Source organism: Planctomycetaceae bacterium (assembly GCA_041398825.1).
GTDB lineage: Bacteria > Planctomycetota > Planctomycetia > Planctomycetales > Planctomycetaceae > F1-80-MAGs062.
The window spans coordinates 1-50,011 of record JAWKTX010000024.1; the positions used below are offsets into that span (position 1 = coordinate 1).

A 50,011-nucleotide genomic window follows, 5' to 3' on the forward strand; every position below is an offset into this window, starting at 1 on the left:
GACAAACCGTGCACCGGATTCCACAAGCCGCCTTGCCAGCAAACAGCCACGGCCGAATCGACTGTTGTCGTAGATTTTTCGTTTGGCTTCGGGTTCGAGGCTGATGTCGAAGGCATCCTTATCTTTGCTGCTCAGCAGGCGATAGGCATTGTCCAGAGATCGTAACATCGATTCCTGTTGATAGTCGCTCAGGTATTCTCGCTGCGGATTACGGTCGATCAGTTTTCGAAACAGCTGATGACGATTCGTAAACCGATCGCCCGTCATGTTGCCCGGTGGTCGCACCGACTGCGCTGCCTCTTCCGGGAACGGAAGGTTCATCGGCCCGAACTCACTGCCGAAAAATCCTGCGGTGGTAAACGCCTTGAGTTCTTCACTTTCGCCAACACCTTCCAGTCGTTGACCAATGTTGATGAAGGCAGGCATGACAGGATTGCGCGGGCCCAGCACTTTGGCCATCCACGAACCAATGTGCGGACACGCAACGGTTTGTGGGGGTACGTAGCCGGTATGCCAGTGATACTGATGGCGAGAATGCAGGATGCTGCCCAGGTCTTCCTGAACGGCTGAACGAATGAGGGTCGCTCGATCCATCACGCTTGCGATGTGTTCCAGCCCTTCACAGATCTGCAGACCGCTGACTGCTGTGTCGATGGCGGGAAAAGTGCTCAGCATATCTGCGACCGGCAACCCGTCGCGAAACGGTTCGAATCGCTTGGGGTCGAAGGTATCAGGTGCTGCCATGCCACCACCCATCCAGATCAGGATGCATGCATCTGCCGTGGCCGCCGGATGATCCGCAGCAATGTGGTCATCTCCCCGCAATGTCCGCGGCGCAGAGCAGGCCATCGCAGCCATGGACGCTGCCGACAGGGACTTCAGAAAATCACGACGAACGACGGAATCAGGAGCGTCCGAATCGAAGTTGTATGGCATATCTGGACTCGACCGATGGATGGGCTGACTCGTAGAAGAAACCGCATCGAGGATAACAAACCTGGACGCTCAGAGAAACAGGACACGGCATCGAGGCGACGTGGAACGCGTGATTCTGCGGAGAAATCGGGGCGGAGCCATCATCGCCGATTCTGCTGGCCGGGCGATTGAATTCCTCAAACAGACTCGTCTTGCGGGACGGGTTCAGCCTATTATCCTGACCGGGCCGCGCCGCCGAGAACTTTTTAACTGCATGCAAATGCGGAGAGTAGTGAATGTCTGCCGTCTTCGTTCGCACAACAGCATTCCTGACAAGATCGATTCGGCAGGAATCCCGATTGATCTCTCATCACGTCATGCGCGGGCTGCTGGCGCTGGTCATTCTGATGCTCTTTGGGTCTCAGCTTTCCCGCTCCCTGTCAATGAGCGCGGCCGGGTTGACCTTTGCAGGAACCATTCTGTCGACGATCTACTGGTTTCTGACGGTTGTCGGCATGCTTTACTTTTCTGTTGCGATTACAGAAGAAAAAGAAGAGGAGACTCTTCCCCTGATCCGGATGACAGGTGTGTCGGCCTTTGCACTGCTGTTGGGTAAGTCCATACCTCGTCTAGCGATTGCCATGCTGTTCATTCTGGTGGTGTGCCCATTTATCGTGCTGTCCATAACGATGGGCGGTGTTGTTCCCCGGGGGCTGATCGTCTCAATTCTTTCGCTCGTTCTTTACGCTCTGGTGCTGTGTCAGATTGGGTTGTTGTCCAGCACGATCGCCAGTGATGGTCGTCGAGCTTTGATGTTGTCTGTGGTGGCCTGGCTGATGATCGAGTTTGGACATTATGCGCTGACTCTGACGGCATACGCTTTCACGGTTCGAAACTATCCTCAGGCCGCTGGATTCACCGAATATCTCAATGGGTTCGCGCTGGAATGGTCGATGATCAGTAACTTGTCGACATTCACGGGGCTGACCGAGAATGATCAGTTCTGGCGGCCACAGATGAGCTTTCATCTGGTCCTGAGCCTCGCTTGTTTTCTCCTGAGCCTGATGCTTTTTAATCGATGCAGCGCACGGGCGATTGGTCAGGGAGCCGGTTCAGACATCCGGCACAGGTTCTTATTGCGTCGCACTGGTAAGTTAAAGTCGGCTCGTGCAGCAGCAGTGCCTCTCGCATGGAAGTCGTGGCACTACATCATCGGAGGATTGCCCTGGTTCTTGTTTCGGCTTTTTGCCATGCCCATTCTGGGGTTCATTCTTGTGCTGGTGATTACCATTTCCCTTGATGAAAGGTTAGAGCCTGAGGGATTGTCTATCACATGGATGCTGACCGGAGTCGTCATGCTCATCATCGACGTGGCTCGCAGCTATGGACGCGTGCTGAATGACGAAGTCTTCAAACAAACGCTCGGGTCTTTGCTGATGCTGCCCCGCAGCAAAGCTCAGATTGTCTATCCGCTGCTGGCCGGATTGCTGCCAACCACGATCCCGTCGATTGTCTGTTTTCTGCTGGGACTAACGCTGCAGACATCCGTGTATTCAGGCGCTGCGAGTGATGTTGTCGAAGCACTCACCGAGCCGTGGTTCCTGCACCTGTTCACGTGGTTCCTGCTGACGGTTCATCTGGGTGTGCTGCTGTCGACATTGCTTCGCTATGGCGGAATGCTGATTGCGGCTGCGGCTATGTGGATTGCGGCTCCCATGCTGTTCATGATGTTCATCATGGTGGTTGCATTCGTCCTGCGTGACATGGGCGAAATCTTCGCAAGATACCTGCTGCCTCTTGGACTGATGGGGCTCGAAGTGTTTCTCTGCGTGGTCATTCACATTCTGGTCGCCAGGCGACTGGAGTACATTGGTCAGCGATCTTAGCTGTCCCTTGAAAAACCGGGACAGGCAGACAGGCAGACAGGACGACTGGAACCTGTCGTGTTTTAAGTAAGCGCCTGGCGAACAGCATTCTAATGGTCTGAGCAGGTTTGTCGTTCGAGTTTTCTCCGTTCAGCGATGGTCCAGTGGTGTTGTGGGTGCGAGAAGAGCCAGGCGTGTGTCGAATTTCCCCACGACGACTCCCGCCTCGAGTACAGGTCGCCAGCTCAGTTCGAACAGCTCATCAAACTCTCAAAATAAGAGAATGACCTGTCCTTGAAACCTGTACCACCTCAGGCAGACCAGGGACTTACGAAGAGACTGCGTTCAGATGCATAGACTTTTCGCGACAATTAGAGCTTACGGAGAGACAAGAGCTTGCAACGTTGCACCCTTTTCCCACTTCTGTTGTGAATTCGCATTTTACTGTACCTGTACGAGTACGGACGCAACAATGCGTCTGGCAACCGCCTTCGTACAATGAATGCTTAGAGAAATCCCACCTCGTTCAACATGGCAGTCACCGGCGATATCACTCTGGCTCTCCGGCTCGGTTGAAGTTTCTTTCTGGCCAGTTGATGGTACCAGTACATGCTCGCCGATTGAATCAAACAGGCTGTCATCAATCTGGAAGTCCACGAATGCCTCACTTTTCACACGAGGCTCGCTTTTCGATGGTACGTCAAGACTCGTGACAGCACTCTCAGTTGATTTCGGTCCCGAGATGCAGACTCTGAACGAGGAATCATCAGATTTCAAGTCGGTGGAGACTGTCACTGGGACATTACGAAGCAAGGGATGACGAGGTTCAGCCCCGCGAAGCGCGGGAAAGACATCCAGCAACGCAGAGAGCACCCCGGAAGCATCAGCACATTGCACGGTCACATGGCCTGCCAGCGATTCCAGTGATTCAGCCTTGAAGCTTCCGGTTGCGACGACATCAACCGCAGCGTTTTCTGAGGTGTGGTCCTCATGCTTGAACAAGGCGAGCATTGCACCAGGAATTCGGGCACACAAACGGAATTCGCTTACTGATTCATTTGTGAATGCGGGAATCGAATGTCTTCGTTCCGGAATCATTGATGCGAGATACAAGGACAAATCGGAGTCTTTCTTTGCGATGATTTGCCCAGAGAGCCAGATACGCTCCGTTGAACGTGAAACCTGTATATCGATTGACTCAACATCGTTCAGCAACGCACTTACTGCGGCCATCCTGCAAGTGTTCAACACCTGTCGCGAATGAGCTGATTCTGACGTTTCACTGTCCCGCTGTTGCGAATTTGTGGAGACAAACGCTTTGAACACGCCAAGAAACCTGTTGCGCGACTGCACAGACAGTGAGTCTGGGTGAAACCAGAGCTGAGCGATCAACCTTCTCTCGCCCTCCTTGGTATTTTTCACAGGTGCAGGAGTCAGATCCTTCACATCAGCATCTAGCAATTGCTTGCTGTGGGAACTCCAGAGCCAGCCGTTTGTGAAACGAAAACAATAATTCTGCGAAACGCGGCGCGTCGCTGTCCATTCGGTCTTCACATGCTGTCTGGTTTCAGCCTTCTCCTTGTCAGTCGTCTTGATGAACTTCGGAATCCACGTCAGATTGACCAACGATACTGTCCAGACGTTTGGCGAAGGATTGGCAGTCTCCACTTCGAAATTCGGACGTTCAATGGGTTCGACGGTCTTCCACTGCGACACAAAGTCATCGACAACTTCGGCGGCAGCCTCGACCGTAAATATCTGCTCGCAATGCCAGAGATCTAGTCCTTTTCCCGTCTCAACGACCGCTAGTCCTTTGGGATAAGGGATTCGGAGCCGATCGTCGAACCGCCTCTCCAGCCAGCGATGTAAGTCGGCCCCGAAATTACTGAGTGGAGTCTTATATTCTGCCTCCAGCTCGCTAATCAGCGATTTCATATCGGCAGGTGACAACGTGTGGCAGATGGCGCCAACCACAACTTTGGGCTTGACCGGAACAATATCCGAGAAGCCAAATACTGAGCCAGTCATTGCAAAGACAAGGGCTAGACAGGAGATTCCGCGGAGTAATTTCTTGTGCAAATCAAACATTTTATTTGGTGCTCCCCAGTTCTCCTCCACCGCGCAGGATCGCAGTCAATTCACGTAGACGCGTCGCTGAATACTGCAGACTGGCTGAATCTGATTCTTCAAGTTGATCCAGCAATTCTAAGTACTCAGTGAGCAGGTCTGTCCGTCTTTGTCGTCGTTGGTTCAAATCCGAAATCGACGACGTTGAAGAATCCGACAGAATGCCTTTACATGACTTTTGAAGTTCAAGCGAGGCGATGGCTAATGCACCTCGAATCACAGATTCCTGAACATCGTCGTCCAAAAGAGCACAAGATAAAGCCTTGATAAGCTGGGACGCATGCAGGTCGTCGACCTCGGTTGCTGGTCGAGCGTAGAAGAGGATCTCAATTTGGCGCTGAGCTGGCTCAGTCTTCAGAATGCGGTTCATATGCGAAATAACAAGTGGCTCCAGATCACGGCGATTCCAGGCGCGCACCATCTCAAGAATATTGAATAGCATTGCAACTTGACCCTCCGGCCCGGCGGACTCTTCCATTGCCTCCAAATAGGCAGACAACGCCTTCCCAACCTCAGACAAATCCTTAGTGGAGTCTGAAGAAATCGCCAGGAGCAGTTCGCAGCGAAGTACACCAATATGGTCACCGAGCGTTGACGATTCGGTGAGAAGGGATCGATTTCGGGATTTCAGTGATTCGACCGACGCACGGGTCGCAGAATCCAAATGTTGAGGAGAAGTCATCCAAAGGCGGCGTACGACGTCCCTTGAAAAGTTGGCCACAACTGGTGATTCCGGTGTTCGTGAACTCAATAATCCGATTCTGCGTTCGACTTCAGATTTCGGAATCACTTTAGACGACACCAAACGGGCATTTCGAAGCAACATACCGTGGCCCGAATCACCAAGTGTGACCCTGATTTCTCCAGGTACAAGCATCTGATCCAGTTCTTTCCACTCAGTCTTAACGTGTCGCCCTCCCGTCGGGAACGGCCAAATTCCATCAGAGGCACTAAGATTCCGATCATTCGACATCGCAGAGATCGGATCGTTGAATCTTGTGAACCGATGCTCATTAAGTGAGATAACACACTCACTTGACGCCAAACGACGCTGGCCAGCCACAGTGAACTCTTGAAAATTGCTGTGAATGCGTTCCCACCTCGGAACCGAAGACTGGTGAACCTGTGCGACTTTGCCATTTCCGGCACTTATTTCCACGGTATTCTTGAGGCCAATTGCGGAGTAACTCGAGCGGATGACATCAGAACTGTCGTCCGGAATATCAAGAATCTGTTGGTCGATATGCTTTGGAATTCGCCAGGCAAGCGATTCGCGAAGAGAATGCCTGATCTCGGTCAGATTATACTGTTGAGAGTTGTACGCGTTCCGCGAGGACTCTTCTGCAAGCAGGAACTCAGCACGTGTGTTATTGAATGGTGACTGAAACTCGATCTTCTCAGCAGTCTTGTGGATCATTGTCGAGGTAATCGATGGAGCAAACATCCCATTGATAAATTCAGTCCCCCAGTCTATATGTGTAGCCCATTCATCTGCAGAGACTAAGTACGTTACGTAGATCACATTATTCTGATCCATGGATCGAATGTTGATATTGAAGCAATAGACCGCTTCAATACCAGAGCCATCCGCCTCACCTCCATCCACCTGGTTCGTAAACGCGAACAGATTTGATGATGAATTGGCAATCGAAACTAACAGCACACAAAGTAATTTCGCCACAAGCCTGTGACTGAGGTTAGTTCTGGTCATAGCAGAGTACCTCCTTTCCATTCAGGCTTTGCTGAATCAACTCGGCAGGGGCGACCAGGAAATCGGTTACCTCTCTGCGTTCTTCTTCGTAAGAAAGAAGTTCCTGGTACAGTTCCGGAGAAACGTCCGAGGTATCAATTGCTGGAGTTGTCGGGACAGTTTCTCGGCGAGACTGAGCGGAAACGTAAAGGCATCCTGCCAGGAAAAGGGCGATTCCGAATGCAGACATTACGATGAGGGTCAAGCAGTTTCTCATATGTCACCTGTGACTCGCAAAATTGACAGCAACGGCATTTGCTTAAGCTCTTGAGAGGCTACCCCAACTTGACGACAAGTCTTGTTCGGAGCAATCCTATTCGACTCATGGTGGGACTGCCCCTTTCTGATAGCCCCTCCACCTGCCAGGCCTTACTTGAAAGAAACTGAGGGGCGTTTCGCTTTGATCGTTCTCAAAGTGGTCGAATCCGGTAATCGTCGTGGATAATGGCCAAACTGGAACATCGATCAGAGAAACCATCTAACATTCTTGTTCGCAGAGTGTCCAGAGAAGACCCGGAGACAACGACCGATGCGCAAAAAAACTGCCCCTTGATTCGATCTGTGTGTCCCTCATGGGCCGCCAGTGAGGGCACTGGGATCGGGCATCGCACATGGCCATGCATCACCACTCCAGACGACGTTAACCAAAGCTGTCGCCGAGCCAGTCGAGAATGCATCACTGGCCGTACCGGCACCCGTTGTAGTCACTACAATGGATACGGGGATCCGAACACTCGATGTATCAGTTGACCCACTGATCACCATTGTGTCCGTCAGGCCCGCGCTCGCACTGAAGGCAGAATCCGACAGTGTCACCTGATTCATCACTCCCACAGTCACACCATTGTTCGTCTCACCCTCACCTTTTTCTTTAGAGACAGTCTTAGTGGAGCCACCCGCTGTGATGCTCACCGAACCACTTGTCAGTGACTCAGTGTTGACGCTTCCTGAGAGCACAGCCGCTTCATCTATCTCCTGATCGCCTCCTGTGCAACCCTGCAATGGATGTGCTACTGAAACATGCGCTGTGGCTGATGCGCTGCAATCAGCGTGATAAAAAATTAAGTCTGCCGCCGTCAGGGAACCAGTGATACTCACAGAGCCCGTCGCAAGCACATTGCCACTCAGCATAATGCCAACATCAATTTGCGGTGGACCATTGGTCTTGAATTCAAACTCTCCCGTAATTTGTACGTAGGGATTGACGTGACCTGCAGGAAACGAATCCTCGAAAAAACCACCATAGAGCTCGAAATCCTGCTTCGCATGAGCGCGAATTTGTCCCGAGGTCGGTGAAAGTTTCATCGCACTCGCATCGGCAATCCTATAAAGCTCATCGAACCCGGACCATTCATCCTCGGCAGGTTCGGCCACTCTACCATCAGGTCTTACAACGCTGGAGAGCAGATTTGCCTCGAACTCCGGGCCGACTGCTAACATTCCTGCAGGCGATAGAAATTTCGTTTGGCAACCACATCTCCTGTTCCCGTTCCTGTTCCTGTTCCCGTTCCTGTTCCTGTTCCTGTTCCCGTTCCTGTCCCCGTTCCTGTTCCTGTCTGTTCCTGTTCTGTCCTGTTCTGTTCCTGTTCGTTCCTGTTCCGTTCCGTTCCGTTCCGTTCCTCTGTTCCTGTTCCCGTTCCTGTTCCGTTCCTGTTCCCGTTCCTCCTGTTCCTGTTCCCGTTCCCGTTCCTGTTCCCGTTCCCGTTCCCGTTCCTGTTCCCGTGTCTCCTGATCCTATAGGATCAGGAGACGGCGTGAGCTGTGCGTTGGCCTGCCCCATTTCGAAACTCATGACTGCACATACGGACAATGCGACAGAGAACACCAGGATTCGTCTCATTACCAGACTCCTCATTTCGTTTGAATTTGTGAAACAAAGTTGCGGGGGAAGAATCGGATGGAGGGTGCCCAACCACGCCAGTCGATCAGACAGGCACAGGCTGTGCTCAAAATCTCATACTATGCAGATCTAAGTATGTAGTATGTAGGGCGGCTTATTCAATACTGCCCTAGAGTTTATTTTAAATAAGTCTAAGAATTTCAGATCACTTAGAACAAGGGGGTATTGAGGTGCACCTGTGTGGTGTTGCTGTGTTTTCCGTCTTTCAGGGTGTCTACTGACAATTCGTAGAGCAGTTTTCAAAAGCTTCCGCCAAATTGACTTTCGCGATGGTGGCGGAGTCTTCAGGAGGTTCGAAATCGGCGGTGCTCTGGTAAGACCGGGCGATGGGAGTGTAAGAGGTAGCCGCAATGTCGGAAGTATGGTCAGCATTCGTCTTCAGAGAAGTGTGCACGGACTTTTCCGCGTGCATCCCAGCGGGCGTCGATGGTCGTTTCTTCGTGCTTCCAATAATCCACTTGAACTTGCTGAAGACGGTTTCAATTGGGTTCAGCTCGGCGACGGATCTGGTCAGCCCCGCTGGATTTTCAGATCAGTGATCTTGAGAATTCACAAGACGGCACTCAGGAGAACTGGTTGCTGACACAGCTGACGAACCCGGTTGCAACGCCTGCTGCAAAGGAAGCGACGATCAACGGTACCACACGCGGCAGGGCGTCCGCTCGTTTCAGCCGTGATCGTGACGATGCCATTGTTTTTCACGGGCGACCCGGGTTCGAACGATCGGCTGACTATGAAGCTGTGGATGTGAGCACGAACCTTCAGAATACCAGCAACCCTGATTCGGGCCGATTCAACGATGTCGACCGCCTCACCGATCTTGCCTTTTCAGAATGGCCCGGGCTGACAAGTTGAAAACCGGATGTTCAGAACTGCCTTGCAACTTGCGGCCGGCGATTTAGCGACCCGCACGAGCGGCGAATTCGGTCGACATACCAATCAAAAGACCCTCGACAAACTGATGGTCGAGGGTCTTTAAGGCTTTGTGTTGTGGGTTTCTGGATCGTTCTGCGACAGCTTCCCTGCAGGACCTACACAGCAGGACCTACACAATAGCGGCCAGTAACTCTTTGCCCAGTTGTTCAACAAGGTTATCGGCAGAAGCATCCAGCGACAGCTGGCGAGTTTGATCTCCGACACTGTAATCGAGGGTCACTTTCAGACCGGAATTTCTGAAGTCAGAGACGTTGCCTGCTATGGTGATGCGAGTCACTCTGACGCTGTCGATTGTATTCAGAGCCTGCAGGACACCAGCGTTGGCACGTTCGACACCATCCAGAACCATTTCGGCGGTATCAACGGCCAGGTTGGCTGCTGCCAGCAGAGCTTTCAGCCGCACAACATTGGGACTGGCTTCCACTCCTGCTGCGTCCAGAGCCCAGCCAGCTGCTTCGCGAATGGCGTTGTAGGTTACCTTAGCAGCGTTGTAGACGACGACCTGGGTTGAATAGCGACCGACTGAGTAGACGTAGCTGGAGTACCGGGAGATTTCAATCGCCTTGTAGTATGGCTTGTCATACCATTTCGCATCATTTGTTGCGCTGACTGCTTTTCGCCATGCGGTATACCGAACTGATTTTTGATTGCCCCAGTAATTCCTGCTTGCCAGAGCACTGTCGACGACAGATTTCGCACTGTTGATATCAGCCTTGATTTTGTCCACGGTCTTCTGAGCTTCTGCTCGAGCTTCTGCCAGATCCGCTTCCAGATTCGCTACGCCTTTCTTTGCCAGATCAACTCCTGCCTGGGCTGTATCAATCGCCGCTTGTGCCGTATTGGCCACTGCTCGGATGCCGCTTGTCAGACTATCCTTGACGGCATTGATGGCCCCCCCACCAGATGTCGCCACAAAGCGAACGCCGTTTTGATCCACAATAAACTGAACTGAAGCCGACAGTCCTGCAAGATCAACAGCCGCACTCCCCTGAAGCGAAAAACTGTTGGATGAGATTGTTCCGTCCAGTGCGACATTCGCACCCATCAGTTGTGCCTGGCCAGCAACGCGATACCAGGAATTGGTTGGGGCGAGCCGGATATCCACAGAGACATCATTGAGCTCAACGGGGCCCAGGTGCATTTCCGGTACTTGGAGACCCGCTTCAAATACACCATTTGCCAGATCGACAATGAACTCACCGCTTCCGATCAGCTTGCCGTCGTTGTAAAAGGCGGCTCCAATGCCGAAGCCGTCTTCGATGCCCAGTTCTGCGTTTCCGCCATGTGGAGCAAAGTTGATGTAAGCAGCTCGCAGCTCAAAATCGCCGAGCGAACCATCCGGAATGGCTGCGGCATTGGGGTCAGCCGCCTGATTCATCGTATTGGCGAAGTCAATAAGGTCGTCTCCGGTCAGCGAATCAATGCTGCCTCGAAACGCGACTTCCCAGCCTGTGCTTCCAAAGCCGACAAGACCAGCGATCTGAAGTTCCGACCGTCCGATTTCAATGCCTGCCCCAACACCAATGAACATGCTGGCCCCATGATCACCTGATTCAGCGCCAAGCGTTAGTACAACATCATTCAGGTTCAGACCCGGAACTTCGAAGGCATTGTCCCACTCAGCCACCCGCCCGGTTAAATCCGCCCTCACACCTGTTCGACTTACCAGGAACACACCTTCGAGATCGACATCAAGATTGCCCATGTCGATGGAAGAACTGATCGCAACTTCAAGTCCGTCGAGGCCAGCTGTGACGGTCAGATCTGCGTCGTCCAGAGTGAAGCCATCAATGCCCAGAAGGTTTGTAAATGCCAGCGAGCCAGGAGGGGAAAAACTCACGTCGACTCCTGCAGGGCCAAGATCCAGTTCGCCGATCATGTCGACGTAACTACCGAACAGTTTGAGGTCGGTATCCAGATCAATATCGAGACCAGTGGAGGCGGAGTCACCATCAATCGTCAGGGCAGTGTTTCGCAGATCCAGCCCTGGAATTCCGAAGGCGTCCATCCATTCGCCGGAAACCAGACCGGTGAGTGTTGTCCGGACTTCATCGGGTGTGACTTCGACAATGCCGGAGACACCCAGGTCCATGCCGAGTACATTCATGCCCGCCGAAACACCCACGGACAGGTTCGATCCGGCCGACGTACTGGTTCCACTGACATTGATCGTGGTATCATGCAGATGCAGTGGTGCAATTCCGAACGCGTTGCTCCATGTTCCGGCAATTACACCCGTCAGCGAACCGCTGACGCTGCTTTCATTAAGTTCCACTTCTCCCGTAACGGCAACATCGATGCCAGAGACATCCATGTTGGCGGCGAGGTCGAAACTCAGGCGATTGCCATTGTTCCTGTCGTGCAGAGCATTGACTCTCAGCTGAGTGTCCGCCAGCGTAAGACCGGTGATACCGAACGCGTTCGCCCAGTTTGCAGCCACGGTTCCTGTCAGAATTCCCTCAACCCGTTCCGGGTCAATGTCCAGAGAACCTTCGACACGGGCTTTAGTACCGTGGATGTTCAGATCACCATTCAGGTCGATTTGCAGATCATTGATATTCTGACGGTCAGAAAACGCCGCAATCGCAAGTTCGCTGTCCAGGAGGTCAAGTCCGGCAATTCCGAAAGCATCATTCCAGTCGGCGACCGAACCATCGAAGACCGCATCGATCATCTCCGGAGTCACCTGGACGCTGCCGGAAACATCAATCTCGACATCATCCACGAGCATCTCTGCCGAAAGATCGATCCGCAGCTCGGAGTGCTCGTCACGGTCAGAAAAAGTGACTACGTTGACCTCGCTGTCTTTCAGATCCAGACCCTCGATTCCAAAGGCATCATCCCAGCTGGCGATTGATCCGCTGAACACAGCATCAATCTGATCCGGCGCCATGTTGACTCTGCCGGAAACATCAATCGCCGTGTCTTCAACATGCAGTGCCCCCAGTACATCGATCTCAAAACCAAAGTCTCCCTGGTGGTCCGTGTGTGCGGTGATACTCGTCTGGCTGTCGGTCAAATGAAGTCCGTCAACTCCGAAGGCGTCATCCCAGTCAGCGACCGTCCCGACAAACGCAGCCGTGGTCAGTTCCTGCCGAACGTCAACAGACCCACGAATATTGATGTCCGCGCCGGTGAGATTCAGTTGAGACTGCACATCAACTCGATATCCATCGCCATCGTTCACATCCGTACCAGCACGCAGGGTCAGGCTCGTGCTGCCCAGATCCAGACCTTCGATATCGAAAGCGTCGTCCCAATTCGCAACAGCTCCCGTCACTTCCACAGCGACACCGTCTGCCGTCACAGTTGCATCCCCGGAAACCGCAACAGCATGACCTGCGATATTGAAGTCGCCGAAGGCATCAACATGCAGGCCAATACGTCCGTCTGCGTTGAATTCCGGAGTGATGATCAAATCAAGGCCGGAGATACCAAAGGCATCATCACTCGTGACCCGAGCGTCCTCGGTCTGGATCCAGTTCAACCCAGGTCCACCGTCCAGCACATCGTTCGCAGCGTTGGAATAAAGAAAATCGTTGCCGTCGTCACCGCTCAGGCTGACGGGCAGATCCGTCTGATAACTAAAAAGTATATCGTTGCCACCCCGACCGGAGACGACGATGGAAGCCGCTGAGTCCAGTGACCGGCCTTCATATTCCGTAAACACAGCATCTTCAGTAAAAACCCTCGTCCCCAGCTCATCCTGCTGGACCGCAATAAAGTCCTGGCCTTCAGAACCAGTAATCTGCAGAATGTCGCCTTCCCACCCCATCGCAGCCGCAAGCAGCTCGCGAGATTCGAGACGTTCCAGTGCAGGCAATCGAAAATGCGTCTGTTGACGGCGAGTTCTGCGGGAGCGATTGCGGAAGAAATTTGAAAGTCGCTTTGTCGTTTTCATCTCTCGAACCTTCGAATGATCGTTTGGCAGTCGTCAGAAGGTCGATTGCCTTCTCAAACGCTCATTTGTCGAGAGATTGGAACTGTTACAAAGAAATCCTGTCAGATTGGGAATGAAGGAGCAAAACGCAGCATCAAGCGTCCCTTTGCCTCACGACTTCAGAACTGGCTTGTCCGTTCCAGTGCTCAGGTTCAGCGAGAAGGTTCAGAGAACAGGGCCGACGGCGATTACAGCCAACCAGCAGCGAAACGAGGTCAGCGAGCACCCCGCGCAGCGGTCCGGCCCGCGACTGTACGGCCCACGTTCGCAGCCGATTCGGGGCCGAGCCGATCGGTGGCTGCAGGAATGAGGCTGCTTTGGCAGAGCGGCAGTTCGCACGGTTGAGTCAGCAGACGATGCTCGTAAACGGGCCACCGTCGAAGCTTTGAAAACTGCTGGATTTCTTCAGGTAGACTCAGAATCCACGTAGCCATCGATGATCGCGAACGGCAAATGGTCGCGAGATCCTCGGCACCAGTCGGAAGAATGATGAACGGTCGCAATTTCGGCCGATCGGGGCTCGTACTTCAGAAATCGTCCTCCGGAGAAATAATGGATTTCAGAAGAAGCGGGATCCAGTACGGCAAGTTGCACCCAGCCTCCCCGGCAAATCCGATCAATGGTTTCGTTACGATTCATGATGCCCAGCATTCGCTCGGGCGTTGTTTCGATGACAAACAACAGTCGCATGGGTTCGTGAATGTCAACACCCTGCCATGGCAAGCCTGTTCGCAGGTCGCTGAATGCACCATCCATCACGCCCAGCATCGATGTTGCGTTATGGGGAAGTTTCGAACCAGCTCCCCAGCCCTGTGAGTCGATGGCGGAGAATGTGTAGAGCAGATTGATGCCTTCGCAAACCGGAATCACAGCGCTCAGAATGCCCGCCAGCACGCTGCTTTCTTCATCATCCTGCGTCGGATCATAGGATTGAAGGAACGAGCGTCGATCAAGAAACAAGCCGCGGATTCGTTCACGCCGCGCGACGACACACATCGCGTTTGTACAGTTTCCGTATTCCGGTCGAGTTTCAGCCAGATTGCTTGATCGATCCTGAACGTGAACCATCGCCGCAGCGGCGGGAATATCAATACTGGCAGATTCGAAGCGGCGACAGCGTTCCTGTGCGTTGAGCTCACAAGTCTTCTGAAGGATTTCACGAATTCGCTGCATCCGTTGCACATGCCACGACGGTAATAGTTCGAGATCGAAGAATGTGATCTCATCTGTGCCTGTGTTGTGAGCTCCACCAAGAAACCACGTCTCTTCCGGAATCTGCAGACCCTGCGCGTTCAGGATCCGTCGTACGCGAGGATCGTTCAGCATGGCCGCAAGTGCGCGGGCATTGGGTCCCCCCGCGCCACCAGAACAGGCACCGCAATGGTAGGCGGATTTGTGCGGATTGTTCAGGCAGGCAGAGCCATGTCCCAGGAACAGCACGATGGGTGCGAAGTTGCTGGTCAGGCCGATATCCCGCAATAGCTTACCACCCAGCTGCGCCATTTCAGTGACGGTAAAACCAATCTGATCGTCATTGGGTCCAGGAGCAACACCCTCCGGCCGTTCCAGCCGAAGTCGTGTCACCTGAGGTGGCGCGACAAAGTGTCTGGCCGCGGTGTTCAGTCTCGCCGTCTTGCCAGGAAAAACGGTGTAACCAAGAAGAGGCACCGTAGCCAGCGGTCCAAGAAGAGCGGAAACAAATGCACCGCCCAGTGATCGGTTGGTTTCTTCCAGAATCAGGTGCGTGGCGCGGCCAAGAATGCGGCGAGCCTTTGCTTTTGCCCGGGCGATTTCTTCCATTGAGTAGACGGGTTCTTCGGCCAGCCAGAATCGGGGCATCACCACGATTGGACACAGCGCGGTATAGTGTGCATCACCAAGGCCGCGGAAATACATTGGGATGCCATAGAAACCCGGTGCACCGAAGGTTTCGACGTCCGGGCAAACCTCTTCCATGTAGCGACGAAACGATTCTTCACGGGCATCAATACAGCAGGCCACCTGCAGAACCGGCTGCTCTGGTTTGATGCGAGGACGCGAAACGCGAGCAGCAATAGCATCCAGGGCATTACGTGCATATCGACGTTCAAATGCGATATGAAAAATTCGTCGCCGTTCGTGATTCGAGAATTCTGCCAGTTCCTGAATGAGTTGTTTCCACTGGGATCTCTTCAATGATGACAGGGTAGAAGGGCCCCAGCCATTGATCTGAGCACACTGAAACAGGCGATAGGCGCACTGGCGCTGGCTTTCTTCGTACTGATGAATCGTACACAAAGGCAACCGTTCGCGAAGACCGCTCACCGGGCCGCTGTACTGCAGTTCCTCTCTGGCAACAAATTCGGCGGCCAGCCGATCCAGCAGCAATCGAACCGCGACGAATTCCAGTAACGTTCCCGGTGGCGACGGAATGTAGACGCGATCGGGGCGAACTTCGGTCTGCCATATCATGCCGGCCCAGCCTCGCAGGGCCAGCAGAGTCGCGCGGATAAAATCGGGCATCTCTTCCAGGTCAACGCCCAGTTTTGTCAGCGAATCCGCGATCCATTCTTCAGGCGATTTGCATTCTTCCTGAAGACGTTTCAGTTCGGCGGGAAGCAACTCCATCCAGTCAGCAAGATGTGAATACGATTCCTGATAAAGGCAGCAGAATGCGCCCAGAAATCCTTTGTCCCGATCCGGCAAGCGCCATTGCGCGTAGCCCTGATCCAGGTAAAGCGAACAGAATCGAACCAGAACCTCGTTGACAAGTTCATCCGGATCAATCGACGTCTGTTGCAGAAGCTGATCCCGATGACGAATACTCTGCGGAGTAGACGGAAGTACCATTGGCACTTCCTGAACTCCCTGATTGCAGTAGTGCCAGGTCAGTCGCAGGGCGACTTCCTCCCAGATCGGGTCATCGACTTCCGCCGTTCTCGCACGACTCAGAGCATTCCGCAGCAACGGATCTGCTGGCTCCTGTGTTGAACCAGCAATCCATTGACGGGATTCTGTCACCATTTGTTTGCGACTGCCTTCGCTGGCTTCCGCCCGAAAGGCTCGCAGCACGTCCGTTTCAGCCAGTAACCAGTCCAGCTCGTTTTCACTTCCGGAAGACATTGGATTCAGCAGCAAACTGACCCGGAAGTCAACACGGGAAACAAGACCGGCCACGTGTTCGGATGCGGTGTAGCTCAGTTCGTGCAGAAGGACATCACAAAGATCTTCCGTGGAAATACGGCCCTGCTTCAGCATGCGCCGATATTGCACTTCAGACAAATAAGGCTGACATCCAAAAATCTCCGGGACCTGCCGCAACGCTTCGTCAAATGTTAAATCTTCCAGTCCCTGCAGCGGGTTCAGAAATGTGAACGCCGTGATGGGCCCCTGCGATGGAAGAAAGGCTGCCCCGTCGATGACGGATTTCTGAATACAGGCCGAATCGTACGCCGCTGTCTGTTCTTTTTCCTGCATACTATTCACGGCTGGCATGGTTGAAATCCTGTCTGTCGACTTTGCTGAATCCGAAAGTGGCGGGGTAAACGGCCGGGATGACGGTCTTCGTGATACCTGTTGTTTCAGTCCCTGAACACCGGGTTCACCGACAGCAACCGTCTGCTGTTGTGGAAAAGACTGCCGTGGAGAATACAAAGTTTAACTCGCTGGTACCTGTCGGTGACCGATCGTTCAGACAACCAGAAGAGACTTCTGAACGGGAATCGCTGACGGTCTCTCACATTCTCCGGGTCCCGCGAAGTTGAAGGGACCGAGTGGACTCGACATCCGGCAGGAGTCTCACGGCCTGATGATGATGAAGCTGACGACAAAGATGTACGAAAGCAGCGTTCGCCTGCTGGCGAAGTACACGTACCCGTGTTCGCAGCCTTGATCCATTGCAGCATCCACTGGTTCGAGCGAACAGTGGGCTGAAGGAATGGAATAAAAGGAGAGTACCGCACGACGATTCTCAGGCCGTATGGAAGAGCAAGACAGGTTCTGATGCGTGAAGATGGCAATTCCCGTGCCAACATGCCGCGAACTATGCTTAACGGGAAATCCATCAGCAACGCTCTTCAGTTGCCTGCTGTGATTGACGACCAGAGCACTGCTATTCGGAAATTTGCGGGCAAATATCTTCCGGCCCATCGGCAATTCTGCCGCATCATGCGTGGCGTCATTTTTGCCCAGACTGGTCATTTCGTTTTCAGGCAAACGGGAATCCGGCCTGAGCCCGCTGCAATAAATTCAGGGCGTTTCATCAGAAATCCGAGGCACGGCGGCCGCACGGAAGCTGGCGAGCGGGAACCATCTTTACCCGTACGGCACCTTCGTGGTACGGTTCGCGCGAATTCTGCGCTGGCAGTGCATTGACTCAAAGGATTGGTGGTCATGAGCCTGAATTACCCTTCAGACGTCCGGTTTCGCTGTTCAAACGCCGCATTACTTCCTGTGGCGTGCACGTTGGTGTTGGTGATTGCCGGATGTGGAACGGGCGACGAAGTTCAGTCGGCAGCTCCTGACGAGCAATTGATGAATGACCTTCTGGCCGATTTTCCGAACGGCGACGGCATGGAGACTGGCGACGGCGCTGATCTTTCCGGCCCGGATCCCGGTCCCGCTTCTGCCGGATCAGGCAATCGCGGGTCAGGAATTCATTCGACGGTCAGTTCTGCGGGTGCAGCGCCGCCCGTGCAGAATGGCCATGGCGAACGACTGGAGCTGCGATTGCAGCAGGGGGACCGATTTCCGCTCATCAAGACTGTGGAACAACATCTCATCCAGAAGTCTGAGCAGTTCCCTGCAACAGCGCATACAAAGCTGGAACTCACACTGGCCATTACCGTTGAGCAGGTTCGGGCCGATGCCGTGCTGATGGGCGTACGATACTCGCGAGTGAACTATTCGCACGATATCAATGGAAGTCGTCTCGAATACGATTCCGCAATTCATCAGTCAGGCTACCCCCGCGACGCCGAACCATATGCCGGCATGGTGAATAATGGGTTTTCTTTCTGGCTGGGGCGCGATAACAAGATTCGCGAACTGGTTGGCTATCAGGAGTTTCTGGAACGCTGTGTGCAAAATGTTCCCGTCGAACGGCGACAGGCGATGCTTTCTGAAATCTCGAATCGCTTTGGCGACGACGGGGTTGCCAACTTTGTGGATGACAGCATCGGGTTGCTTCCGTACGACACCAGCGTGGATGCCAGTGCGGCCACTCGCGTTGCCAGGGGCGATGTGTGGACGCGTGAAACACGGTTGATGCAGCCCGCACCGGTGTACGTGACGTCAACGTATCGCCTGGTCGATTTGAATTCCGAAACGGCAGAAATCGAAATCACGGGACGCATTGCTTCCGGCGAGAGTCTGCCGACGTCGGACAAATCGATGCTGAAAATCAGTGGCGGACACAGTATGGGCAAATGCACTGTCGATCGTTCGACGGGCCTGCCGCTTGATGTCACCGTGACCCGGTTCGTCAACATGATGATCACGCTGCCCGATGGTCAACAGGTTCCACAGGATAAGCAAATCATTACGCAGATACGCGCCTTTCCAGAAACACACGGACCCGTGGTACAGCAATCGCCGGCAGGTGGTTTCCAGAACGGTATGCAACTGCCGGCCGGGTATCAGCCATTGAATAATGCCTTGCAGCCACCTGGTGGTTTGCAGCCAGGCGCGGTGCCGTCTGGTGGCGTGCAGCCTGCCGGATTCAATCCCGCCAATGCAGGTCACACAACACAGATCCCGGGGCAGTACTCACAGAATCCAGTGCAGCCTGCTGTCTGGACAACAACACCCGGACAACAGCCGCCCGTGATCCCCGCCACCGGAGGTTCTTCGCCCCGTCTTACACCGGGAACCAATGGAACGACCCAATCAATGCAACAGCCGGGATCGACAACACGAGCGACGTATTAGTCCGGGGTATTCTCTTGCCAGAAGCCAGCCATCGTTTCGGTGTTCAGTACAGTCCTGATCCAATCTCGATGCAGTGTCAATCCTGTGCTTCAGTGGATTCACCCGATCCGCTTCTTCGCTCAATCGCCGGCTTGCAATAAGCATACAGATTCAGATCCCGAAGCTCGTCTGCAAGGCGTTCCAGGCTGCAGTTGTCAAGTGATTGCTGCACCTCATCGACCAGCAGGTCAGCAAACTGGTCTCGAGCGCGGTGCAGAAGGACCCGTGCATTTCCTGTGCTGATTGGTTTCCCCGTCCTGATTGAAATCGCCTCGGCAATTTCCGGGGACTTCATGTCCGGATTTTCAACCTTCAACTGCATCAAACTGAACAGCGGGCGACCGGTGCGTTCTTCAAGCTGAGCCAGAGCCGACCAGGCCTTCTTCAGCAGCTCTTCACTCCAGACCTTGTTGAAGTCTGAATCACTGTCGGTATTACTCGTTTGTTCGTCTGCAGCATCGGGCATCTGGCTGCCCAGAGCGACGAGCTTGTCTCGCCCTTTTCGGCGGTGATGTTCGGCAACAAGGCGAAACAGGATCGTCTTCAGAAAGCTGCGAAAGCGACCACGTTCTGCATCAGCGCTGTCGTATTTTCCCGTCAGAAATCGCACCGCGAACTCCTGAAACAAGTCGTCTGCGAGATCTTCGTTTCGCGTTGCCCCCATCAGATAACGTTTGATGGCCGCACCATATCGATCCAGCATCTGCTGTCGCGCCGATTTCGAATGGGAAGCGTCCGGTGACTGAGCTGATCGAACCATGGACCACATCGTCTCAATGCGACTGATATGCTGTTCGTTGAAATCATTCGTCATAACTACTCCCGGTTTTCCACGGCTTCAGTCATCAATCGGCGCTCACATGCAACACGTGAGCGGGGTCAGCTTTGCAGTGCGGCCGGGCATCGGAAGCCATCTGTCGAAAGGAACACACAAGCGACATCTGTTCATTCACGAAATTTCTGATCGTTGGTGCAGTTTGTCGTTTGTTCGTTTCATGTGCTACAGATTGCTCCGTTTTCCTGATGAAATTCAGATGCCCGCTGCCCGGGAGTACATTCAACGCTCCGGAAACTGTAGTCTGCGGTTCACGTCTGCGCAGCGTTGGCAATTCTAAACGACCAGGGCTGACGATCTCATTCTGACAGGGCTGCCGAGGTGTACATTTCATGCTGGATGAATCTGCAGAACGTGACCTGCTTCTTGCGGCAAAGGCCGTCGATCAGGAAATCATCACACCTGCTGATCTGGCTCGCGCCATCGCTGAGTGGAACCAGAATCTGAAAGTTCCGCTCTTGAAATGCCTGGAATCCTGTTCCAGCCTGAATGACGAGCGACGAAGACAGCTGCAGAATCTGTTTGATTCTTTCGACGATTCGCTGGATGTCGAGATCGCTGAAAGCATCGAAGACAGCGTGTTCGGCAAGCTCAACGACGTGCTTGCGGATGCGGGCAACGAGCCCGTGAAAGCCAGCATCGCAAAATGGAGCGGGCTGGCGACCGGTGGGCGTGTTCTTCAACTGGTGTCTGAGAATCATCGATTCGAAATCATTGCTGAACACGCCCGTGGTGGACTCGGCGAGGTGCTTCTCGCTCGAGACCGCCAACTGAATCGCAAAGTAGCGCTGAAACGGATTCGGGAGAAGTGGGCAGACAACGAACACGCCCGATCGCGTTTTCAGCTGGAAGCGGAAATTACGGGGCGTCTTGAGCATCCCGGAGTCGTTCCTGTCTATGCACTGGGCCAGCGTCCGGACGGCGAAATCTATTACGCAATGCGATTGATTCGGGGCAAAAGCCTGGAGGCTGCAGCGGATGAGTTTCACTCCGCGATGAAAGGACACAAGCAACACTTTCAGTCGCCAGAGTTCCGGGATTTGCTTGGCCGATTCATCGACGTCTGCAACACCATCAGTTACGCACATAGTCGAGGGATTATCCATCGCGACCTGAAGCCGGCCAATATCATGCTTGGCAAGTACGGTGAAACTCTGGTTGTGGACTGGGGCCTGGCGAAACAGGTCGGCGTCCAGGAAGACATCCCCGATGACATCAAAGAGTCCAGAATTCTTTCCGACTCCGGAAGTGGATCCGCGCCGACTCAGTTTGGCAGCGCTGTGGGGACGCCACAATACATGAGTCCGGAACAGGCGATGGGGCGACTTGATCGCATGGGGCCACTGACCGATGTCTTCGGACTCGGTGCAACTCTGTACTACCTGCTCACAGGCACTCCGCCACAACCAGGTGATTCGCTGGAAAACATCCTGGAACGGATTGAGCATGGAGAATTCCCGAAGCCTGTCGAAGTTCATCCGGCTGTACCATTGCCGCTTCAGGCGATCTGTCTGAAGGCGCTGTCTGTTCGACCTTCCGGACGATATCCAACACCCACGGAGCTCGGCAGGGATATTGACCACTGGCTCGCTGACGAACCAATTGCCGTTTATAAGGATCCGATGCTGGTCAGGGCAACTCGGTGGGGCCGAAAGAACCAAACGCTCGCCGCTTCGACAGCCGTCGCGACCCTGCTGTTGATCGCAGGTGCATTTACCTGGAACGAGGTTCAGCATAACCGGCAACAACGGGAAGCTGAGATTGAGAAGGCGGAAGAAGTTCGAACGGCCCGCCTGAGAGATTCGCTCGGCTCTACGGCTAAACTGGTGGATCAACTGCTCGAGAACGGAAGATTCTCCACCGCCGTCTCGGTGCTGAACGGAGAAATAGAAACGCTGAATGACGAAGCCGATTTTTCTGCCGAATGCGAGCAACTGAGATTGCAGTCATCGCGACTGGAAAGCATCAACACCGCGTTAAGCCTCGCGCTGGAAGCACAGAAAGCCAACTTTCTGGCGATGGATGAAGACGAGATTATTGCTACGGTGAATTCGCTGGAGCTATTGGGAGTCTGGGATCACGCCGACTGGTGGAATCATTTGCCCGCCCAGGATCTGGATGCCGCACAGCATGATCATCTCAAACAGGTCGTCTACCGTAACCTGGTCTTGCTTGCCAGCACATACACCAAGCTGACAGGAATGAGAACACTAGCGGCATCCGGCGGCAAAATGCCTCCTACGATCGAAGGAAAGTTCCGCGCGATCTTCAGCAGGGACGGCAAAGACGAAGCTCGGGCTACCATCAAGATCTGCGACCTGGCCTCCAGATTTCAGTTCGCCGAATGTCTGAAGTGGTATCGTGGGATCGCAGCATTTCGCATCATCAAGGGCAGAATGGTGCCCGTCAGTCGACTGAAGAAGCCGAGAAATGCTGCCGACGCCTATGAACTGGGAATTATGACGGTCACCCGCGCAGTGAGACCGGACTTTCCGTTCACTCGGTATCGGGGTGTGAAAGACGATCTGATGAGTGCGCGCGAAACAATGGCCATCGCATCCGAAATGTCACCTGACCATTACTTCACACACATCGTGATGGCACAAAGTGAATACCTGACGGCTGAGGCGGCTGTTCAGGCCAATGACCCCGAAGCATGGCGCTATTACGAATCGTCCAAACAATCTTTCGGGCGATGCATCTCTCTGCAACCGGATTTGCCCTTCGCCTACGCGGATCTTTCGACGGTTTGCCTGCGTGAATATGAAGTCATCGACCGTAGTCAGACCCTGAGCAATGAAGATGTCGATCGGATTCAACATGATCTGCTGGAAAGCTGCATACAGTATGCATTAAACGCCGTCCGGCTGGGTCCCAATGAAGGCTGGGTCTACTGGCACTACGGCCATGCGCTGGCCGCAACCGGCCGACTGACTGAAGCAATGAGAACATACGCCAAGGCTCTTGAAATGAGCTATCGGTTTTCCGAAGACAGCAATTCCACGCTGGTCGATATGGACAACATTCGAGGACTGGACCGAATCATCTCCGAAACGACAAAGCGAGTCCAGAACGGGGATCGACGTTCACTGTTGAACGCAGTTCTGGCAGGTGCCTATCTGAAACAGTCAAACTACGAGACAGCTCGACCGTATGCACGAGCAGCCTGTGAAGTTGACGATGTCGATCCATTCGCATGGGTTATTCGCGGTCAGCTGGCCCTGCACGATGGCGACTTCCAGCTGGCCCTGAACTGTTTTGACAGGTGTTCTGCAGGGGACCCAAACTCCAGCTGGGCGGCCATCGGATCAGGGCTCGCATGTGAGGCTCTTGGCCGACTCGAAGACGCCAGGAACGCATTTCGCCGAGCACGCAATCTCGTCATCACCAAATACCATGCGGCCGCAGTGGAACTCGGAATGTGCCGTGTGCAGATGCGAAAAGGTGAAAACGAGGAGGCGGCGAAAAGCCTTCTACTGGCAAGAAAACTCTATCCCGCATGTCTGCTTGCTGAAGCTGAAATGATTGCTGATGAGCTCAACGTTCTTCCAGTCAAAGAAGCCATCGAATCGTCTCACTATATTTCGGTCGAGGACATTGTTCAAAACGATGCAATCCTGAAGTCAGAAGACGTACCCGTGCTGAACGGCGATTTCGAATTGCCACTCAATCGTTACTGGCACAACCCCGGTGCGCCGGCCTGGCATGTTGTGGGAGAAGGCGAATCCAACGCTGCCATCGATCCGCAGTCAACACACCATGGAACCGGTGCGCTTCACATCCGCACCAGTCGTATGGTCAACGGCGCGCGGGCCATGACTCGACAAACAATCACGGTCCAGGAATCCTCCGCGTACGAAGTGACCCTCTGGGCTCGTTCGGTACAGACTGCCAGGGACGCGGTCTTCCTTTGCGTTGTCGACGAAGATGACGATCCGGTTGTTCCTCTGATTTCCATCCCCGCAGGCCAGTACGACTGGAAAAAAATCAGTGGCACGTTCACTGTCCCGAAATCACGTCGCCGGGAACCACTTTCCCCAATGAATCTTTTCCTGATTTCGTCCGGCGTGGCCAACGTGCTGATCGACGACATTGCGATCACCCGCACAGGGGATTTTGCTGAATCCGAAGCGGACACACCTTAGCGAGCTCCTGCGAACGGCGGCCTTTGTTGAGGAACGCCTGATGGGGCGTCGCTTCAGGCACCCTCCTGTCATCTAATTGACGCCAGGTGACATCACAACGAAGACACCCCAGCCCCCCCTGAACTAAGCCAAGTGTCCTTCGTAAACCGTTAACCAGTAACGGTTAAGGAAGATTCGGCATTTTTGGCACGTTGGTCGCTTATTGACCACGTTGTCCATTTCGGAGGTTTCTTTTTTACACGAAACAGGGAGAAGCGAAATGAAGAATCTGGTTGTGGCTGCGTGTGTAGCTTTGGTTGTTGCAGTGGCAGGTGGCGAAGCGAAAGCAGGTCATCATCACCGTTCGAGTTGTGGATATGGCGGTGGTTACTATCCGTCGTCCGGTTTTTCGGTATCCGTTGGGTACGGTAGTTTCCCGCGCTACGCTGGCGGTGGAATCTATTCGGGTTATGCTCCATCGCGTCCGGTCTGGCATAACACAAGTCATTACGACTACCACCCACCCGAAGTTTACCGTCATCGCAATCACTATCACGTCGCGCCAGGTCACTACGATCTGCATCGAACCGGGCACTGGCACTACTGATTGAGTCAGTTGATTCAGTCGTCTCTATCGCCCGTGGTTGGAAGACCATCGCTGGAATCAAATCACGGGCTCCTTTCACTGTCCAATTCTTCCCGTATCAACTTCACTCGATCAACAGGATTCAGGCCATGACTCTGCAACGAATTTTCCTGGTACTTACGGTAGCCCTGCTCAGTACGTCAGCCGATGCCCAGATCCGCTTTCATTTTGGCGGAAATCCACACGATCAGCATGGTCATAGTGTCCACGGGCATTCCAGCATTCATGCCGGCTCTCACTATGTCATTCCACAGTTCGGAACAATGCCTCATGGAACTTATTCCGTCCGCAACGGCATTCACCTGTATTACCCCCAGACGGCATCGAGCCAGAATCTGAACGTTGCTCCCGCACCAGAGCAGATCGCGTTCGGTGAGTTTAATCACGTTGATGATCTCGCTCTGCGATTCGAAACACTGATGAACGAACTGTGCCTCGACCTTTACTACAACTACTCGCACAACCCTGGTTTTCGCGAAACATATGCCGAAGCCTACAGCCTTCTGCAAACTGCAAAATTCATTCACAACGCTGAACACCATAACGACCGTGATGCGATCCGAAGCCGACTGGGTGGCGCCGATCAACTGTTTCATCATGTCGAAGAAGATTTCCGCGGCTGGTCAAGGGTTCATCGACGACAGATTGGAACCATGGGTATCCTGACCAAGATGGAAATGGCAGAAGCAACACTTCATCATCTGATGCATGATGTTGGCGTCGCCGCTGCTGGTCCAGGTGAACAGGCTCCGGTACCGGCTGGCGAACTTGCTCCTCCGCCATCAGCCGTCGGTGGAGGATTCTGAAAGCCCAGGCGAAAAGTAATGTCCGCATCAGAATCCCTAAGTATTGATCGGGTGACCGAAAGTCTCAGGACTTCTGCTGCAGGCACTAAAGCGATCGCATCAACAGAGTTTGGCGGAATCAGTGAAAAGACGTGAACGTGTTTCGACACATTCACGTCTTTTCATACGTGGATCGCTGCATTCCGGAGAAATTTCGAGCTCGCAAACCCGTGGATGACCGTTTGCGGCATGATTTGAAATAACCTGTTTTTCGGCATAACAGAACGCAGCCCCGGCACTTCGTCTTCGGGAGGTCAGAACATGCATGATTTTGCCAGACTGAAGCCTACCGAGCATATGCTGAAGTGGTTGGCGGCGTCGCCTTACGATGCCATCCTGAGTGAGATTGAGGAAATCCTTCAACAGCAGGTTCCGGGATCCCACGTCAAATCATTGACTGTGACTTCCGACCCGCAATGGCTGACCGGTGCCAGGCGGCAGGAAAACTCACAGCAGGCTATTCTGACGAGAACCGGGGTTTCCTTTGAGTTCGATTTGACGGTTGAAGCGCCCCATAGTGTCGAACATCGCCTACACGGAGTGTTCTCATGGGCCGGCGTGCATCTGGATGAACCAGAAAAGGCAAAAATGCGGGTCTGGTTTGATCTCGACGCAACACTGGAAACTCACGGAGCATCCGGCGCATTGCAGGAACGCATTTACTTCGAATGACTCAAGAGAGGTCGGACTAGCTCGGGTATTCGGTGGATGGAGTTGTTAGCAAGACACCCACCAGCAGATCATAAGCGGCGTGACAACCGACCGTGATTCCAATCCCTCGCAGCAGAAAAATCGTCGCAAAGAACAAACCTGCTGCCGCGCGAAAGGAAAACGTGAACAGATTGAATGCGTCTGCAGTGGGCCCCACATGATGGGCCAGCGCGAACAGAAAGCTGGTTGATACCGCCGCCATGACAGCCGCCCATTTCCAGGGAAATTCGAACATTCGAAAAACGACCATCGCCGCAGGCACCATCAGAAGTCGGAACATGACTTCTTCGTAGACGCCGGCTCCGATAAACGAAACGGCCCGTGTCATCGCGGGAGAAATGGAATTTGTAATCATGGCGGTGTCAGTGGCCGCTGGTGTGATTTGTCGAAAGAAGAAATCATGCAGCTGGCCGAACACAACCAGTGCGATGGCAAGGATCAGACTTTCGGCAAACATCCCCGCAATCGTTTCCAGTCGAACGTTCCATGGATACTTCTGCGAAACGTGCCAGACCAACAGCACGCCAGCCACCAATCCCGGTAAGAGAACGCTCTGGAGACCAAAGCCAGACAGCAAACTTCGCAACCAGAAATCAGCCCCATTGCGTACAGCGTCTGCGTCGGTACCAGCTACGAACAACACACCCGCCTCATACACCAGAATCCATGGAATCAGGAAGGTGAGGCAGGACAGTGGACGTCGAGCTTCTGACCAGTAGTCGTTTTCCGGGATGGAAGATTCTTCAGTCATGAATCCGCTGGTTTCAGAGAAGACAGGTGGCTCGAGTGCCCTTTCGGCAAAGAATGCAGCTGTGTCACTACTGTATCGTCATCGATCCGCCTTCAGGTTTGACGATTATTCGTGCTGAATCGATTGTTGATGCTTCACTCCTCCCGAATGATCGACAGCGACGCAGGGGGAACAGCGTGACTTCGGAAATGTCGCGTGGGACCTTTTTCAGCATGTGAGGGCTTTTTCGCTGCCGATGCCATGCCGCTGCGTGCCGGTGGTTCGCCGGCGTGCCACCGAAGCTTATGAGCAAGAATTGCCGATCTGCCCAGCTGCTCTTCAGTCGCACTGAGACTGAGGGCCGATGCAGAATTCGAGGGCGAGGCGCCTGCGTCAGTGGAATCGGTGACATAGTCCCCATCACGAATCCCAAGAAGTTTCAGAATCTGCCCCTTCATCTGATGATTCCGTAGGTTCAGCGGACTCGCATCGGGCTCTGAAGAAAGTCTGATCAACACGGGACGGTAAAAATCGGCGACGGCCGGAGGTATCAGCATTTCTCCGGCAGAGAGCGAAGTTTCGTGGATCCACTGTAGGGCCGTTTGTGCAGACAGACACAACGAATCCAGCAGAGGCAGATCAGGTTGTTCTTCACTACCGCGGTGCCCGGGAACAGCAATCCCGCCAGCAAATATGGAATGCGGCTCAGCAGCAACACAGACCGGAGGTTGCATTGCGGAGGTCGAAGAAGTTGTTGAAGGCAGGATCAGTCGCAACTTTTCAGACGAAAGTTGTAATGCGCGAACTGCAACGTCTGAGGCACGCATCTCTGGCAGGATCGTTGAAGCGGTGTAGACCGAAATACGAATTTGCTCAACCGACCAGCCCGGATCCTTGTCCAGCCCCGCACATCGTCCGCTGTTCGAAGCCGAAAGCTCCGTAGGCAAAATCGGGCGCGAATTAGATCCTGAACAGTGTCGGACCACGGGGAGCCCGGGTTCCGGCAGGAGCAGCGAACCACAGGGAACAGAAATCGTTTCGCGTGAAATCGCATCGCAGAAGCTTGTGACGGATTCTTCGCTGACACATCGTTCAGCCAGAATCTTCTGCAGCCGATCCGTCCACATCTGCTGTGATTCCAGTCGCCAGATCTGGTTTTCCAGTCGGCTTGTCCACGCCTGCAGCGTCTTGAGCAAAACTCGCAGGTCTTTCAGCAGCGTCTGCGAATGGCTCGATTCCGAGATTTCGGCACTTAGCAAAGCGGCATCTGCAAGTCGCGACAGATCACAAATGTGTTCTCTTAATTGCCGCAGGGGACCATGTGTTGAAAGGGGGTGACTGAATGGACCTGACGAACGTTTATTGAGTCGCTTCAGCTGTTCCCGAAGCGCAAACAGACGGCGGGCGAAGGCCGGATCTGGTTCGTGGCAGGGATGATGCTGATGTGGACCGATCGCAGCATGAAGCAGGTCGGAAGAATCATCTGTTTTGTGGATGGCCAAAGAGAAGTCAGAAGGGATTGGGGGCTGAATGGAATCGATGAAGGGAGAATCCAGAAGCGAAATCACTCGCAAACTCCGGTTAGAAGGTTGGGTTGAATCTGCTGGATTCCTTCGCAAATCAACCATGCCGACGTGCGGGCAGCCGTTCCCGAGTCGTTCCATCGCCCAGTCACCCGGCTGGACTTCACAGAATACCGAACAGGTAAGATCGGAAAGATTCATATGACTTTAAGCTCTGCAGCAGTCTTTCCGGCTGGATCAGTTGCATCACAGGCCCGCATCGCCTGCGTCGTAGCATCCATGGCTGATATTCAGAATGGACGGGCCGTGAGCCGATCTTTCAGAGGCACGATTGATTATCCCTCATCAGGAATTTGAGACGGGTTACATGCATCAGGAAGCAACAAACCGGGCGTTTCTGGAACAAGTCGTCACCGCCATGCTGAATTGCTCTGGCTGTTGTTGCGGCTCATATACCCAGAGCACGGCACCACTTCCGTCCATCTCGGGTGTCATTTCTGTCGTGAACGACATTCGCGAGTTGTTGTTCCCCGGGGTCCATGACCTGCGAACTCCCCATTCATCGGATGCCATGTTTGAGTATCAGACGCTGCTCGCCCGCATCCAGTCTCGTCTTCGTATCGAAGCCAGTCGTGCGATTGTGCATCTGCGTCAAACGACGCTGAGAGTTGTCGACGAAAACGCAACACGCGTCTCCAGCCTGCCGGCTGCAACTGCCGACGAGCTGACGTCTCAGTTCATTGGCCGTTTGCCGGAACTGCGTCGCGTCCTCGGGAAAGACGTTGAAGCAGCTTTCAACGGTGACCCCGCAGCGAGATCCCCTGAAGAAATCCTGCTTTGCTATCCGGGCATCGAAGCCATCTTCGTTTATCGTATCGCCCATGAGTTATTGACCCTTGGTGTTCCGTACCTGCCACGGATCATGACCGAATGGGCGCATCGGGAGACGGGAATTGATATTCATCCCGGAGCAAAAATCGGAGAGTCGTTCTTCATCGACCATGGAACCGGCGTCGTAATTGGCGAAACGTGTGTGATTGGAAACCATGTGACGCTGTACCAGGGTGTGACTCTTGGAGCGTGGTCGTTCCCGCGCGACGAAGACGGCAACCTGATTCGCGGGACAAAACGGCACCCAACTCTTGAGGACCGGGTCACTGTCTATTCGAATGCAACGATCCTGGGCGGAACGACCGTCATCGGAAGCGGCTCGCAGATTGGTTCCAGCGTCTCCCTCAACCGCAGTATTCCACCCAATACGATAGTGACCATCGAACGTCCTTCGCTTCGTTTTCGGGAAGCTGCGTGATCAGACGATTGGTCCGCACCAAATGCATTGATTCCGAGTCTCCCGGACTCCAAAACTGTCGCCCGTTGTGATGATTGCGACGACACTTCGTGATCGAAATGAGCACACGAACAAGAGTCGCTTGAACAACAATTTGTTCAGATACGCCCTAAAAAAGGGCCGTTTCGATGAAGTTGAGGTTTGGCACGCCATTCGCCTTTTGATTGACCATCTCTCGAACATCCGAATGAAACCACTTGCCTGAACGTGCGGTGGTTCGGAGTTGAGCTGGTCGCCAGTTGGTCTTCCGTTTCCGGAACGAACCGTTCGCTGGCGTAACATCAGAATTGCGAAGGAACGTTTGCTATGAAGTCTCTCAACATTACCCACCGTCTGGCTGCTTTGGTTTCATCTGCCTGCCTGATGAGCCTGGTCGTATCGGCATCAGCTTCAGCTTCAGAGCCCGGGCTCGATGTCCACGCTGTTCGAAATTCGACTCGAGGCGAACAGGTTGATGGTTCCAACGAAGTACGAACGGCTGGCTTATTCGGATTGCCGATGCCGCAACAATGGTCAGGGCGGCCAGCAGTCGCTCAACAGCCGGTGAGTCGTCCATTAGGGAACGGCTACATGCCAACCGGATACGCAAACCCTGGCTGTCCAAACGGGAACTGCGGTAATCGTCCGATGGCCGCTGGCCCAAATGCATGGAATACACCCGCCCGACCACAGTTCAATGCCGGTTGGGAACCCGCTTCCGCTCGGCTGCCACTTAATCCATTGTCCTCGCAGTATCCGTTGGGCCCGTCGAATCGTCGGGATATCTATCACACCGGAATGGCAAACGGTCAGTACGCGGCGACTCCTTGTGCCAACGGTCAGTGCTCAACAGGTCTTTGCGCAAATGGCCAGTGTGCGGGCGGTCAGTGTCGCGATTGTGCCAACGGTCAGTGTCGCAATGGCAACTGCGTGGAATGCCGAAACGGACAATGCACAACCGGCAACTGCCCTAACGGACAGTGTTCTGTGAACGGTCGTCTGAATGGAAACTGTGCCAACGGACAGTGCCGACCATCCGGTCCGCTTAATGCACCTCGACCAGCGATCGGCTACAACAGCAACGTGCCAGTCAATCGGTCAGCAAATCCTTATCATTACTAAGGTTTCGCAGGTGGAATACAGAAGCTGAGTTTCCGCAGAACAGGGCAGTCCGCGACTATGAGAGACCCGCGGATGAATCAAGTCCAAAGCACGCGTGTAACACTGGCTTGCCAGGACGGCAGTCAGTGTATTTCCTTGCGCGGAACCTAACAGATCATGCGGTGGGAGAAACGCACGAAAGGTCACTCGATGCGTCAGCAAAGAATAAATGGCCCTATGGAATCACTCACAACAGGACCTTTCAAGCCGTCGTTGTTGCACACCTGAGCTGCCGATCGAATGACTCTTCAGTGGCTTTCTCAGCCAGGCAATCCTTCTCAGCCAGGCAAACTTCTGATCAGGTCCGGTCAGTTCCCGGACGTTAGATTCTCGTCACCGTGTATGTTCAGTTTTTGAAGCAACGGTATGAACTTCGAAAACGCTCGAGCCCGATGGCTGAGTCGATGTTTGACCAGAGAACTCAGTTGTCCGAAAGTTCGATGATATTCCGGAATCAGGAAATAAGGGTCGTAGCCAAAGCCACCTTCGCCCATCGCTTCGGAAAGGATTCGTCCTCGACAAGTGCCTTCAACCGCAACGCGGATGTTGCCCTGGGGATCTGATAGCGCAATACTGCAGACATAGCCCGCACCCCGCTGATGATCCGGGACGCCCTTCAACTCTTCGATCAGCTTTGCGTTGTTCGTCTGGTTAGTGGCATCTGGTCCACTGTAGCGAGCTGAGTAGATGCCGGGCGCACCTCCCAGGGCATCGACCTTGAGACCGCTGTCTTCTCCGATGACCCATTGACCAATGGCCAGCGCGACCTCTGTCGCTTTCTTACCGGCGTTTTCGGCGAAGCTCGCGCCGTCCTCCTCGACTTCCGGAACCTCCGGAAATTCCGTCACTGGAATCACAGCGAAACCGACGGGAAGTAACAGGTCTGCAACTTCCCCGGTTTTCTTTCTGTTACGGCTGGCCAGCACAATCGTGCGCAAATTGGATTCGGTGGTCATAACGAAATGTTGTGTTCCTGTGGAGTGGATTCAAGAGTCCGACTGCTGCATCTGTCGCATGTGCTTTCGTCGCCGTCACACCGGTTGCCGCGACAACACGAATTCACGGACCATCCTTTGACAGCACGGGGCTGTCACAACGATTCATCATCCGGCAACTGATCAATCTTCCTTGTGGGATCGACAACGCGCACTTGCGGTCGTTCGTCCGGAGCATCGGACGCGGAGGATGCCATGCCGGCCGATGTCCATTGAGCCGTCCCGAAGCTTCCGGACTGAAACGTAAATTTAACATTGTCAGCAAAACGCCTCTGAAGATATCCGGCAATTCGTCGGCGAACAGCAGGAACCAGCAGAAGGAATCCGGCGGAATCAGTGAGCAGACCCGGCGTCAGCAGAAACGCGCCAGCAATAAGCACCAGCACTCCTGCCACAATCGACAGGGACGGGGATTGTCCCTTGCCAAGCTGCTGACGGATTTCCCTCCATGCACTCGCGCCTTGCCATCTCACCAGGCTCATCCCGGCGATTCCGGTTGCAATCACAATTGCGACGGTGGTCACGACGCTGGTCAATTCCGTCAGCTTGATCAGTATCCCCAGTTCACAAACGGGAACAATGACGAAAAGCAACAACAGTCGGCCGGCCATGAGAAGATCGTTCTTCGTTGTGTGGCACTGCGAAATCCTGCGGCCTTGCCACGAGGTCCTTCATTTTTCCCGCGAAGAGCTTTGGATGCTCACGCCACTTCAGCCGGTGTAGCGCTGCTTTCAGTGGCTGGTGTTTGGCAGGATTCTGCTTTGCCAAGATGACGCAGCAGTGAATAGTGGGAGCGAACAGCTGATAATACAGATGGATGGTGCCGGTACTTGACATTAAATTCGCGGCACGTCTGTTCCACCAGAGGAGCCAGCGCCGGGTAGTGCAGATGGCAAATCTGAGGAAACAAGTGGTGCTCAATCTGGAAATTCAGTCCCCCGGCGTACCAGCAGATGAACGGGTTGTTCTGAGCAAAATCGACCGTCGTTTCGACCTGATGGATAGCCCATTCGTTTTCGATACGAGCAGGGTCGCCAATTGCCGCAGGAAATTCAGCTTCCTCCACACAATGCGCCAGCTGAAAAATAGTGCTCAGAACGACTCCCTGAATAAAGAACGTCAGGAAGTAGAACGCCAGGACTGTCAGAGGCGGATGAAGCATCAGCGGAATCACAAGGGCCATGGTAAGAAAGAAGAGCTTTCCAAAGATGAAGATTGCCAGATCTGCACCGCGTGGACGTTCCACTCTTGTTATACCAATGCGGCCGGTAATCAACCCCGAAAAGTCATCGTAGTATTGCCACTTGAAAGAGATGAAACCGTAAAGGAACCACAGATACAAATGCTGAAGCCGATGGAAGAAATACCGTGGCTGATGCGGCGACAGACGCCCGAGAACGCCCAGATCGATATCACCATCGTACCCGGTCACATTCGTGAAAGTGTGATGGACGATGTTGTGCGTCTTGCGCCAGAAGAAGGAGCTGCCCCCCAACAGGTCAAGTGACATTGCCATCAGACGATTGACCCAGCGATGGCGTGAGTAAGCCAGGTGCCCGCCGTCGTGCTGGATATTGAAACCCACTGCAGACATTGCGAAGCCAAGAGAAACAGAGGACAGCAACGCCTGCCACCAGTTTGTCGCCACAAAGACCAGCAGCGCCCATGAGCCAAGTGTCCATGCGGCAATGATGGCGGTCTTGACGTACATCTGCCAGCAATCGCGCCGAGACTTTCCGGAGGTCGCGAAGTAGTCATCGACTCGCTTCCGCAACGCATTCAGAAATCCTTCGTTCTCACCAAACTTCAATGCCATCTCTCGCCCGACAGTTGATGCAGGGCTGGAGGGTGTAATGGGAATCGTTGACATAATCTTTCGCTGCAATTGGCAGTACAGGTCCATTCAGAATTGGCTGCCGTCCCGGAAAGCGAATCAATCTGCGATCCATCAGACGTACAGAGACTTCTGCGGCAGGCCTTTGAAATCAGGAATTCGGTCAGGGTTGTCCGGCAGTAGATGTTGTTGAACAGAATATGGAAACCACGGGCGCCGATTTCAGGGGTTCCCTGGCGCCAGCGATCACCTTTCTCACGATAGTCCATTGGCCGCCGCCCACCAGCGGTGCTCAGCGACGAATAGTTTCCAGCGTTCGTTCCAGCTGTCAACCAATTGCTGCGGCGACCTCAGGAATCAGATATAGCTGCTTTTCGTCTGTTTTCCGTTTGCATTTTGCCCATTTACAAGGCTTTGACCAAACAGTCCCGCTGTTCCGAAATTCGAGCGGTTGCCTTCGGAGAAATGGGTTGCCCTGATACCCTGTGCGGGCAACATCAATTGGCAGACTCCCCAGCCAGAGTTCGGGGGGATTTGTTCATCCGGCTCGCGAAGTTGAAACCAGGAGTGAGAGTTTTCTGATGGTATTGGTCAAGGAAATCGTGCCTCGTATCCAGCCGTGTCGAAAAATTACCGGAATGTCTGCCGTGCTGCTTCCTTTTCTTGCCGACGGCACAGTCGACTGGACATCGTTCGAGAATCATGTCGCCAGAACATGTGAAGCCGGGCTGGCTCCGGCGGTGAACATGGATACGGGATACATCAATCTGCTGGACGACGGGACACGCATGGAAGTTCTGCGACGCACGCAATCGGTGACGGCCGGACAAATGTTCGTCGCCGGGGCGTTCGTACAAAGTCATTCGGGGGACACGTTTGACCTCGCAGGCTACAGGTCCCGAATGGCTGATATCCAGCAGGCTGGTGGAACGCCCGTGATTTTTCAGTCGTTTGGCCTGACCGAACAATCAGACGACGACATTGTGGCGTCATATCAGCAGCTGGCAACGGAATGTGATCGCTTCGTGGGCTTTGAACTGGGCCGCATGTTTGCTCCGTTCGGTCAGATCTACAGCACCACTGTCTACCGCGGGCTGTTGAGTATTCCGCAGTGTATCGGCGCAAAGCATTCGTCTTTGCAACGTGATCTGGAATGGGAACGACTGGCAATTCGTGACGCCGTCCGTCCGGATTTCATGGTCCTGACAGGCAACGACCTTGCCATCGATATGGTGATGTACGGAAGCGACTACCTGCTGGGCTTGAGCAGTTTTGCCCCGGACTTGTTCGCCCGACGCGATGCCATGTGGGCCAGTGGCGATGCAGGCTTCTTTCAGCTGAATGACGTGCTTCAGTATCTTGGCTTCTTCGCCTTTCGAAATCCTGTCCCGGCCTACAAACATACCGCTGCGATGTTCCTTCATTTGCGAGGATGGATTCAATCCAGCCGGACACACAAAGACAGCCCTGCCCGCCCCGATTCGGACCTGCCGGTGCTGCGCGAAATTATCAGCCTGCTGGATCCCTGGTGCTGATTTGCAGCTGGAGTTCGAGTTCGATTGCCATTTGTTAACCATCTCAGGCTCAAGCGGCCCCGGACGAAAATACACTTGTGACACACCAACCAGTTGTAGCTCAGGACCTGATCCCCGACGGCTTTCCCACTGAAGGCGTCCTGCTGGGAATTGATTTCGGGACGAAACGCGTGGGTGTCGCCGTCAGTGATATGTACCAGCGTTACTCCAGCCCCCTGCGCAATTATGATCGCCAGAGCAAACAGGCTGACGAACATTTTTTTCGCACCCAGGCACTGGAATTTCGTCCGGTTGGCATCGTCGTGGGGCTGCCGGTCCACATGAGCGGCGAGGAAAGCCAGAAGTCTCGAGAAGCAAGAGCCTACGCGCAGTGGCTGTCACGACTGCTGCAGCTGCCGGTGGCTTTTCAGGACGAACGATTCACCTCCGCGTTTGCTGAAGCCATCCTGCTTCAAACCGACTTTTCAAAAAAGCAGCGCAAAGCCAGAGTAGATAAACTCGCTGCACAGATCCTGTTGCAGTGCTTTCTGGACGCGAGAAGACAAGCTGTTGAGCGATCAAAAAACCTGCCGCATGCTGACCGGGAGCCTGACAGCCTCACAGACGGCGATCTCACCACACATCCGGCATTTGAACCAATCGAAGACACAACAAGCCCGACCGAAGCTGATCCATCGCAGGGATAAACGCCCCCATGAAACGCTTAATGATTGACATCACGCACAATTCGTCAGCCGGGCATCACCGGGCGGCAACACCCTCGCAGATGTGCTTTCTGCTGACAGCTCTCTGCTGCTGCATACAGGCTGTATCGGCCGCGGACCCACCGACGATGACACACGGCCCCATGCTGGGAATGCCGTCTTCGCATTCAATGACAATCTGGGCCCGCACATCAGCCCCGACACCGTTTTCTGTTCACTACGGAACGGCGCCTGACACGCTCACCGATATCGCAACAAGCCAACCGACTCAACTGCAGCATGACAACACAGGTACATTGACTTTGGGCAATCTTCTGCCGGCAACGCGTTACTGGTATCAGGTGTTTGTCAAAGATTTCCCACAGGGCAGCATCGAATCGTTCAGAACTCTGCCCTCTTCGGATGCCGTGCGGAATCCGGAACATAACCCCCGTGGCCTGTTCAATTTGAAATTTGAGATTGGATCGTGCGCGAACCAGAATCCGCAACACGGAATCGGACATGCGTTGCCCACTTATCAGACCATGCTTCGGGAGATTGCAGACGATATCGACTTTTCAATCATGAACGGCGACTGGCTTTACGAAGAACTCCGATCCACGCCGGCATCGACCTGGGCCGCCGTCAACGGAATCAGCGAGGCGGCACTGCCGGATGTCGTTCAGAAGATGCCATCAATTGTTGGTGTCTGGGAAAACTACAAGCTGTATCTCTCGCGAGGCGTTCCGCTTGCCCAGTGGCATCGCAGAGTGCCCGGCTTGTTCACCTTCGATGATCATGAACTGGTCAATGATATCTGGGGAGCCGGGTCAGCTGGCCGTCGCCACCGTCGCAGTGTCTTCCGAGACATTGGAACTCAGGCATGGTACGACTATCTTGGATGGGCGAATCCCACGGCATTCAGACACGCCCTTCACTTTGGAACGGCCCACTTCACGAAAGGCAGCGATCTCCTTACAGATCCTGATTCGGATTTTACGAAACTGCCTTTGAATGAAATGTCGAACCTTCATGTGCACTGGGGGACGGCTACCGCAGGAGTCAACGAGATCGAACTGGACGACGATAGTGGCGATCCAAACTCTCGAGTGTATGACATTGCAGAAGTCGTGGATGCTCACACGCTGCGACTGCACATGCCCGCCGATGCGACAGGCCGGCAAACATACTCCATCGGGCGACGCAGCTATGGCACCTTTCGAATTGCCAATTGCCAGTTCTTCCTCCTCGACACACGCAGTCATCGACAAATGCATGATGTGCGACATCCCGAGAAGCCAGGTCTGACGATGCTCGGGTATCACCAGCGCGACTGGCTCCTGAAAGAAATGAAGCAAAGTGATGCCGACTTTTTCTTTGTTGTTTCCAGCGTTCCTTTCATGATCCCGCACAGCGGCGCGGGTGGGTTTGAATTCGATGCCCAGAATAAGGAAGAGGCCTGGGTCGTGTTTCTGGATGAACGCGAAATGCTGATCAACGAATGGGATCAACTCAACAAACCCGTCTTTGTAATGACGGGCGATCTGCACAACAGCTTTGCCATTCAAATAACAGACCGTGTCTGGGAATTCTGCTGCGGGCCACACAACAGCGTAAATCACGTTCCGAAACTGGATGAAGCAGATCGGCCTGCCACCGGACACTTCCAGTCGGGACCAAGGTCCGTGGATATCCGCTGGTCAAGCTACATCCTGCCTGACCTGCCCCGCTTGCAGCGGCTCTATCCGTACTACTGCGTTGTTCAGGTCAATAATACGTTCAATATGCCGCCGACACTCGGAGGAGAGCGAGCCGTGGCTTTCCCCCATCCTCAGGTAATTTTTCAATACTTCGAAGGTCGCACCGGAAGACTGGCTTATTCCGAAACCATTGCTTTGCCTCGATCTGTCGAGGGAATTCAGCGGAATCAGCCCTGACCAGGCTGACCGTTGAGAAAAGGAATCCGACGCGTGAGCGAGGGAGCACTGGCCCTTGATGATCTGCGAAGTGTCCGTTGCTAACACTTTGAGTTGACTGTCGTATCGTTTTTCAACGGTCAACCAGATAGCTAACAGCCTCCTAAGAAACGGGACTGGCTCGAGCAGGAGACCTTAAACACGATGGTCGCTGAGATCCCTGGGCGGCTCGAATGAGATTCAGGACAGATATTGTCCTTTCAAGCGTTTTCAGAAACTGACAAGGGCTGGGCTATGAAACTATCGGGACACGAATTGGTCGGTCAGCGACTTGTTGGACAGATGCCGTCAAGAGAACTGGTTGATCTATGGTGCCGGGTGACATCAAGAATCGTGAAGTACGGCTTTTCTGTCACTTACGCGGACCTGGAGGCACCACGGACAGGCATCTTTAACGGGATTCGAATCACACTGGATCCTGATGTCGATTTCGAGATGCAGTGCTTCATCCTGTTGCATCTGTTTGGGCATTCCGTCCAGTGGGTTGCCCCTTCGCTGGAAAAGAATCTTCATGATCTGCAGCATACGACAGATAAGGAGCTGTTCTTAAAGGTGCTCAAATCCTACGAATTCGAAGCGGCACGGCTCGGAATGCAGCTGATGCACGAATCAGGAATCACCCAGCTTGATCAATGGTACAGTGACTTCGTCGAAACGGACTGGAGATACGTTCGTCACTACTATCTGCAGGGCGAAATCCCCGACTGGACCACCTGCCGTGCACACGGTTGCGAGATCATCCAGCCTATGCCGATTCCCACCCTGCAGCTAAAGGAAGTCGCTGTCCGTTTTGCCTTCTGAAAAAGAAAAGCCATTTAAACGTGGCCGGCCACTATCGCGCTGCCAGTTCGGACTCCCATTCAAAGGTCCGAGTTTCCCGGATGCCATCCAGCCAGTAGGCGGAACTTGTAATGTTCAGATGCACGACATCATCGTGCTGCCCATCGACATCAACTGCCCAGATAATCCCGTTGGCATCGGCAATGACTCCCGTTGCGATCTGTTCGCCAAAGAGACGATTCAGGATTGCTCGGTTGTCCATGGCCTCAGAAAGCATTCGGACGAGCAAAGCTCTGTCCATGCTTCCGGAAAACTGCGTCAACTGCGCTGGATCAGAACATTGGATGGACAACGACACCCTCATGGCGTCCGGGGCCGGAAAGATCATGCCGTTGACACAGTTCAGCAGGCTCGCGATGGCAAACATCGTGTGATGAAATTCCAGATCGGCCGATTTTTCCCAAAGCCGCTCATGCTGGCTATCGACGCTGTAATTCCTGATCTGGCCATCGGTCAGGTGCTTTCCCAGTTTATGCCGGAGCAGGACGGCCGCTGCTTCCGATGCCTCAAGGTCCTGCAATGCAAAGAGGCACATGTCGCGAAGTTCGTCTGCGGCAAAATCGGCGGCCCCTTCGACGTCCAGTGCTTCCAGGATGGCGACATATTCAGCTGGCTGCCAACTCCCGTCCAGTTCGGTTAGTTCTTCAATTCGGTCGACAGCAATGCTGAATATCGTCATTCGGGTTTCCTGAAAGAGTGGGCGATTTCCCTCAGCATAGCACAGGCGACCTTCACAAACGAATCATGCATGGATTTCGCAGCTCCTGCATTCAACTCCGCGAAGAATTCCGAACGGAATGCCTCGAATCAACCAGAACAGGATGAAACCAGCGACCCTTACTGCGCCGTTTCATGCATCACGAAGAAAACACCCTCGATCGGATTTGAACCGACGATCTTCGCATTGACAATGCGACGAGCACTCCTGGCTGCTCTGCGAGGGTAAACAACGAACCGAAACGATGCTCTGACCTTTCCGGCGGCAAATGTTCATCTGATTTCATCACCGTCTTCGAAGCCCCGGACATCCTTTTCTCGATCGAAAAACGGCATAACAACAATTAGCACCGGAGAGATTCGAACTCTCAACGTCTCGGTCCTGAACCGAGTGCCTCTGCCAGTTGGGCTACGGTGCCGGATTGATCGGGTACCAATGGGATCGGGTGCCGAATTGATCTGAAGCTCCGGAGGCAGGAATCGAACCTGCGTCAGGGCGGTTAACAGCCGCCTGCCCGTCCCAGCACGGGCTCCTCCGGAATATGACTGCAGTCATCCTGCGTGCCTGTCCTGGCTTTTCAACGGACAGCTAAACGGACACTGTGTCTGATTGGCGTTGTACGGAATCGAACCGCTCATCCCAAAGGCACGCGGGTTACAGCCGCGTTCAGATCCCACTCTGGAGCAACGCCGTCGACTGCAACTGGCCGGAATCGAACCGGCATTGTCACGTTGGCAACGTGATGTCCTGCCATTAGACGACAGCTGCTGAAATTGTTCACACGCACACTGGGCCCGGAGAGATTCGAACTCTCGTGGACGCCGGTTAAAAGCCGGGTGCATTCCTGTCTGCCACGAGCCCCTGATCGAAGTAAGTGGGGGCCGCGCGTTTTCGGCGTGTTCGTAAGTGAGTTGTCCATCTGCTGGTCGTCATTCCGGGATCTCCGAAGGTCACTATTACAGACGCTGCGCTGTGCACAGCGATTGAAAATTCACCCGGGCATCGAATCTCGCCGGTATTCAGACGTGTCAGCCGCCCGGGGTTCATTCAGTCAATCAAAGCACCGACGAGACGATTTGAACGCCTTGCGCGAGGGTTGGAAGCTCGCTGCTCTCCCAGGAGCACATCGGTGGAAAGTGTTTCTCAGTTCAAACAGCCTGCCCAGGATTCGAACCTGGAATAAGACATTCGTAGTGTCTGGTGATATCCAATTTCACTAACAGGCTCTGGTGATTCTGTTGTCGGCGAGCACATAACCCGCTGTTTCTGAATGACGCGAACCGGATTCGAACCGGCGTCCACGAGGTGAAAGCCCGTGTGTCCTTCCAGTAGACGACCGCGCCAAAGTGGCTTCGTACGACAGCAGTCGCTTCTGCCCCAGCGGACGGCTGCTTCCGTAACAACTATCCGCCAAAGAGACTGCCAAACAAAAGGGCATGGGAGTTGAAAATCAGGTGAGTTGACGGGCCATCGAATCCTCGTCGGCAGTGCTTCAAACTGCCGCCGGACCATCTCAGCAATCGACCCATAACACTGGCCACACAGGCAACAAAAAAGCCCGGAGCCAATGATGACTCCGGGCTTTGCTTTGTCAGCGTTGCCGTTTCGGAAGTCACCCATCTGCTTTCCATGCGAATTCGTCACACAGATAGCTGCCCGTGCCGTTTTTGCGACGTTCATTCAGCCGTAGCTTCTCAGCGCCGGACCAGCGTTCGTCAGCACCAAAACACCCAAACAGAGAGCTGGATGATTCGTCAGAAAGTCGGTTCAGATTGGTGAAGTTGAACGAAGGCATGACAACGATTTCCTGTTGGTGAGTAGATGCAAACTAAGACGCCGGTACTCCGCCCATGGTTCGCAGAATCCTGAAAGAATCTGAAAAACATCACCCCCGGTTTCTCACCTTCTCTTGCAGACCAAATCGCTGTGCGCATGCAGCATGCAATCTCCGAAATCCTGAAAAATCGTGTTTGCAACGACAATAGGTGTCGTGGCTCTGTGGGTAGAATCTGCCAGCCTTAGTGACAACAACAGAAAGACACCCGTGCTTCCATCAACACGCCCTCCGCTTCGACGTTTCCTTGCGATTGAAAGTGCCGTTCGTAGTGGTGCATATCCAAACTCCGAATCTCTGGCTGTCGAACTGGAAGTAGATGCCAGGACAATTCAGCGGGATATCGCGTTCCTGAAGGATCAACTTGGGGCGCCTTTAGTCTTCAGTCGGAAGCACAATGGCTATCTGCTGTCGGATCCATCGTGGACATTGCCGTCGTTTCAATTGACCGAAGGTGAACTTATCAGCGTTTTTCTGGCGGAACGATTGATCCGCCAGTATCGGGGGACGCCTTTCGAAACGGACCTCGCCCGAGCTTTCGACCGAATCACCCGAATGCTGCCTGAGGAAATCACCGTGAGCCTGAGTGCAGCAGCAGACACTCTTTCTGTCACTCCGTGCGTGCTGACCACACAGGATGTGGAAACCTTTCATAACCTGACCAGCGCCATTCAGCATCGTCGGAGGTTGCGACTGCTTTACTGGTCCGCTTCGCAGAATCTGGAAACCGAGCGGATGGTCGATCCTCTGCATTTATCACTGGTGGACAACGATTGGTACCTGATTGCGTATTGCCACACGCGGCGTGACGTCCGCATGTTTTCCACTGTGCGGATCCGACACGCCGACTCAACCGGGCAAACCTTCGAGCGGCCTGTTGATTTTGACATCAATACCTACCTGGGGAACAGCTTTCGCGCTGTCCGCGGCGAGAGCGATCAAACCTGGCAAGTGACCCTGAAATTCCGCTGCGAAATGGCTGGCCGCATCAAAGAGAAAATCTGGCATCACACCCAGCAACTTGAGCCGCAGCATGACGGCAGCCTTCTGATGAAACTCACTGTCAGCAGCCTGATCGAAATCCGCCGTTGGGTGCTGTACTGGGGAGCAGACTGCCAGGTGCTGGAACCGGAGGAATTGAAGCAGAGGATCAGCCAGGATCTTCGCGAGATGCTGGCTCAATTTACGGAGAATTCTGCGACCGGCTGATCGTTGCACCAAGAATCAATCTGCGCGGATTGGTACTGAAGAACCTCTTTTCCTTGTTTTGCAACGTATCGCCTGACGGCATCAACGAAAAAATCATGCATCACTGAAATGAACATTAGATCAGTAGTAACATGCTCAACGCCTCTCGGCATCCCTTCAGATTAGTTGCGAAAATTCGAAGATTTCTGGGAAAACTTCGCAGATTCGCGACTTAGTAGACATCGCAATTATTCTGCGATGGTTACAACAGAACTAATATTAGGCGATTCTCATCAGTTTTGCAAACTGGAGCATGACGATGGTAATGGATTCGAAGAGCGAAAATTCGATTCTCACAGAGTTGCAGGAGGCGAGCCTTCGTCATGCACGCAAACTCCGTTTGCCCCCAGAAGACTTGGTCAGCATTGTGGTCGCTGAGATTTGGGAGCAAACGGACGCACCCCCCGAGGTTATCGAGTACTTGACGCAAAAGATGGTAAGGCTCCCCGCCAACGCTGCACAGCGGGAGCGTCGGGCGAAGCGCCGACTGCATCAGTGTGAGGAAGCTCGTCGCTCACAAATACTGCACAGCATTCAAGAACGCATTGATGGCCAAGATTTGAAGCGAATTCGCGACGTCGCGATGGAGAACTGTGCTGATGAATTGGATCAGGCTCTGATTCTCGTGCTGATGCGGGAGCATCCCGAATTTGAAAGTCCGCTGCAGGTGTTTCAACGCTATGGAACCAGCAATTCAGTCGGGTACCGACGCTTGGCGTCGTTGAAGGAAAAATTGCGTCACCAACTGTCGGGTTTACATCTCTCAAACTAAGTCAGGTATGCAACCATGCAACTCGACCTTGAATTTCCGGTGTTTTCGACGTCCGCCATTTCTGCAGATCACGGCTATCACCTGTATGCCGGATTGTCGAAAGCACTGGCAACGGTACATTCAGAAAACGGCATTGCCGTGCATCCCATCACTGGTCGGCAAATCGGCGACCGCATGCTGCAACTGATGCCATGGAGCTCCGTTCGCATTCGAACTCCGCAGGACCGCATTGGCGATCTGATTGGATTGGCGGGTAAGACCGTGACCATCGGCGACCGCCAGGTCCGGCTGGGTGTCCCCAAAGTGCAGGGCCTGGAACCCGCGACCGCTCTTCGCAGTCGCCTGGTCACGATCAAGGGCTTCATGGAGGCGGAATCATTCGCTCAAGCCGTCCGACGCCAACTGGACGCATTGGAGATTAGCGAACGAGTCATCCTGACCATCGGCAAACGCCGCACCATCAAAATCCGCGACAAAGAAGTCGTCGGCTTCGAAGTCATTCTGGAAGGCCTGACCGCAGAAGGAAGCATCGCCCTGCAGGAACAAGGAATCGGCGGACGACGGCATATGGGTTGCGGGGTGTTTGTATTGGCAAGATCAGAGGTGAAGGCGTAATGCAGCTTCTTGCGAAATCGTTCCACGGCAGCACGGTGCCTGAAGAGGCAACGTTATTCGGGCATCTTCGTGCGGTGCATGCCAGCGCGGTGAGCATACTGGACACATGCGGTGATTCGATGCTCGCTGCGTTCGATATTCCGGCGCGTCACCTAGATCGCTTTCGCAAGCTCCTTGCCATGGCTGCGGCGCTGCATGATGTCGGCAAAGCAAACTCACACTTTCAGGGAATGTTGGCTCAGTCGGAAGAACGAAGTCGCTACAGCTTTCGACAGGCCCTGCGTCACGAATGGGTTTCGCTGCTGTGGCTTCAGCAATTGGAAGTTCAGCCGTGGATTCGAGAAGTGTTCAAATCAGATGCGGATCTCCTGACGCTGGAATGCTGTATCTGCGGGCATCATCCCGGTGCAAAGCGACCGACGCCGCCTGCCAGCATCGAAGGTGCCGGCTCTGAAATGGCCACGTACTTTCACGAACAGGCTTTTGATGAGATCGCTGACTGGTTACAGCAGTTGAGTGCTTCGACTCAGAAGCCGATCCTGCCAGAATGGACTTTGAAATTCGACGCAACGTCGGCGAACGATCCGAACGTTTCGCTTGCTCGCTGGCACATGCGTGCGAACACACGCTTCGAAAACCTTTCAACAGTTGATAAACGACTTGTTGCTGCTGCCAAAGCGTGCATGGTGGCGGCGGATGTCGCGGGGTCCGCACTGACTGAGCGTCAAAGCAGTCCGCAAGAACAACACCAGTGGATTCGTTCTACGTTGGCAGCCGTTCCGAAGGCTGCGCAGATTGAGGAACTGGTGAAAGAACGTCTGAATGGTTTTCCGGAGCGGCCGTTTCAATCGAATGTGGCCAGTTCGACAAGTCGAGTCACGCTGGTGACCGCAGGCTGCGGATGTGGAAAGACTGTCGCCGCGTGGCTCTGGGCAGCTCGGCAATGTCCTGGCCAGCGAGTGTTTTTTTCATACCCAACGACCGGAACGGCGACGGAAGGCTTTCGCGGTTATCTGTTTGATCACGATTCACAAACTTCAAAGCTGGGGGCGGACCTCTTCCACAGTCGCGCTCAGGTGGATTTTGAAGTGATTCTGGATGTCATTGAAGACGGACAGGCCGAGGCGATCGCGGAAGAGCAACTGCGGATCTATTCGCTGAAGTCCTGGTCAACACCTATTATTTGTTGCACCGTCGATACCGTGTTGGGCATCATTCAAAATCATCGACGCGGGCTGTATTCGTGGCCTGCGCTGGCACAATCCGCATTCGTCTTTGACGAGATCCATGCTTACGACGACAAGCTGTTTGGCTGCTTGCTTAGGTTTCTCAGCGATCTGCGAGGAACAAAGGTACTGTTAATGACGGCGAGCCTGCCCACCCCACGACTCGCGGCCATCCAGCAGGCCCTGGACGACGAAGAACCCGCCAGCATCATTGTCGGGCCGCCAGAACTGGAACAGCTACCGCGTTATCACCGCGAACAGCCAGACGATATTGATGCTCGTGTTCGTGAAGAACTGGATTGCGGTGGTCGAGTGCTGTGGATCTGTAATGTTGTCGATCGGGCGATGGAAGTGGCCGATCGATTCTCAGACTGGAATCTGCTGATTTACCACAGTCGATTCCGCTACGAAGACCGTGTGCAGCGACATAAAGACGTGGTGGCAGCGTTCTCGCCAGGCAGCAGTCAGAACGGAAGCCTGGCTATCTGTACTCAGGTTGCCGAGATGAGCCTTGATATCTCGGCCACACTTCTGGTCACTGAACTCGCTCCGGTTCCGTCGCTGATTCAGCGTTTGGGACGGCTGAATCGCCATGCCAAGCCCGCAGACCCTCCGCCGGTGACGATGCCATTTGCTGTGGATTACCCTCGCAAAGAATCGGGTGCAATCAAAGAAATGCCCTACAGCTTTGAAGTCTATGGTGACTGGCCTCAAGTGACAGAGTCCTGGCTTAGCCAGTTGGGCGATCAGAATATCAGTCAGCAGTCACTGGCGGATGCATGGGAAAACCTGAATTCGGACCGCGAAATTGAAGGGATCGACAGCAACTGGATTGACGGAGGTCCAACCACACAGATTGATTCGGTCAGAACAGCATCACCAGGTGTCACAGTGGTGCGCGCCGGAGCCGACGCGGACGCTTGTCTAGCTGATTCGTCCAGATTGGCTCGCGTGTCCATTCCCATGCCGCAGCCGTACAGCAAGGGATGGACAGGCTGGCCACGAATCAAGGGCGTTTTGATCGCGCCGGAAGACACTTTGATATATGACAGTCAGCGAGGTGCCAAATGGCAAAAGTAAGAACGGAATATCCCCAAACACTGACGATGAACCTGTTCGACCCAGGAATGACGATGATGCATCGAGCGGGCTTGGGCGGGCTTGCATGTTCACTACGCGCGATCGAACGAGATGTTCAAAAGAAGAAGCTGCCGGAAGACCGCAGACCGGGTGGAAAATGGGCCAATGGCGAACCACCGTGGATCATCTCAGAAAACGCTATCACACTGGATTTTGGAGAGGCGGAAAAGGCCGCAAGCTGGCTGAAAGCATTGTTTGAGTACTCATTCGGGCTATCGTCGGATGCTGAAGGAAAGCTCATTCATCTGCCTGGGCAATACGGCAAGCTGGTTCCGAGCCATCCGGTCAGAGCCTATTTGCAGCAGGGAATCACGCTCACTTTCTTGCAGCATGGGCAAACTCGAAAGTTGGCCAAGAATGAAACCGTTCTCACATTCAATCCGGAAGAAGATTCCGGCAAGGCTCTTCAGTATCAGTTCAAAGCCTGTACGGAATATAAACATCAGCAAGGCTGGAAAGATATCACCGACTCGAAAGGGCGCATTGAGCTGAAGCCTGTTGAGATTGCGGGGCCGCTAAGTCCGGGTGCCGTGGTACGACACAACGCATTTTCGACGCCCACGAAACTCTTCGATCTACCCGCTCAGATTCTTCCGTTGTACTTCGCGGTCGTCGGATGCCTTCCGCTGACGCTGAATCGAGGATCCGGGGTTCTGCTGATTCCGGATGTCACTGACCTGATCATGTTCCCGTCCATCCGAGCCGCAATGACACCGCGGACAACTCGCGAATGTCAGATCACGATCGCCAGTGATGCAGCCCTGCAGACTCAGTTACGTCTTCGGGCGACTGAAGAGATCAACAAGCGAGATCTGCCCGCTTGCCATGTCGTGACATTTCAGCCAACGCCATGGGCTTCGCAACAGAAATCGCGAGTTGACACCATCACCGTGGACCCTGGCAGTGACGAAGTGCTGAGCCAGTTCAGTGTTGCGATGAAGGAACTGAGTCCTCGCATTGCCACGCGAGAAATCGAGGAATCCAGTGGGCGGGGAAAGCAACGAGTCGTCACGAAACGTTCCGAATCGTTTTGGGTCGACAGCATTGTGCGTCCGCTGGTCGCCACGAACCTGGCTCGTGGCCGTCCGTGGTATCACAACTTTGTGGAGTTGATGACAAAGATCGATCCTGTCAGCAAACGTCCGCTACGGGACAAATTGTTCTTTGAAAAGAAAGGCTTGAAAGCAATGGTCGAAAACGTGCCGTGGAGCGACACCGGTGAATCAACAATCGTGAACGCTGTTCACGAATCCATCGGTCGCCGATATGGACTGATTTCCAAGGAGAACAAAGGAAATTCCACGGCGATGAAGAATCGCTGGAAGGGCGAATACGACCGCTGGCGACTGGCATTCGCCGGAGCTAAGACCTCGGAACAGTTTCGTCGTTCACTGTGTGACCTTTTTAGTCGAGCAGGTGTGAACAGCATTCTTCAGGAAAACTGGCCCAACATCCTGCCCATGCTCTCCGACAATCGCTGGCAGCAGACTCGAGACCTGGCCCTGTTGGGCCTGGCAAGTTACTCAGGCAAAGGTGCGAAGGAAATCGAAGAAGCGATTGTGACTGACGCAGATTCAGAGGCAGAAGAATAGTTCATTCGCTTCGACCGTTTGTAGTCCCGCCTTCAGGCGGCATGTGGTCAATCATTCAAACCCAACTTGTTGATTAAGGAAACTCAGATGACATTGCACGTCTTCGGAAACATCGTCACGCCTTTTGGAACAGCGGCCAATAACCGAGCTGAAAACGAAGGCAATATCACCACGTTACAGAAACTGATCTGGCACGGTGCGCCGCATTCAACGGTCAGTGCGGAAGCTATTCGCTTCGCATTGCGGCGATTGCTGTCCGAAGCGGAAGAAGCGGGAACAAACCGATCATGGAATGAAGATGCTCGCGTGAATGAATGGGAAGATCACGAGTTCAAAGGCTGGGCGTCAGAAAAAGGTAAGACCTATATCGACGACGACCTTCTGGGATACATGCGAGCGGATGCGGCCAAGGAGGAGGCGGGTGAGAAGAAAGGCTCTGCCAAAGTGCGCCGAGCCGTCCTGGAAATCACACGCGCGGTTTCTTTGACTGCCTGGTCAGGCGACGTCACATTTAACGCCGCATCGCCAGGAGCTACCCCTTCTGCATCAAAAGGCAACGATAACAAAAGCAAGAATCCGGTACCATATGGCACCGAAGTTCATGCCACACGTTACCAATTCGGATTTGCCATGACGCCCGCTCGATTACGCGATCCGTCACGAGCCGCTAAAGCCATTTCCGCATTGGGCAGCCTCCGGACGGTGGCGGGAAATCATGGTCGGTTTCTGTTCGACTTTTCACCGGAAGCCATCGTATTGCGAATCACCGAGGACCCGGCACCTCGTTTGTTGTATTGCTTTGATACCGCAGATGGCGGCCGCACAGTGACGGCCGAAAGCCTGATCGCTCGGATTAAATCCGGCGATGTTGCCGCCGATGAACTGATGATCGGTGTTGCTGATACCGAAAGTCCATTGGCCAAATCCATGAGCGACGCAGGGCTCAAAGTCCACGGCGTCAGGGCTGCGATTAATGGCGCAAGTGAGCGCATCACCTCGGCGATTTCTGCATCCGCCTGACCACTTTCGCTGTCCATTCTGCTCACAGTTTGTCTCCGGAGGTGTTTGTGTTTGGAGTCTACGTCACAGTACCAATCGCCTGTTTTCGACGCGGCATGGCCAGAGAATATCTGGAAACCGAGGTCATCCCGCCTCCCTCGACGTGCTATGGGTTTCTGCTTTCGCTTGTCGGCGAAACGGATCGGCATCGGCATCTGGGATGTCGAGTCACATCTGGGATCTTTGGAAGCCCTGAGGTCAGTGTCGTGCTGCGTACGGTCTGGCGGGTCAAGAAAACGCCGCTTGGATCTGCAGGCAATACGCGTCCGGACTATCAGCAATTGCTGACCGACGTGCATTTGGTTATCTGGCTGGATTCATCCGGTGAATTCGATCAAGAGAACACGCTGGAGACGCGAGTTCAACGAGTTCTTTGTCCGACGACGCGAGGTGAGATTGATCGCTTCGGAGGTTTGGCTTTGGGAGAGAGTACTCACATGATTGATACGGTCTCGCCGTTGGAAAAATCCCGAGACAGACTGCCACAACAGACCGATTTTCAACTCTTCCAGGTCCATGAACAGGGCCGCCTAACATTGCCGGTGTGGGTGGATCATGTGGGTTCCGCCGGAACACGGTACGCGACGGGGAACCTGGAGAGAAACGAACTCGGGTCGCCCCCATTCGACCGAATGCCGGTGATTTTGCCCTGACAAAATCGAA

The 50,011-nt window shown here is 53.9% G+C and carries 35 protein-coding genes and 6 tRNA genes; 19 read left to right on the forward strand and 22 right to left on the reverse strand.

The genetic code is table 11. The annotated features are described in order from the left end of the window. Nucleotides 1–936 (reverse strand): DUF1501 domain-containing protein (locus R3C20_25425; protein ID MEZ6043852.1); only part of this gene is annotated, 936 nt, incomplete at its 3' end. A 275-nt stretch (nt 937–1,211) separates the two neighbouring features. On the opposite strand from R3C20_25425, the gene R3C20_25430 reads away from it, so the two are divergent. Beyond that, nucleotides 1,212–2,801, forward strand: a complete 1,590-nt coding sequence (locus R3C20_25430) for a hypothetical protein (protein ID MEZ6043853.1) — start codon at nt 1,212–1,214, stop codon at nt 2,799–2,801. Nucleotides 2,802–3,221: 420 nt separating this feature from the next. On the opposite strand, the gene R3C20_25435 is transcribed toward R3C20_25430, so the two are convergent. From R3C20_25435 to R3C20_25450, 4 genes are all read right to left on the reverse strand, one after another. Then, entirely contained in the window at nt 3,222–4,808 is a 1,587-nt protein-coding gene (locus R3C20_25435) for a hypothetical protein (protein MEZ6043854.1), read from the reverse strand. 61 nt (nt 4,809–4,869) lie between these two features. Further along, nucleotides 4,870–6,618, reverse strand: a complete 1,749-nt coding sequence (locus tag R3C20_25440) for a hypothetical protein (GenBank protein ID MEZ6043855.1) — start codon at nt 6,616–6,618, stop codon at nt 4,870–4,872. Further along, nucleotides 6,605–6,847: a hypothetical protein gene (locus R3C20_25445; protein ID MEZ6043856.1), complete on the reverse strand. Its 243-nt coding sequence runs from the start codon at nt 6,845–6,847 to the stop codon at nt 6,605–6,607. Before R3C20_25445 ends, R3C20_25440 begins: the two co-directional genes overlap by 14 nt. Nucleotides 6,848–7,227: 380 nt before the next feature. Next, a complete protein-coding gene (locus R3C20_25450) occupies nt 7,228–8,031 on the reverse strand; it encodes a hypothetical protein (protein ID MEZ6043857.1) in 804 nt (267 codons plus the stop codon). A gap of 1,009 nt (nt 8,032–9,040) precedes the next feature. Here R3C20_25450 and R3C20_25455 point away from each other — a divergent pair. Continuing rightward, the gene (locus R3C20_25455; GenBank protein MEZ6043858.1) at nt 9,041–9,412 is read left to right on the forward strand and encodes a hypothetical protein; all 372 of its coding nucleotides are present in this window, start codon (nt 9,041–9,043) and stop codon (nt 9,410–9,412) included. 190 nt (nt 9,413–9,602) lie between these two features. On the opposite strand, the gene R3C20_25460 is transcribed toward R3C20_25455, so the two are convergent. The 3 genes from R3C20_25460 to R3C20_25470 form a co-directional block, all read right to left on the reverse strand. Next, complete coding sequence (locus tag R3C20_25460; protein ID MEZ6043859.1) at nt 9,603–13,394, reverse strand: hypothetical protein; 3,792 nt, start codon at nt 13,392–13,394, stop codon at nt 9,603–9,605. Nucleotides 13,395–13,838: 444 nt separating this feature from the next. Beyond that, nucleotides 13,839–16,907, reverse strand: a complete 3,069-nt coding sequence (locus R3C20_25465; GenBank protein ID MEZ6043860.1) for a DUF2309 domain-containing protein — start codon at nt 16,905–16,907, stop codon at nt 13,839–13,841. Between the two features lie 303 nt (nt 16,908–17,210). Continuing rightward, nucleotides 17,211–17,612 carry a hypothetical protein gene (locus R3C20_25470; GenBank protein ID MEZ6043861.1) on the reverse strand — a complete coding sequence of 134 codons (402 nt, stop codon included), beginning with the start codon at nt 17,610–17,612 and terminating at the stop codon, nt 17,211–17,213. Nucleotides 17,613–17,804: 192 nt separating this feature from the next. On the opposite strand from R3C20_25470, the gene R3C20_25475 reads away from it, so the two are divergent. Continuing rightward, entirely contained in the window at nt 17,805–19,340 is a 1,536-nt protein-coding gene (locus tag R3C20_25475; GenBank protein MEZ6043862.1) for a DUF6263 family protein, read from the forward strand. 76 nt (nt 19,341–19,416) lie between these two features. Here the strand turns inward: R3C20_25475 and R3C20_25480 are convergent, their stop codons facing one another. Next, nucleotides 19,417–20,193 carry a sigma-70 family RNA polymerase sigma factor gene (locus tag R3C20_25480; protein MEZ6043863.1) on the reverse strand — a complete coding sequence of 259 codons (777 nt, stop codon included), beginning with the start codon at nt 20,191–20,193 and terminating at the stop codon, nt 19,417–19,419. A 353-nt stretch (nt 20,194–20,546) separates the two neighbouring features. On the opposite strand from R3C20_25480, the gene R3C20_25485 reads away from it, so the two are divergent. The 4 genes from R3C20_25485 to R3C20_25500 all read left to right on the forward strand — a co-directional run bounded on the left by R3C20_25485 (nt 20,547) and on the right by R3C20_25500 (nt 26,501). Further along, nucleotides 20,547–24,359, forward strand: a complete 3,813-nt coding sequence (locus R3C20_25485) for a protein kinase (protein MEZ6043864.1) — start codon at nt 20,547–20,549, stop codon at nt 24,357–24,359. A gap of 259 nt (nt 24,360–24,618) precedes the next feature. Further along, nucleotides 24,619–24,945, forward strand: a complete 327-nt coding sequence (locus R3C20_25490) for a hypothetical protein (GenBank protein MEZ6043865.1) — start codon at nt 24,619–24,621, stop codon at nt 24,943–24,945. Between the two features lie 128 nt (nt 24,946–25,073). Further along, entirely contained in the window at nt 25,074–25,790 is a 717-nt protein-coding gene (locus R3C20_25495; protein MEZ6043866.1) for a hypothetical protein, read from the forward strand. 300 nt (nt 25,791–26,090) lie between these two features. Then, nucleotides 26,091–26,501: a hypothetical protein gene (locus tag R3C20_25500; protein MEZ6043867.1), complete on the forward strand. Its 411-nt coding sequence runs from the start codon at nt 26,091–26,093 to the stop codon at nt 26,499–26,501. Between the two features lie 16 nt (nt 26,502–26,517). Here R3C20_25500 and R3C20_25505 read toward each other — a convergent pair whose 3' ends face one another. Together R3C20_25505 and R3C20_25510 are read right to left on the reverse strand one after the other, a co-directional pair. Beyond that, nucleotides 26,518–27,291: a CPBP family intramembrane glutamic endopeptidase gene (locus R3C20_25505; GenBank protein ID MEZ6043868.1), complete on the reverse strand. Its 774-nt coding sequence runs from the start codon at nt 27,289–27,291 to the stop codon at nt 26,518–26,520. A 134-nt stretch (nt 27,292–27,425) separates the two neighbouring features. Next, nucleotides 27,426–28,838 (reverse strand): hypothetical protein, encoded by a 1,413-nt coding sequence (locus R3C20_25510; GenBank protein MEZ6043869.1) that lies wholly within the window; start codon nt 28,836–28,838, stop codon nt 27,426–27,428. A gap of 286 nt (nt 28,839–29,124) precedes the next feature. On the opposite strand from R3C20_25510, the gene R3C20_25515 reads away from it, so the two are divergent. Together R3C20_25515 and R3C20_25520 are read left to right on the forward strand one after the other, a co-directional pair. Then, nucleotides 29,125–30,102, forward strand: coding sequence for a serine acetyltransferase (locus tag R3C20_25515; GenBank protein MEZ6043870.1), 978 nt, complete (start codon nt 29,125–29,127; stop codon nt 30,100–30,102). A gap of 345 nt (nt 30,103–30,447) precedes the next feature. After that, the gene (locus tag R3C20_25520) at nt 30,448–31,242 is read left to right on the forward strand and encodes a hypothetical protein (GenBank protein MEZ6043871.1); all 795 of its coding nucleotides are present in this window, start codon (nt 30,448–30,450) and stop codon (nt 31,240–31,242) included. A gap of 347 nt (nt 31,243–31,589) precedes the next feature. Here R3C20_25520 and rdgB read toward each other — a convergent pair whose 3' ends face one another. The 3 genes from rdgB to R3C20_25535 all read right to left on the reverse strand — a co-directional run bounded on the left by rdgB (nt 31,590) and on the right by R3C20_25535 (nt 34,146). After that, nucleotides 31,590–32,237, reverse strand: coding sequence for an RdgB/HAM1 family non-canonical purine NTP pyrophosphatase (rdgB, locus tag R3C20_25525; protein MEZ6043872.1), 648 nt, complete (start codon nt 32,235–32,237; stop codon nt 31,590–31,592). A 134-nt stretch (nt 32,238–32,371) separates the two neighbouring features. Beyond that, nucleotides 32,372–32,887, reverse strand: a complete 516-nt coding sequence (locus R3C20_25530) for an FxsA family protein (protein MEZ6043873.1) — start codon at nt 32,885–32,887, stop codon at nt 32,372–32,374. An 89-nt stretch (nt 32,888–32,976) separates the two neighbouring features. Next, nucleotides 32,977–34,146: an acyl-CoA desaturase gene (locus R3C20_25535; protein MEZ6043874.1), complete on the reverse strand. Its 1,170-nt coding sequence runs from the start codon at nt 34,144–34,146 to the stop codon at nt 32,977–32,979. Between the two features lie 545 nt (nt 34,147–34,691). On the opposite strand from R3C20_25535, the gene R3C20_25540 reads away from it, so the two are divergent. The 4 genes from R3C20_25540 (at nt 34,692) to R3C20_25555 (ending at nt 39,105) form a co-directional block, all read left to right on the forward strand. After that, nucleotides 34,692–35,645, forward strand: a complete 954-nt coding sequence (locus R3C20_25540; GenBank protein ID MEZ6043875.1) for a dihydrodipicolinate synthase family protein — start codon at nt 34,692–34,694, stop codon at nt 35,643–35,645. A gap of 77 nt (nt 35,646–35,722) precedes the next feature. Next, nucleotides 35,723–36,331 (forward strand): Holliday junction resolvase RuvX, encoded by a 609-nt coding sequence (gene ruvX / locus R3C20_25545; GenBank protein ID MEZ6043876.1) that lies wholly within the window; start codon nt 35,723–35,725, stop codon nt 36,329–36,331. Nucleotides 36,332–36,339: 8 nt separating this feature from the next. Then, nucleotides 36,340–38,265, forward strand: a complete 1,926-nt coding sequence (locus tag R3C20_25550; GenBank protein MEZ6043877.1) for an alkaline phosphatase D family protein — start codon at nt 36,340–36,342, stop codon at nt 38,263–38,265. Between the two features lie 273 nt (nt 38,266–38,538). Further along, a complete protein-coding gene (locus R3C20_25555) occupies nt 38,539–39,105 on the forward strand; it encodes a hypothetical protein (GenBank protein MEZ6043878.1) in 567 nt (188 codons plus the stop codon). 31 nt (nt 39,106–39,136) lie between these two features. On the opposite strand, the gene R3C20_25560 is transcribed toward R3C20_25555, so the two are convergent. The 8 genes from R3C20_25560 to R3C20_25595 all read right to left on the reverse strand — a co-directional run bounded on the left by R3C20_25560 (nt 39,137) and on the right by R3C20_25595 (nt 41,657). After that, a complete protein-coding gene (locus R3C20_25560; protein ID MEZ6043879.1) occupies nt 39,137–39,823 on the reverse strand; it encodes a hypothetical protein in 687 nt (228 codons plus the stop codon). Between the two features lie 190 nt (nt 39,824–40,013). Next, nucleotides 40,014–40,088, reverse strand: a tRNA-Asp gene (locus tag R3C20_25565). 118 nt (nt 40,089–40,206) lie between these two features. Further along, nucleotides 40,207–40,280: transfer RNA gene (locus R3C20_25570), tRNA-Leu, on the reverse strand. A gap of 46 nt (nt 40,281–40,326) precedes the next feature. Further along, a tRNA-Asn gene (locus R3C20_25575) sits at nt 40,327–40,401 on the reverse strand. 158 nt (nt 40,402–40,559) lie between these two features. After that, nucleotides 40,560–40,630, reverse strand: a tRNA-Gly gene (locus R3C20_25580). 21 nt (nt 40,631–40,651) lie between these two features. Next, nucleotides 40,652–40,723, reverse strand: a tRNA-Lys gene (locus R3C20_25585). Nucleotides 40,724–41,133: 410 nt separating this feature from the next. Next, nucleotides 41,134–41,205 (reverse strand) — tRNA-Glu (locus R3C20_25590). Nucleotides 41,206–41,474: 269 nt separating this feature from the next. Beyond that, on the reverse strand, nt 41,475–41,657 hold the full coding sequence (locus R3C20_25595; protein ID MEZ6043880.1) for a hypothetical protein: 183 nt from the start codon (nt 41,655–41,657) through the stop codon (nt 41,475–41,477). 171 nt (nt 41,658–41,828) lie between these two features. On the opposite strand from R3C20_25595, the gene R3C20_25600 reads away from it, so the two are divergent. From R3C20_25600 to cas5, 6 genes are all read left to right on the forward strand, one after another. Next, the gene (locus tag R3C20_25600; GenBank protein MEZ6043881.1) at nt 41,829–42,905 is read left to right on the forward strand and encodes a WYL domain-containing transcriptional regulator; all 1,077 of its coding nucleotides are present in this window, start codon (nt 41,829–41,831) and stop codon (nt 42,903–42,905) included. Between the two features lie 826 nt (nt 42,906–43,731). After that, a complete protein-coding gene (gene cas6, locus R3C20_25605; GenBank protein MEZ6043882.1) occupies nt 43,732–44,331 on the forward strand; it encodes a type I-MYXAN CRISPR-associated protein Cas6/Cmx6 in 600 nt (199 codons plus the stop codon). Then, nucleotides 44,331–46,637 carry a CRISPR-associated helicase Cas3' gene (cas3, locus tag R3C20_25610; GenBank protein MEZ6043883.1) on the forward strand — a complete coding sequence of 769 codons (2,307 nt, stop codon included), beginning with the start codon at nt 44,331–44,333 and terminating at the stop codon, nt 46,635–46,637. Before cas6 ends, cas3 begins: the two co-directional genes overlap by 1 nt. Next, on the forward strand, nt 46,625–48,289 hold the full coding sequence (gene cas8a1, locus R3C20_25615) for a type I-MYXAN CRISPR-associated Cas8a1/Cmx1 (protein ID MEZ6043884.1): 1,665 nt from the start codon (nt 46,625–46,627) through the stop codon (nt 48,287–48,289). Before cas3 ends, cas8a1 begins: the two co-directional genes overlap by 13 nt. 87 nt (nt 48,290–48,376) lie before the next feature. Further along, nucleotides 48,377–49,309, forward strand: coding sequence for a type I-B CRISPR-associated protein Cas7/Cst2/DevR (gene cas7i / locus R3C20_25620; protein MEZ6043885.1), 933 nt, complete (start codon nt 48,377–48,379; stop codon nt 49,307–49,309). Between the two features lie 47 nt (nt 49,310–49,356). Continuing rightward, a complete protein-coding gene (gene cas5, locus R3C20_25625) occupies nt 49,357–50,001 on the forward strand; it encodes a type I-MYXAN CRISPR-associated protein Cas5/Cmx5/DevS (protein MEZ6043886.1) in 645 nt (214 codons plus the stop codon). The last annotated feature ends 10 nt before the right edge of the window (nt 50,002–50,011 follow it).

Excerpts from the sequence above, each read along its gene's own strand:
- R3C20_25435 (MEZ6043854.1), bottom strand. The coding sequence starts at position 4,808 with ATGACTGGCTCAGTATTTGGCTTCTCGGATATTGTTCCGGTCAAGCCC.
- R3C20_25540 (MEZ6043875.1), top strand. The coding sequence starts at position 34,692 with ATGGTATTGGTCAAGGAAATCGTGCCTCGTATCCAGCCGTGTCGAAAA.
- R3C20_25490 (MEZ6043865.1), top strand. The coding sequence starts at position 24,619 with ATGAAGAATCTGGTTGTGGCTGCGTGTGTAGCTTTGGTTGTTGCAGTG.
- R3C20_25595 (MEZ6043880.1), bottom strand. The coding sequence starts at position 41,657 with ATGCCTTCGTTCAACTTCACCAATCTGAACCGACTTTCTGACGAATCA.
- R3C20_25445 (MEZ6043856.1), bottom strand. The coding sequence starts at position 6,847 with ATGTCTGCATTCGGAATCGCCCTTTTCCTGGCAGGATGCCTTTACGTT.
- R3C20_25555 (MEZ6043878.1), top strand. The coding sequence starts at position 38,539 with ATGAAACTATCGGGACACGAATTGGTCGGTCAGCGACTTGTTGGACAG.
- R3C20_25495 (MEZ6043866.1), top strand. The coding sequence starts at position 25,074 with ATGACTCTGCAACGAATTTTCCTGGTACTTACGGTAGCCCTGCTCAGT.
- R3C20_25520 (MEZ6043871.1), top strand. The coding sequence starts at position 30,448 with ATGAAGTCTCTCAACATTACCCACCGTCTGGCTGCTTTGGTTTCATCT.
- R3C20_25530 (MEZ6043873.1), bottom strand. The coding sequence starts at position 32,887 with ATGGCCGGCCGACTGTTGTTGCTTTTCGTCATTGTTCCCGTTTGTGAA.
- R3C20_25470 (MEZ6043861.1), bottom strand. The coding sequence starts at position 17,612 with ATGACCAGTCTGGGCAAAAATGACGCCACGCATGATGCGGCAGAATTG.
- R3C20_25485 (MEZ6043864.1), top strand. The coding sequence starts at position 20,547 with ATGCTGGATGAATCTGCAGAACGTGACCTGCTTCTTGCGGCAAAGGCC.
- rdgB (MEZ6043872.1), bottom strand. The coding sequence starts at position 32,237 with ATGACCACCGAATCCAATTTGCGCACGATTGTGCTGGCCAGCCGTAAC.
- R3C20_25460 (MEZ6043859.1), bottom strand. The coding sequence starts at position 13,394 with ATGAAAACGACAAAGCGACTTTCAAATTTCTTCCGCAATCGCTCCCGC.
- R3C20_25480 (MEZ6043863.1), bottom strand. The coding sequence starts at position 20,193 with ATGACGAATGATTTCAACGAACAGCATATCAGTCGCATTGAGACGATG.
- cas7i (MEZ6043885.1), top strand. The coding sequence starts at position 48,377 with ATGACATTGCACGTCTTCGGAAACATCGTCACGCCTTTTGGAACAGCG.
- R3C20_25560 (MEZ6043879.1), bottom strand. The coding sequence starts at position 39,823 with ATGACGATATTCAGCATTGCTGTCGACCGAATTGAAGAACTAACCGAA.
- cas8a1 (MEZ6043884.1), top strand. The coding sequence starts at position 46,625 with ATGGCAAAAGTAAGAACGGAATATCCCCAAACACTGACGATGAACCTG.
- cas3 (MEZ6043883.1), top strand. The coding sequence starts at position 44,331 with ATGCAGCTTCTTGCGAAATCGTTCCACGGCAGCACGGTGCCTGAAGAG.
- R3C20_25550 (MEZ6043877.1), top strand. The coding sequence starts at position 36,340 with ATGAAACGCTTAATGATTGACATCACGCACAATTCGTCAGCCGGGCAT.
- R3C20_25535 (MEZ6043874.1), bottom strand. The coding sequence starts at position 34,146 with ATGTCAACGATTCCCATTACACCCTCCAGCCCTGCATCAACTGTCGGG.
- R3C20_25440 (MEZ6043855.1), bottom strand. The coding sequence starts at position 6,618 with ATGACCAGAACTAACCTCAGTCACAGGCTTGTGGCGAAATTACTTTGT.
- R3C20_25430 (MEZ6043853.1), top strand. The coding sequence starts at position 1,212 with ATGTCTGCCGTCTTCGTTCGCACAACAGCATTCCTGACAAGATCGATT.
- cas6 (MEZ6043882.1), top strand. The coding sequence starts at position 43,732 with ATGCAACTCGACCTTGAATTTCCGGTGTTTTCGACGTCCGCCATTTCT.
- R3C20_25475 (MEZ6043862.1), top strand. The coding sequence starts at position 17,805 with ATGAGCCTGAATTACCCTTCAGACGTCCGGTTTCGCTGTTCAAACGCC.
- R3C20_25505 (MEZ6043868.1), bottom strand. The coding sequence starts at position 27,291 with ATGACTGAAGAATCTTCCATCCCGGAAAACGACTACTGGTCAGAAGCT.
- R3C20_25500 (MEZ6043867.1), top strand. The coding sequence starts at position 26,091 with ATGCATGATTTTGCCAGACTGAAGCCTACCGAGCATATGCTGAAGTGG.
- R3C20_25465 (MEZ6043860.1), bottom strand. The coding sequence starts at position 16,907 with ATGCCAGCCGTGAATAGTATGCAGGAAAAAGAACAGACAGCGGCGTAC.